The following is a 42,449-nucleotide window of genomic DNA, read 5'->3' as shown; positions in this document are numbered from 1 at the left end:
GGCAGGAATGCCGTAGCCTCCTACAGTTAGCCTTTCGTCGCAATTCTGTAGTTTTGACATGCCCGCTTGCAATAGCTGCCTATTTGTTTCGCTCCAGCCAATCGTCGATAAGCATACGTGCCAGACTCAGTTTCTCGGGTATCGTAGGCAGCGAGTGCTTGTTGAACCATCCGCCGCGCGAGAGTTCCTCGTCCTGTAGCTTCAGCTCGCCGCTCTCGTATTCGGCGAAGAAGCCCACCATCAGTCCGCAAGGGTAGGGCCAGGGCTGCGACTTGAAGTAGCGCAGGTTCTTTATAGTGAGTTGCGTCTCCTCCATCACCTCACGTCTGACCGTCTCTTCAAGCGACTCGCCCGTCTCTACGAATCCGGCTATGCAGCCGTAGAAGTCGGTCTTGAAGTTGCGCGCGTGCACCAGCAGCAGGTCGTCGCCGCGGTTTATGAGCACGATGATAGCCGTGGCGAGCTGCGGCCACACTGTCTTGCCGCAGTTGGGGCATCGCTTCGATATGTCGGTGTTCATCTCCATCGGCGCACCGCATACGCCACAGAAGCGCGTGTTGCGGTCCCAGTAGAGTAGCTCCTGCGCCTTGCCTGCCTTTAGATAGAGCGGCAGCGGGAGTTTGTAGAACGATTGGCGCAGTCCGCACATCTCGTAGCGTGGGTCGCCCCCCACCTCGTCGATGGCGAAAGCCTTCACCGGGGTGCCGTCGTCCATAGGCGAAACGTTAAGGATGTGAGTGTCTGATGTCACGCCGATGGGAGGCTGCTCGCCACTCGGAATGGTGTGAGTGCCGTCGGCGCGTCGTTCCAGAAGCACGTCTCCACGACAGAAAACAAACCAGTATGCCATATAATGTGTGTTTTAAAATTGATGTTAGTGCTACAAAGTTACTGCTTTTTATATAAAAAAAGAATGAAATCTTGTATAATCCAAAGATTTTTGTACCTTTGCAATCACTAAAACCTTTGTAGGAAGGCTACATTATGATACTATTAATCGTTACGGTATTAATTATTGGTTCTCTTCTGATTGCTACAGAAAAGTACACCAATATCAACAAAGCTGCGGTTGCCATCTTTGTAGGTACACTCGGCTGGATACTCTATGTCTGTTTCGGTGCCGACTTTGTGATGGGGCAGCACGCCGTCGACTATGCTACGTTCCTCGGTGGAGCCGAGTCGTCGTCGGCAGACGTGAAGCAGTTCATAGCCTACAACGTGTTCCTCAAGTATGTAGGCAAGGCTTCAGAGATAGTGCTCTTTTTGCTGGCTACGATGGTTATCGTAGAGATATTGCAGAACAACGGATGCTTCGACTTTATTTCACAGCTGCTGCGCACACGTAGCAGTCAGCGTATGCTGTGGACACTCTCCGTTGTGACGTTCCTCATATCAGCCAACCTCGACAACCTCACCACAACCGTTATGATGCTCACCATTATGCACGATGTCGTGATACGGCAGCGGCAGCGTGTGCTGCTCGGTTGTGCCATAGTGATATCCGCCAACTGTGGCGGTGCGCTCACCGTTATCGGCGACCCTTCGGGCATCGTTCTGTGGAATATGGGTGCCGTCACCGCCTCCAACTTCTCGGCTTCGATGGCTCTGCCCTGTCTCATAGCGTGGCTCGTGCCCATCTTTTGGATAGGCAGACAGCTACCTACACGCATCGAGACACAATGGATAGTGCTCCCGTATCGTGGCGACGACACACGTCTGAACGTATGGCAGCGCGTCGTGATGCTTTTCGTGGGCATCGGCGGACTATGGTTTATCCCCACGTTCCACAGCATCACGAAACTCAGTCCGTTCCTCGGAGCACTCTGCGTGCTCTGCGTTCTGTGGATAGTGAACGAGATTGTGAACCGCAAACTGATGAACACCGACGAGATGATACAACGTCGTGTGCCGCGCGTGTTGCAGTACGGCGTGATACAGATGATGCTCTTCGTGCTCGGCATAATGCTCATCGTAGGTTTCGTGAGAGAGACCGGTGTGGCAGCGTACATGGCGCAGTTAGTTGACCGATACATGAGCAATCTGCTCGTGCTCGGATTTTTCACACAGATGCTCAGCAGCGTGCTCGACAACTTTATGTCGCTCATGACGATGGTGTCGCTGCGCGATGTGGCTGACAGCGTGCAGGCGACAGTGTATGCGCAGAACGGTGCGTTCTGGAAGATGATGGCATACGCCTCGGCGGTAGGCGGCAATATCCTGTGTATCGGAAGCATCACTGGATTGGCGCTGATGAAGATGGAGCGCATACCGCTCGGCTGGTACTTCAGAAATGTGGGCTTGGTGGCATTCGCAGCTGCCACTGTAGGACTCGTCGCTATGTACATCATGCTGATGTAAGGCGGGGAGAGCTCGCTATATATATATAATAAGGTGAAAAAAGAACCCAAAACCAATATAATAATTTGATAACAATGGCAAGAATAAAGACAATCGGTGTGCTCACCTCAGGTGGCGATGCACCGGGAATGAACGCCGCCATCAGAGCGGTGACACGTGCAGGTATTTGTAACGGATATAATATAAAAGGCATCTATCGAGGATACGACGGACTTATCAATGGCGAGATAGAAGACTTCACTACAGAGAACGTGAGCGGCATCATCATGTCGGGCGGTACAATCCTGAAGACAGCACGCTCAAAGGAGTTCATGACAGACGAAGGCAAGGAGAAGGCTTACCAGCAGATGCAGGCACACGGCATCGACGCCCTCGTCGTCATAGGCGGTAACGGCTCGCTCACCGGCGCAATGGAGTTCGCTAAGAAGTACGACGTCTGCTGCATCGGTCTGCCAGGCACAATCGACAACGACCTCTACGGCACCGACTCTACAATCGGATATGACACCACAATGAACACCATCGTAGAGTGTGTAGACCGCATCCGCGACACAGCGCAGAGCCACGAGCGCATCTTCTTCATCGAAGTGATGGGCCGCGACGCAGGCTTCCTCGCACAGAACTCAGCCATCGCAAGCGGCGCTGAGGCTGCCATCATCCCCGAAGACTCTACCGACGTCGACCAGTTGGCACGCTTCATGGAGCGCGGCATACGCAAGTCGAAGAAGAGCTGCATCGTCATAGTGTCTGAAAGCCCGAAGTGCGGCGCCATGTACTACGCAGAGCGCGTGCGCAACGAGTTCCCGCAGTACGACGTGCGCGTGTCTATTCTCGGCCACTTGCAGCGCGGCGGACGCCCGTCGGCACACGACCGCATCCTCGCATCGCGCACCGGCGTTGGCGCTATCGAAGCAATCATGCAGGGACAACGCAACGTGATGATTGGCGTGCGCAACAACGAGATTGTCTACGTGCCACTGAGCGAGGCTATTCGCAGCGACAAGCCGTTCGACCGCAAGCTCATCCAGGTGCTCGACGAGCTCAGTATCTAACAATAGTGGTAAAAACCCACCACGGTATTGGTTGATTTGGTGCAAGAAAGTACAATAAATATTAAATAGTTTTTTCTATAACGATATAGTTGTTATATTTGCAGCGGAATTAAAAATTTAAATAAATATAGTATGTCACAACTCAATGGGCACATCTCACAGATTATCGGTCCTGTTATCGACGTTTACTTCGATACGGCTGGTAAGAACGCAGAAGAGGTACTGCCTAAAATACACGAAGCGCTGAAGCTCAAGCGTCCTAACGGACAGGAGCTTATCATTGAGGTTCAGCAGCACATCGGTGAGGATACGGTTCGTTGCGTAGCAATGGACAACACCGACGGTTTGCAACGCGGTTTGGAAGTGGTGCCTACAGGCAACGCTATCCTTATGCCGGCAGGTGAACAAATCAAGGGCCGTATGATGAACGTAATCGGTCAGCCTATTGATGGTATGAGCAAGCTCGATATGGAGGGCGCTTATCCTATCCACCGCGAGGCACCGAAGTTCGAAGACCTGTCTACACACAAGGAGATGCTCGCTACGGGTATCAAGGTCATCGACCTCCTCGAGCCTTACATGAAGGGTGGTAAGATCGGTCTGTTCGGCGGTGCCGGCGTAGGCAAGACCGTGCTCATCATGGAGCTTATCAACAACATCGCCAAGGGACACAACGGCTACTCGGTGTTCGCCGGCGTAGGCGAGCGTACACGTGAGGGCAACGACCTTATCCGCGACATGCTTGAGTCGGGCGTAATACGCTACGGCGAGAAGTTCAGAAAGGCTATGGAGGAGGGCAAATGGGACCTCTCGCTTGTCGACCCAGAGGAACTAAAGAAGAGTCAGGCGACACTTGTCTACGGACAGATGAACGAGCCGCCAGGAGCACGTGCTTCTGTTGCGCTCTCAGGACTTACCGTGGCAGAGGAGTTCCGCGACCATGGAGGCAAGGACGGCGAAGCAGCCGACATCATGTTCTTCATCGACAACATCTTCCGCTTTACACAGGCAGGTTCTGAGGTGTCGGCTCTGCTCGGCCGTATGCCGTCAGCTGTGGGTTATCAGCCTACACTTGCCAGCGAGATGGGTAAGATGCAGGAGCGCATCACCTCTACAAAGAAGGGTTCTATCACATCAGTACAGGCGGTGTATGTGCCAGCCGACGACTTGACAGACCCGGCTCCTGCCACAACATTTACACACCTCGACGCAACAACCGAGCTTTCGCGTAAGATCACCGAGCTTGGTATCTATCCAGCTGTCGACCCGTTAGGCTCTACATCGCGTATCCTCGACCCGCTCATCGTGGGCAAAGCTCACTACGAGTGCGCACAGCGCGTAAAGCAGATTTTGCAGCGCTACAAGGAGTTGCAGGACATCATCGCCATCCTTGGTATGGACGAGCTCTCTGACGAGGACAAACTCACCGTGAACCGCGCACGTCGCGTTCAGCGCTTCCTCTCACAGCCGTTCGCCGTAGCCGAGCAGTTCACCGGCATACCGGGCGTGATGGTTTCTATCGAGGACACCATCAAGGGCTTCAACATGATTCTCGACGGAGAGGTAGACAACCTGCCGGAGCAGGCATTCCTCAACGTGGGAACCATTGAGGACGCTATTGCTAAGGGTAAGCGACTGCTTGAGGCAGCCAAGGGTTAACATCATCATTAATGTTTTGTATCTATGAGTTTGAATTTGAAAATCGTTTCCCCCGAAAAGGTGGTATTTGACGGAGCAGTGGAGCGCGTTGTCGTTCCCGGCACAAGCGGCGAGTTCGAAATCCTCGTCAACCACGCGCCTATCATTTCCACACTCGAAAAGGGAAGGCTGGTCTATCAAGACTCTGAAGGCAGACACGAACAGATGGTTAACGGCGGTTTCGTCGAAGTGCAGAAGAACAACGTGAATATCTGTGTTGAACTCTGACGAAACGTACAATGACATGTTGAAAGAAGAAATCAAAGGCATCAGTCGCCGGTACATACTGCAGTCGCTTTGCCTCCTGGCAGTTGTCACGCTGATACCCGTACTGCTCTCATTGCTGACAAACGTAGGCAACCTTACAGTGCCTACCATTGTCGCATTGTCGTTCGCAGTGGTGGTGGAGTCGGTCGATGCTCTCGTATGGGGCAAGGTGCGACAGGCAGGCGACGACGGCTTGCCCACATTCTACACCGCAGTGTCGGGCTTTCGTATGTTGTTGGCATTGGCAACCTTAGTTGTGTGCTACTTCGTGGTAGGTCGTGACGCGATGATGGAGTACTGCCTGGTGTTCATGGGTTACTATTTTGCCATAATGATACACAACTCAGTGTTCTTCGCGCGCATATCAAATTCTCACACATCGTGTGACAATGAAAACAAATAAAATAATGAAACAGATAAGGTCATTAATCGTACTCCTGGTGGTGATGCTCATGCCACTCGCGGCTAACGCCTCGCATCAGAAAGAGGGACAGATCGACATACCAGAGATGGTTCTTGAGCACCTTTCCGACTCATACGAGTGGCATATCGCTTCGTATGAAGGAAAGAGTCTAAGCATACCATTGCCTATAATCGTACGCAGTTCGGCTACAGGCGACTGGACGCTGTGTACTGCGGAGAATCTGCCCGCCAACTACTTCTTTGACGCTGAGCATCATGGCAAGATCTACGAGAAGATGCCCGACGGCACAAGCGTAAGACCGCTCGACCTGAGCATAACAAAAACCGTAGCACAGATATGGATTGTTGTGTTCGTGCTCATTGCGGTGTTCCTCTATTGTGCACATTGGTACAAGAACAGAGACGAGAAGAGCGAGGCTCCGAGAGGATTTGTCGGTTTGATGGAGATGTTCGTTATGACTATCTACGATGATGTTATCAAGGCAGCAATCGGCGAGAAACGCTTCAAGCCGTTCGCTCCATACTTGCTCACAGTGTTCTTCTTCATCTTCACAACCAACTTGTTGGGACTCCTCCCGATATTCCCCGGCGGAGCTAACGTGACTGGCAATATCAACATCACGTTCTTCCTCGCTATGTGTACGATGATTGCCATCAACCTGTTCGGCAACAAGGAGTACTGGAAGGATATCTTCTGGCCGCACGTACCGGTGTTTCTGAAGGCTCCGGTGCCGTTGATGCCAGTGATAGAGTTCTTCGGCGTGTTCACAAAGCCGTTTGCCCTCATGGTGCGTCTCTTTGCCAACATGATGGCAGGACACGCAATCATCCTTAGCTTCACTTGCGTGATATTCCTCGGATGGTCGCTTGGTGTGGGTTATGGTATCGGACTGAACACAGTGAGCATCATCATGATGCTGTTCATGAACATGCTTGAGGTGCTTGTAGCATTCGTTCAGGCTTATGTCTTCACGCTGCTGAGTGCGGTCTTCATCGGACTGGCTCAGAAAGACGAGGAGGCAGAGGCTTAAAAGCTTAAGAGAATAAATATTAACAGTAAAAAATAATAATTTAAAAAACTAAAGAACTATGATTATTTCATCACTTTTGGCTGCTGAAGGTCTGGCACAGCTGGGCTGCGGTCTCGGAGCAGGTATTGCAACAATCGGCGCAGGTTTGGGTATTGGTAAGATTGGTAGCAGCGCAATGGATGCTATCGCTCGTCAGCCAGAGGCTACTGGCAAAATCCAGACAAACATGATTCTTACCTCTGCTTTCGTAGAGGGTTGTGCTTTGTTTGCCATCGTAGCTTGCGCCTTCCTTATCAAGTAGGAACAGGTCATCGTGTAAATTATAGCAAATGAATTTTGATACATTACCATCAATACTAACTCCTGAACTCGGACTCCTCTTCTGGATGCTGCTGGCATTTCTGGTGGTCTACTTCGTACTGTCGCGCAAGGGTTTCCCTGCCATTATTGCAATGGTAGACAAGCGCAGCAAGTACATCAACGAGAGCTTGAAGAAGGCAGAACAGGCCGCTTCACAACTCGAGAACATCAAGCAAGAGAGTGAGGCTATGCTTCAGGAAGCACGAGAGAAGCAAGCCTCTATACTGAAAGAGGCTGCTACCACTCGTGATGCTATTGTGGAGAAAGCTCAGGAGAAGGCGCGAGAGGAGAGTGCACGCATCCTTAGTGAGGCGAAAGCCGAAATCGAGGCGCAGAAGCAAGCTGCTATCAGCGAGCTCCGCGAGCAAGTAGCCATATTGAGTGTTGAGGTTTCGGAGAAGATTCTCAGAAAGAAGCTCGGCACTGATGCAGCACAGATGGATTATATTAATCAGATGCTTGACGAGGTTACATTAAATAATAAATAAGTGTAGGCTATGGATTTAGGATTAATATCGGTAAGATATGCTCGAGCCTTGCTTAAGGCTGGCATTGAGGCAGGTGTGTCCGACCGTGTGTACAACGATATGCTCACGGTGTTGGAAAGCTATGCCAAGGTGCCGCAGTTCAAGGCTACCATAGACAATCCGATGCTGTCGAGACAGCAGAAAGGAGACTTGCTGATAGCTGCGGCAGGTGGCGCTTCATGCGAACTCACACGTACGTTCTTCGGACTCGTACTGAAGGAGGGACGTGAGCGTATCATGCAATTTATAGCTAACTCGTTTATTACGTTGTACAGAAAGCATAACAATCTAATTAGTGCTAAATTAACTACCGCCACAACTCTCGACTCGCAGACAGAGGCTAAGTTGCGTCGGTTGGTAGAAAGTAAGACAAATGGCACTGTTGAGTTTAAGACCAATGTGAAGCCCGAACTCATAGGCGGATTCGTACTCGAGTACGACACCTATCGCATGGACGCAAGCGTGAAGTCGCAGCTCAACACCATATTGTCGCAGCTTAATTAAATAAAGATTAATTTCTATGTCAGATAAAATTAAACCAAGCGAAGTGTCACAGGTGCTCCTCGAGCAGCTTAAGGGCCTTAACAACGGCAATAAGTTCGACGAGGTGGGCACTGTGCTCGAAGTGAGCGATGGCGTAGCGCGTATCTATGGTTTGCGCAACGCTGAAGCCAACGAGCTTCTCGAATTCGAGAACGGCACAATGGCTATCGTGATGAACCTTGAGGAGGACAACGTAGGTTGTGTGCTTCTCGGTTCTACCGACGGCATCAAGGAGGGCATGGTTGTGAAGCGTACAAAGCGTATTGCGTCAATCAACGTGAACGACAATATGCTCGGTCGTGTCATCAATCCTCTTGGTCAGGCCATTGACGGCAAGGGCGAGATAGACCTTACCGACTCTTTTGAGATGCCGCTGGACCGCAAGGCACCTGGTGTGATCTATCGCCAGCCGGTGAAGGAACCGCTGCAGACAGGTTTGAAGTCGGTCGACTCGATGATTCCTATCGGACGCGGTCAGCGTGAGCTTATCATCGGCGACCGTCAGACCGGTAAGACTGCCATTGCTGTCGACACCATCATCAACCAGAAGAGTTTCTACGAGGCTGGTAAGCCCGTATATTGTATATATGTGGCAATCGGACAGAAGGCATCTACCGTTGCGGCTCTTGTTGAGAACTTGAAGCAGCATGGTGCTATGCCTTATACCATCGTTGTTGCGGCTACGGCTGCCGACCCGGCTGCCATGCAGTACTACGCACCGTTCGCCGGTGCGGCTATCGGCGAGTACTTCCGCGACCGTGGCTACTCGGCTCTCGTAGTGTACGACGACCTCTCGAAGCAGGCTGTTGCCTACCGTGAGGTGTCGCTCATCCTGCGCCGTCCTTCTGGACGTGAGGCTTACCCGGGCGACGTGTTCTACCTGCACAGCCGTCTGTTGGAGCGTGCTGCACGCATCAACGACCAGCAGGAGGTGGCAGAGCAGATGAACGACCTGCCGGAATGTATGAAGGGACACGTGAAGGGTGGTGGTTCGCTCACCGCGCTTCCTATCATCGAGACTCAGGCTGGTGACGTGTCGGCTTACATCCCGACCAACGTTATCTCTATCACCGACGGTCAGATCTACCTCGAGAGTGACCTCTTCAACCAGGGCTTCCGTCCTGCCGTCAACGTAGGTATCTCCGTATCACGTGTAGGTGGCTCGGCTCAGATCAAGAGTATGAAGAAGGTTGCCGGTACGCTGAAGATCGATATGGCTCAGTATCGCGAGCTTGAGGCATTCTCCAAGTTCTCAAGCGACATGGATGCCGTGACAGCCATGACTATCGACCGCGGACGTAAGAACAACCAGCTCCTCATACAGCCTCAGTATTCACCGATGCCTGTAGGCGAGCAGGTAGCTATCATCTATTGCGGTACGCACGGATTGATGCACGCTGTGCCAGTAGAGAAGGTGCGTGAGTGTCAGGATGCCTTCCTTGAGAAGATGCGCTCTGTTCATCAGGACGTTATCGAAGCACTCGGAAGTGGTAAGCTTGACGATCAACTCACCGCTGTCATCGAACAGACAATGGCAGACATCGCTGGTCAGTATAAAAACTAATTGCTTATGCCGTCGCTCAAAGAGATTAAAAACCGAATATCATCTGTCAACAGCACCCGCAAGATTACGAGTGCGATGAAGATGGTGGCTTCCTCGAAGCTGCATCATGCGCAGACAATGATTGAGAATATGCTTCCTTACGAGACACTCCTGGAACATATCCTCAAGACATTCCTTGCATCGGAGACCGATGCACGCACGGTGCTCAACGAGGTGAGACTGGTGAAGCGCGTGGCATTGGTGGTATATGCGTCTAACAGCAGCCTGTGTGGAGGTTTCAACGCCAACGTTATACGCCTCCTGCAGCACGTAGTGGACGAGTACGCCGAATTGGGTAAGGAGAACATCGTAATCTACCCGATAGGTCGCAAGGTGGCTGAGAAGGCGGTTAAGATGGGGCTTAACGTGGCTGGCGACTTCACTGCGCTTGCCGAGAAACCCAACGCCAACGACTGCATCACCATAGCGCGCGAGCTGGGCGAGAAGTTTATCAGCGGCGAGTACGACCGCGTAGAGATGATCTACCACCACTTCAAGAGTGCTGGTTCGCAGATTCTCACACGCAAGCCGTTCCTGCCGATTGACATCGAGGAGGAGCTGAAGCGCGACCACGAGCGCGACCTGACATCCAACGTCATTACAAAGAAGGCGCAGGAGTACATCAAGCGCAAGGAGGAGGAGAGGAAGAGTGAACACAAGGAGGCCGTTCCGCTGAACGACAACTTCCTCGTAGAACCGGACATGAACACCATGCTCACGAAGCTCATCCCGAAGTACTTGCACCTGATGGTGTACACGGCACTGCTTGACAGCATCGCCAGCGAACACGCCGCACGTATGGTTGCCATGCAGACCGCTACGGACAATGCCGACGAGATTTTGCGCGAGCTCAATCTGCAATACAACAAGAGTCGCCAGCAAGCCATCACGAGCGAGCTGCTCGACATCGTTGGTGGCAGTGTCAACAACTAAAGGCGCAAGCTCCAGCAAATACTATAATACAGAAAGGAGAAGTCAATCAATGGCTTCTCCTTTCTGTTTTTTGTTTATATATTAAGGCATTACCAGTAGGCTATTGGCTTTTTATGCACGTAAACCGCAGCAATACCATTTATTTTCTGTATATTTGCATGTCAATGCGGGTTTATCTCAAGATATAATGACCATTGTATTATGTTTCTGCCATCCGCACCGACCGATGCAGACATCCGCACCGACCGACGCAGACATCCGCACCGACCGACGCAGACGTCCGCACCGACCGACGCACGCCATCAGAGGTGCGACATTACATGCTCATTCTATCACGACACACCCCAAACAGTAGCAAAATTATATTCAGAATAATAACTAATCTCAAAACAATAACAATGAACGTAAGACATTATCTGCTTTCTTCAGGTCTGCTCTTCTGTGCACTCACCGCTTCTGCGCAGCGTAGTATGCAGGCAGAGGAGTTCCCGTTGGGTCAATACGAGGAGCTGACGGACACCAAGCCGCACGACGCGGATGCCAAGTGGGCTGCAATGAAGTCGCCCGTAATGCTCAGTTGGGCATCAACCGACGTGCGCTACGGCAAGCATCATGTGCCGCAGCTTGCGAAACTCAGCAACGCTTGCACGCTGAAAGCGTGGCGTGGCGAGCGCATAAATGCACAGGCTGTACTTTGGACGAATACTGATCTGAACGATGTGGAGATGCTCGTGAGCGACCTGCGTTCGGGCGCAAATGTCATTCCGGCCTCGAAGGTGCGCTCCCACTTCGTGCGCTACGTGATGACCGACGAGTTGAACAAGGACGGCAAGGGCGGCTGCGGATGCCGCGAGAACAAGGCGGAGTGGGACTCGTCTATCGTTGCCGACGCGCTCGACATCAACAAGTGGCTGCCCGTGCAGCGCAAGACGGCGCAGCCTCTGTGGGTGAACGTGTGGGTGCCGGAGGACGCTAAGCCCGGCACATACACCGGCACAATCACCGTGCGTGGCGGCGGTATGGACGACAAGGTGCTCAATCTCAGCCTACAGGTCGTGAACCGCACATTACCCAGTCCGCGCGAGTGGCACTTGAACCTCGACCTGTGGCAGAACCCGTATGCCGTAGCACGCTACTATAAGGTGCCGTTGTGGAGCAAGGAACACTTTGATGCAATGCGTCCGATAATGAAAATGGTGGCTGATGCCGGACTCTCGTCCATAACAGCCAGCATTATGCACAAGCCGTGGAACGGACAAACCGAGGATCACTTCGACAGTATGGTGACACGCATCAAGCGTTTGGACGGTTCATGGAAGTACGACTATGCGGTGTTTGACCGCTGGGTCGACTTTATGATGAACGAAATCGGCGTGAAGGGACTCATCTCCTGCTACACCATGATACCCTGGGAGCTGAGCTTCGACTACTACGACGAGGCTACCAACCGCGTACAGTTCATCAAAGCAGAGCCCGGCGACGAGGCATACGCCGAGTACTGGGGTAGTTTCTTGCGCGATTTCGCCCGCCATCTGAAGCAGAAAGGCTGGTTCGAGAAGACCGCCATCTCTATGGACGAGCGCTCGATGGAGGCAATGAAGGCGGCTATAAAGGTGATAAAGGACGCCGATCCCGACTTCAAGATTACGCTTGCCGGTAACTATCACGACGAGATACAGGCCGATCTCTACTATCTCTGCATCCCTTACGGTGCACGCTTCCCGGAGAACGTTCTGAAGGAGCGCCGTGCGAAGGGACAGATCAGCACCTATTACACTTGCTGCACGGAGCCGTTCCCCGGCACATTCTCGTTCTCTAACCCTGCCGATGCTGCATGGATAGGCATACATGCCGTAGCAGGCGACTACGACGGCTATCTGCGCTGGTCGGTAAACAGCTGGACTCGCGACCCGCTGCGCGATTCGCGCTTCCGTACATGGGCTGCCGGCGACACATACAGCATCTACCCGGGTCCGCGCAGCAGCATACGCTTCGAACGCCTCGTAGAGGGATTGCAGGATGCCGAGAAGATTTGGCAGTTGCGCAACCACTACAAGAAAACGGGCGACAAGAACCGTCTTGCACGCCTTAACAAGAAGCTTGCTGAGTTTACACCTGCCAATATGACGGCTGAAAAGGAGCGCAATGCTGGCGTAATGGTGCGCGAATTGGAGCGATTGTTGAATGAATAGAAATACCAGTAGAGAGGGGGTAAACTAACAATTTACTCCCTCTTATCATATCCTTGCATTTTAGCAATGATTTATCCTTACATGTTAAACAATTTGTGGGTGCCCCCGAATTGTAGAATAGTAAAATCCTTTGCTTTATTTTCTATTGAAAATAGCAATAACGTATTTGATTATAGCACAATACAAAACTTTAGCGTGTGGCGGTAATAATTGTATTAATAATTTGGTTTGGTGAAATATTTTTTGCTATCTTTGCAAAATAGATACATATAAATATATAACTCTCAAACAATAATGAACACAAGTAGGGTAGATATTATTATTCCAGTTTATAATGTTGAACCATATTTGCGACGTTGTCTTAATAGTGTTTTAAAACAAACGTATAAGCATTGGCGTGCTATCTGTATTGATGATGGTTCTACAGATGGTTGTCCTGCTATACTTGAAGAATATGCAGCAAAAGACTCTCGCTTTATGGTGGTTCATCAAGCAAATGGTGGACTCTCTCATGCCCGTAATGAAGGCATGGCTATCGCTGATGCCGAGTATATAATGTTTGTGGATTCGGACGATTTTATACATCCACAGACCTTGGAGCTTGCCGTTAAGCTAATAGAGCGTGACGGTACGGATATGGTGAGTTGGTATAAAGATGTTATATATATAAACATTCAGCTACGCTTGATGCATAAGTTGAAAATGAACACTATCAATGTCCGTCCATGGCGTATCCCGTTTAGGTGTAGCCTTAAACTATCGAAATCAGTAATTACTGACGATGCTTTGAAACATGCTTCCGACTGGCGCCATCCTGATATCAAATATCCGATAAAACATAACTACGTTTGGCGCCATCTGTTTAAACGCTCTTTGATAAAGGATATAAAGTTTATCAAGGGATTGAAGTATGAAGATATTCCCTGGTGGTCGGAGTTGTTGGTAAAACCTGTGAAAGCTACAATTACTCATCTTCCGCTTTATTACTATTACGTCAATCATAAATCAATATCGAAAGCTACGGGAGGGGTAGAACGTCTGATGTCTCAGCTTAAGGGCCTCCATTATGCACAGAAGCTATATGAAGAAGCTGGCAACATGGAGCGTATGCGTTTGTGGAGTCGTAATATAAAATGGGCAATTCTAACGGGTAGTTCAAGGGTTTTGTATAAAATGGGAGAAGGACCACAAACGGATAGTCTGGTGAAGTACATTACAGATTTGGCAAAGACCGGTTTCTTCGATGATGCTATAGGAACGAGGGAGAATATTGCAAAAGAGTTGTATTATACAGTAGCAAAAGGACTACGACCAGTTAAAACAGATTGATTATTAAAAACAAATCGCACGAGTATTACATATGTAATCTTCGTGCGATTTGTGTATTGTTATTTCTCAAACTGCGACTTCTTCGGGAATTGTCGGTCGAGGAATTCTATGGCAGCTTTTCTGTCTGCGTCGTTAGCAAACTCCGAATCGTTCATGCAGAAGAATACCGGATTGTATCGTTCAAACTTCTCGTAAAGTTTGTGGTTGTCTATGTGTAGTCTGAACGAATGCGACTGTGATACGTAACGTAAGTGTCCCTTTTTCTCGGCAAGAGCTACGTATGAATAAACGCTTCGCTGCACATCGTCGGCAGAACGTATATGATGTTGGACCATATGGCTGAACTCCTTCTCGAACTTTCTGTTGGCAAACGTTATTGTGCTTTTCAGATACGAGTCGATGTTGTGATGAGGTTTGCATCCATAATATGTTCCGTAGTGTTTCTCTACAAGTTCTGCAGCGTTTCTGATTATTTTCAGATACATGCTCAATGGTTTGCCTACCACCCTATCTCGGAAGAATAGCGCAAGTTTGCGGAAAGGCTTGCGGTTCATGTATAGTATAGGCAGTCCGTCGGCCTCGAAGAAGGTAGCAGGACTTACCGGACGATTGATATACATGTCGTCGTTTGAGAAGAGAAAGTGTTCTGAGAGACCTGGTATTTTGTCAAGATAATGTTCTATCAATGTAGAGTTGAAGCAGGGCAGGCTCTCCTCGGGCATAATCTCCTTGTGGTCTACCACGTGCACCTTCGGGTTCGACGTGTCGAGCCATTCGGGCACCTGTTCGTCAGTTACGATGAATATTTTGCGAATCCACGGAGCGTACTTCTCTATAGATCGTAAGCTGTACTTTAGCTCGCCGCTGTCAGCATAGCGTCCAGCACAGTTCTCCTGTTTATCAGTAGGCTTACCGATGCAGGCGTTGCGCTTTGCTATCCATTTCGGGTCGTTGCCGTTGACCCAAAGATATACTAAGTCTATATCCATAATCCTAATTCTTTTTACTGTTTTTCTACAAGTCGTTTAATCTCTGGGAAGTGCTCGCATATGGCGTTGAAAGCCTTCACGTTGCGGTCTGTGCCGGTCTTGAAGTTTGTTGTTTTCAGCGAGAGTTCCTTAGGCTTGTGTTGTCCGCGCGGCTTGTTATGTCCGAACGGCACGGGTACTACGGGGAAGCCGTTTGCCGCTCCTGCCGCCCAGAACCATATGTCGTCGGTGCTTGGTGCGAGCTTTGTGAACAGCTCTACGTCCATCATGTCCGCCTTTAGCGAGTGGGGAGGGTAGAGCACGCCACCTACGCCGGTCTGGATGTTCTGGAAGCTGCGGTGTATGCGCTTGAAGAGGAAGTGATACCAGCGGTATTTGCTCCATTTCCTGTACGGCATTCCGTACTTGATGCGCTTTGCACGGTGCGCCAGTATTGCGTCGGGGATCTGTGCGTGCAGGTCGAGCAAGTCCTTCAGCATGTGTCTGTGATAATACACATCGTCGTCTACGGTTACGATGATAGCTTCGGGGAAATCAGCCAGTGCCGGTATCAGTTTGCGATAAGAGCGTATGTCGCGGTCGTAGTTGCGTATCTCGAACACGGGGTTCTGCTTTGCAAGTGCAAGCAGCGTTTCGGGCATTTCGCCTTCTGCGAATTGCGACAGCGTGACATATAGTATCAGTTTGTCGGGCAGCACACTGCCGTTGAGGAGTGAACGCACGGCTTGCTCTGCAAACTTTATGGCTGCAGGGAACGATGTCATTGAGATGACAACCTGCTGTTTATGCTTGTTTTCGGTCATAATGTGTATCGTTTATTGTTTCTCCTCAATGTCGTTGAGGTCGTACTGGTTGAAATAGTCCATCGGTACGGATGTCTTGGTGCCGCTGGCTCTGCCTCGCAGCTGCTTCTCGCGGAATTCTTCAAGCGACCTGACGGCGTAGTGGTTGATGCGTATCACGTCCTGTTGCGGTGTACGCTCTCTGAAGTTGTTCTTGATGATATTGCCGTGCGAGTCGGCAGCCTTGCCGTTGATGCGTGCCACCTCGTGGCATCCTATCATTGTGAACACCCGGCGTGGGTTCACGATGCTCTTCACGTGGCGGTTAAGGTAATGGTCGGGTAGGGAGTGGAAGCGAAATCGCTTCATTACGTCCTCATTGCTTTTCTTTTTATTGCCTCCGCTGCCGTACACAAGCCAGTTGATCTCCACCGCCGGGAATGCCTCGAAGCGCTTCAGGAAGTCGGGTATCGTAGCATCCTGTACGGGTACGATAAACTCGTCGAGGTCGATGAATGCTATCCAGCGTGCGTCGAAGCGGTGCCGCTCCAGACAGTCGTCGTAGGCTGCCAACTGCATACGATAGCCTGGCCATGGTTTGTAGTCGACAATGCCCTGCTTTATGTATGGTTCGAGTATGTCTTTAGTGTCGTCTGTGCTTTCGTTGTCGTAGATGAAGAATTGGTCTACGCCGTGAGCCAAGTGCCATTCTATCCATTCTTTGAAGTATGGGCCTTCGTTCTTGGCGATGGCGCAGATAGCCAATTGAAACTTTGGTATGGTGTGGTTTCTGCTGATTTCGCGCTTCAATCTGATTGCGTTGAAGATGCCATATCTGAGAATACCTCTCCATCTGTTGCGTGTCATCTTGTGCGGAATAACTCCTGCTATTATCTCTGCTAATACTTTGTTCATAGGCTAATCGTTCTGATTAATCGTAGGGTTTTAACGTTCGAAGCTCGATTTCTCGGGCAGGATGCTCTGGAAAGCATCTCTCAGATTTCCCATCACCTCCTCGTAGTGGCGTATGTGTACGTTGTCGTTCAGGCAGATAAGCGAGTACGACTGCTCGTAGATAGCTTTTATCGCTTTTTTTGACTTCACCATCAGTGGGAACATCTTCGTGTCCTGATATGTGTTGTAAGGCTCGAAGTTGCCCTTGCATATCTGCCATATACGGAATAGCTCAGGCGTGTAGTCGTCTAAGGCGCGGAAGCGGTTCACGGAAGTCCTTGTAAGTTCGTCGCTTTCGTTTGCCCACACCTCTTCGAAAGTGCTCTTTAGATAGGGTTGTGCGTTGTGTGGCACACGTAGCGTGATGAACTTATTATAGAAACGTAGCAGATAGTTCCAACGTGCCTTTGTGCCGTAGCTCTTGTGGAACCACTTGTCGTGCCAGCGTTTCATCACTTCCTTCTTGTCGAAGTGGCGGTTAATGAGTCGTATGTTGTTCTTTATGCGCACATACCATTGCGACCATGAGGGATTGTAGGTGAATACAGCTATGTCGCAAGGCAGACCATTCTTGAAGAAACGCTCCTTTTCAATGTGGTTGATGATGAAGAAGTCGTCGTTGAAGTAGACGAAGTGCTCCGCCAGTCCGGGTATGCGGTACATGTAGCGTTCTATCACCACCGAGTTGTATGTAGGTAGAAACTCTGTGGGTATGAAGTCCTTATGGCTTACGAGGTGTATCTTCGGATTGTTCTCGTCGAGCCAGTCGGGCTTCTGTCCGCTTGTTACGAAGTGTATCTTTCTGACCCAGGGTGCGAACTTCTCCACACCGCGGAACCAGTACTTCAGGAAGCCGTAGTCTCTGAAACGAGCTTTCGACACTCCGTTCTTCGTGTTGTCCTTGTTGCCCGAATATTTTGAAAATTCATTCTGCCATTCAGGGTCGTCCATGTTGACCCACGTAACCACAAAATCAATATCCATATTTATCTATTTAATAATGAGTAGTGTAATTGTTATTAGTTTTTTGCATATTTGAAACGATTATGTGTCCAGAGGTAACACTCGGGGTGCTTTCTGATTTCATCTTCTAAGCGTTCAAAATATAAATCTGTTAATTTGTAATCGGGTAGTGATGTTGGGTCATTGTGTAGCAGTGAGAATTCGCACTCGTAGTAGCCACGTTTCACTCTTTTCGCATTTACGAAAATAGGCATATACCCGAAGTGATTAGCAATCTTCTCTGGACCTACCAGCACCGGAACCATGTGGTTTAGGAACTTCACATAGTGTTTTATTTGTTTTCTTTTGGGTGATTGATCGGCAATGAGTGCCACCATGCACGCCCGGTTCTCGGCTTTCATGCTTGCCACGAAGCGTGCCGTATGTCGCATCTCTACGCATATATTGCCCATGCGCTCACGCATTTGTTTTATGATTTTGTCGAACGTCTCGTTGATGAGTTTGTGATATACCTGTGCACATACTACATCGTCCTTTATCCACAGACCTACGGAGGTCATCCACTCCCAGTTGCAGAAGTGCCCCATGAAGAATGCCAACGACTTTCCTTCGTCAAGCAGTTTGTTCGTTTTGTCTATATTCACGAACTTCATCCTCTTTCTCATCTCGTCGGGAGAGATTGAAGCTATTTTACTGCTCTCAAGGAGCATGTCCATAAAGAATCGGTAGAACTTCTTCTCTATCGTTATTATTTCGCTGAGGCTTTTCTCTGGGAACGACTCGGTGAGGTTCTTGCGTACTATCTCTCTACGATAACGTATGACGTAGTAGAGTGGATAATACATGATGTCAGATATGGCATATAGCATCCAGAAGGGGATGTATGACAATGTCTTTATTATGAAATATATGAAGTAATACATTCTTACGATTTGTTAATAATCTGTTTTTGCAAAATTACAACTATTTTTTCTTATTAGTGCATATTTTAGCGTATTACTGTTATATAATTTGCGTATCATTCTTTTGTCGTTACAACCATGGTGCGAGCAGATGTGCGAACCATCCGCGAAACTTTTGCCATCCTGTGCGCTCTGTCTTCCAATACTCGGGCGTGAGCATAACGCTCTTCTTCTTGTCGCGTTCAAACATATCGTTGAGTTGTCGGGTGGTGCATTGGTCGATGATGACGGCATTCTCTTCGTAATCGAAGCGCAAACTGCGTGCGTCGAGGTTTGCGCTGCCCACGGTGCAGAACTTGCCGTCTACCATTATTATCTTCGTGTGGTGGAAGCCAGGACGGTATATCCACACCTTCACACCGTGCTTCATCAGTTTGTGTGCGTTGTAGAATACGCAGTCGGGTGTGAGCGGAATGTCGCCGCGTTCCGAAATCATTACTTCTACCTGCACGCCACGTTTAGCAGCTTTGCGCAGTGCTTTCTTCACCTTCGGTATGAGTGTGAAGTAAGGGCTAATGAGTTTTATGCTGTCCTTGGCATCGTTGATGGCTCCTTCGTAGAAGGTGCGTATGATGCGGTTTGTGGTGCGTGGTTCGCGGTTGATGATGCCAACCATCTTCTTTCCAGCAGTGAGACAGGTGTCGGGCTTTAGTCCTTCAAAGTAATAGCCGCCGCGTATGCCTCGGTAGTACTTTGCGCCGTGTATGTTTTGCTTAGCGGTTTTGTTCCAGATACGCAGGAAGATGGCTTGTAGCGTGTTCACCTCGTCGCCGTCGATGCGACAGTGCATGTCGTGCCATTCGCCTACCTGGTTTGTGCCGTTGATATAGTAGTCGGCTACGTTCATGCCTCCGGTGTAGGCTATCTGTCCGTCGATGATTACAATCTTGCGGTGGTCGCGGTGAAACACCTGGTTAATCCACGGGAAGCGTAGTGGGCTGAACTCGTATATCTCGATGCCACGTTTGCGTATCGACTTCAGGTGTTTCTTCTTCAGCGGGCGGTTGTTCGAGCTGTTGCCGAAGGCATCGAACAGGGCGCGCACCTCTACGCCTTCCTTGGCTTTCTCGGCAAGCAGGTCGAAGAGCATGTTGGCGATGGAGTCGTTGCGGAAGTTGAAGTATTCAAGATGCACGCTGCTGCGTGCTTGGCGTATTGCGCGGAACATGTCGTCGAATTTCTCCTGTCCGTTCATCAGCAGCGTTACCGTGTTGTTGTGCGAGAACTTCACGCCCTCTGCGCGCAAGCGGTTTACAATAAGCGAATCGCTTGTCTGTGCCTTTGAAGTACCGAACGACAGACAAGCCACAAGCAGTAATAATAAGTATCGTTTAATCATTCTCAATGTGCAACTTTTTAGTGTGCAAAATTACTGAAAAATAGCCGATGTGCCAAGTGTTTCGATGCGATTTGTGTAATATACACCACAACTGTGGTTAGAACTTCCACTTTAGTTGCAGGTCGATGTCGGTCTTGTACGATTGGTTTATCTGTTGCAGAGCGTTTGATATGCTGTTGCGGTCGAAGTATTTCGTTGTGCCTGCCTTAGCTATTAAGACGAGGTTTTTATTGATGTCGGCGCGTAAGAATAGCGCACCACGTATGCCTTCACCGAAGAACGAGGGGAACGAAAAGTTGTAGAGTGTGGTGCGTTCGTATGCATATAGCCGTGAGTCGTAGTCGTCGGTGTGGAAGTAAGCAGCGTTGGCAGCCAATGTGAAACGTCCCAGGCGTACCGCGATTGTTTGCAATGCCATCCATCCTTTGCTCACTATTGTTGAAGAGAGGGGTGGGGTGATGAGCGTATAGGCAGCATCAATCTGTGTCTTCGTTTTCCAGATGCCACTCTCATAACCTACAGTGAGGCGTGCTCGCTGCTCATTTTTGTCGGCTAATTGGGTCTTCGCCTTGTCGTTTTCTTTGTAGTCTTTTTGGCGTAAACGCAGTCGGTAGCGTGCTGAGATTGTCCATTTGCGATTCGGCTGGAAACTGGTTTGCAGCATGTTGTCCCACGAATGTGACGGATCCGACACACCATAGCGTGGCCAAGGGTGATAAGCATAGTCGGTGTATGCCGTCAGGGTGAGTTTTGCAATTGGATGCCACGCTATGGCAGCGTACACTCCGTTTTCGTTTTGTATGTGTCCGCCGTCGCTGAACGAAGCACTGAAAAGCGAGTGGTAGCGGTAAGAGTAGAAGCGTTGTATGGCAGTGAGTTGCAGATTGTTGGTAGCTTGGAATGTTATGGTGTTGAGAGTGGCTACGGCAGCGTCACCATTCATTGCTGTTTCGCCATTGAAGCAGAAGCGATAGTGGGTGTAGGCGTAGTACAGGCTTGCATTGAAGAAGCTCATACCTTTAGGTGCATACCTTTGATAGGCTTGTGCTGTGTTTGGTTTCAGTGGGCGGTTGAAGGCTGTGTTGAAGGCTGTGGCACCGATGCGTAAACCGTTGGCTTTCCAGTTGATGTTGCCTCCGGCGACGAATTGTGAGGTGTTGTGGCGTTGTTCTATCTCGCTCTGCGTGCGGTGGTAGCCTGTGCGCAGCAGTGTCTTCACCGTGCCGTCGGCGTTGAGCGTGGCATCAACATTGCGGTATGACACGAATGCCGTGGCATCCAGATGTTTTGCTACGCCGATGGTCGTAGCCGCCCCTTGCAGATAGTAAGCCTCTGAGCGTGAAGAGTTGGCAGTGATGGCGTTGGTGGGTATTGACATGGTTGTCGTTGCCGTCTTTCCGAGCGTGAAGCCTGTGTTCATAGCCAGTCCTAAACCGAGCCTTAGCTTGTATTGTCCGAGCGCAATCGCCTTAAATCGTCCCAACTTCCTGACCAACAGATAATAGGCATAATGGTCGTAGCCCAGCTTGTTGCAGTTGGAGAAGAACGGCTCGCCTGCGTCTTGCGCTCCTGTTAGTCCTGCCTTTACGTAGTCGCCATATTTGAATGTGTATCTGAACCAATGTTTATACTTGTATCCGAGGTATCCATTGCGGTCGCCTTCGCGGTCGTATAGTGGCACTTGCGTAGCTGCCACCAGCTCGTTCTTGCCGTACTTTGCAATCTGTTTCAGCGTGGGAAACGGGCGTTCCTCGTTCGCTTCGCTGATGAAGCAAAAGCTTTCGAGCAGTTGTTTGCGTAGTGGGTCGACAGATTCAACGAGTGCAAGTTCGCCTATCGAACGCAGTGGACGATAGCGGTCGAGATATTCGGTGAGGTCTTCGCGTTGTTTGGGCGACAGGAAGAAGAGGCGTAGCAGGTCTTCGTCCGTAGCTTTGTTTAGGTCGAGTGGTGTCTGTTCGAGTTCGCAGAGTTGTTCAAACATGTCCTCCATGTCGTGCTCCTCGATGTCGTCGTAGTCGCAGAGTTGTTCAAACAGGGGCAACCATGCGTATGCCGAGTGTTCCTTGGTTTGCTGCGCGAGGCATGGCACGCCAAGGATTAAAAGGATCGATATGCAGAGGAGTCGGTTCATAGGTGTCATTAGATTGTAGTGGTTTTGTTGCAAAGGTACAAATAGTTGGTTGAAAAACGACTATATTCTGCTGTTTTATATTCCTCTTTCTTTGCTATAGAGGTTGGATGTGATAAGGTAAATAAAGTTAATAATGTATTGAAATCGTACGTATTTGCCACTTTTTAATATCAAAAATGTGTATATTTGCCGAAAATTGGCACTTGTGAGAAGTGTTGAGTGTAAAGAATAATATATAAATGGAGAAGCTATGGAGATAAAAAGAAATATAATTGATGCTTTGAAGGTGTGGAAGAACAGCCCACGTCGTAAGCCATTGGTGTTGCAAGGTGCACGTCAAGTGGGTAAGTCATGGGCATTAAAGAAGTTTGGCAACGAGTGTTTTGAGGACATTGTTTACATCAACTTCGATACCATGCCAAGTGTGAAGGAAGATTTTAAGCGCACTAAAGAGCCCTTAAAACTCGTAAAGTTGATGGAAATGATTGTAGGAAAGCCCGTTTCGCCTTCAACCACACTTATTATTTTCGACGAGATACAGGAGTGTAATGAGGCTTTAAACAGTTTGAAGTATTTTTGCGAGGATGCTCCGGAGTATGCAGTAGTATGTGCAGGCTCTCTCTTGGGTGTGGCTCTTAATCGTACTGGTTCTTCGTTTCCGGTTGGTAAGGTCGATTTTATGACACTTTATCCAGTTTCGTTTGAAGAATATCTTCAAGCTGCTGACGAAAGATTGTATCGTGCTTATCAGATGATTGATGAGATAATGGCTGTGCCTGAAGTGATTCATCAACAGTTGATAGATGCCTATAAGGTCTATTTAGTTTTAGGAGGGATGCCAGAGGTTGTGAGTACATATTTAGATACTCGAAATTGGAGTGATGTAAAGACTGTGCAAGGTGCCATTTTGCAATCTTATTCGTTGGATTTTGCTAAGCATATTAGCAATAAGGATATTCCGCGAGTGTTTCAGGTTTGGGGCAATTTGCAAGACCAATTGGCACGTGAGGACAAGAAGTTTCGCTATGCTGATATCCAAAAGGGTGGAAGAGCACGTGAGTATGAGGGTGCTATAGAGTGGCTTTGTTTGGCAGGATTGGTGTATCGGGTGTCGGCAATAGAAACTCCACGTTTGCCTCTTTCGGCTTATAAGAAGAGTAATGCGTTTAAACTTTATCTTAATGATGTGGGATTGTTAGGACGTAAGTTCGATCTTGATGCAACCACTGTATTGATGGGTGATAATTTATTTACCGAGTTTAAAGGTGTTATAGCGGAGAATTACGTATTGCAGTCTTTGGTACGGCAGTTTGGCAATCAGCATTATTATTGGACTTCTGGCAATACGGCAGAGGTTGAGTTTGTCTTGCAAGATACAGGGCGGATTATACCAATAGAGGTGAAGGCTGATAAGAATGTGACAGCGAAGAGTCTTGCTTATTATCGTAAGCAATATACCCCTCAACTGTCTATTCGGCTGTCTATTCTCAATATGAGGAAAGATGGCGATTTGCTCAACTTGCCTCTTTACTTGGTAGACAAGCTAAAGTTTTTTTGTAGCTTATAGTTTGTGCTTATTTGTTCTTGTTTGCTGTTATTTCTTTTTCTCTTTCGCTTTCTTGCTGCGCTTCCAGAAGAACAGGTCTGATATACGGTTGAAGTCGGTCTTCATAATCAAGCCCAATCCCTGCGTGTTGAGGCTGTTGCGTGTGAAGTAGCGGTCGTTCGTCTTGTTGTAGACGTTGATAGCCAGGTTGCCGTTCGGGAACAACAGGTACTTCATGTCGAAGTCGCCGATGAAGTTGTTTGTTGTGTTTGGGTTGTCGCGATAGCCGAACTGTCCGTTCAGGAGCAGTCGGTTGTTGAGCAGTTTGCCCGACAGGATACCCTCATACTCAGCGTTGTAAAATCCGTCGGTGCCAGTTGATATGTTTGCGCCGAAGTTCCAGTTGTTGTTGTTTATGACGCTGCTGAGCAGAGTGTTTATCTGCTGGCTGATTGTTCCGCTAAGGAAGCTCTGCATTGCGAGTGATGTTTGGCTGAACTGCTGTGTCGATGCTCCGTTGTTGTTGTCGTTCTGTGCGTAGAAGCGACCTACGGCGAGCAGGTAGAGCACCTGTTGGTTGGTCTCCTCCTCGGCGTTGAGCAGACTATGTACCATTTGTTTTGCATCGTTCGACAGTGTAGGCATGTCGAGGTTGAACGACACCTTCGGACTCTCCGGTGTGCCGGTGATGTTCATCAGGCAGTTCACTCGCACGTTGTTGTTCGAGAACGAGTTGCCGATGTTCAGGTCGGCAAGGCTCACGCTGTTCACGACGTAGAGTGCGCTCAGGTCGAGCGTGGCGTTATACGGGTCGCCTCCGAACGCTATAGAGCCACCGCTGAGGAACTCGAAGTCTTTCTTGATGATGTTCTGTATAGTCAGTTTGTAGGTTCCGTGGTCAACATAGTAGTTGCCGTAGAGGTCGAAGGTGCCCTTATTGAAATACGTAGCACACAGCACGCCCTCACCGTTGAGCTTTATGTAGTCGCCCGTCTTTTCGTCCATGATGATTTTCAGCGTAGCGTCGGGTGTGCAGTTGATGAGGAAGTTGAGCTTGATGTTCGTGCCTATGTTTACATGATTATTGTTATTGTTCTCTGTTTCAACCGAATCCTTCTTCTCGTGTGTTCGCCATTGTATATAATCCTGCGACGATAGCGAGCTGTTGTCGGCAGCGTTGTACACCAATATGCTGTTGCGCTCTGGTGTGGCGTTCACGTCGATAGTCACCTCGCCGCTCTTTCCGCGTATCTGGCAAGTGCCGGTGGTGTACGCAGTGCCGTAGAAACTCTCGCTGTCGAACGAATGTGTGTCGTATGCGAGCAGATTTTGCGCCTCTACGTCGATGTCGTATGTCCAGTTGGAGAAGTTGTGGTGGTGCAATCCGCCCGTCACGATGCCTATATTGTTGTGGCGGTCGTATATGGTGTCGTTGCAGAAGCGTATCTCGTCGGGCAGGAAGTGCACCGAGTCGCCACGCAGAGCATACGTGGTATTGAGCGCAGTGAGCCGCACGCTGCCGTCTACTTTCGCCTTTCCGATGAGGTTGATGTTCTTGAACGCACCCACCACGTTCACCTTGCCGTTGATGCTGGCATCGATGTTGTCCATGAAGCTATCGCAGAATCCGCTTAGGAACTCTGCTCTTGTGCCTTCGGCTTTTATTCCGAGGTCGATGTACTTGTTGCGTGGCGACACGTAGCCGTCGATGATGGTGCGGCGGTCGCCCTCGTCTTCAGCCACGGCATCGAATTCGATGCGTCCTTCCTCCGAGTTGTAGCCGATTTTGGCAAAGAGTGTGCCCATGCGTCCGCCCTCAAACTTGAACTGGTCTACCTGTAGGTCGGAGCTGATGAGCGGTGCTTTGCCGAAGATGCCCGCCAGTTGTGCTGTGCCCGAAGCCCTGCCGTCGAACTCTACGGAGTGGAAGTTGATGAGATCGAGCACGTAGTTCACGTCCACGTTCTTCAGTTTCACGGTCAGCGAGTCGTCAACGCTGTGTGTCGCGGTGCCGTCGATGCCTATCTCTTGGTTGGCATGACTAACGTGGAACCCGTCGATGTTGAGGTGGTCTTTATAGTAGGTGACGCGTGCAGGGTGTATGTGCCATATTGTGTCGCCGATGGTGGTGCGCGATTCGAGTATGTCGATGTATGCTGTCGATTCGCCCTCTTCGTTCTTTGCGAAGACGGCACTGGTGTTCAGCACGCCCGATAGCGATCGGCGTGCGTCGTTGTGGAACTCCATGGAGGTGTTCAGATGGTTGTCGAACGCACCTGCACGCAGCTTCAGTGCCAATGCCTTGCCGTTCTGCGCGATCTTCTTTATGCGTACATCGGCTTTCAGCGTGTCGCCGGGCGACTCGATGTTGATGTAAGCGTCGCGGTAGTTGGTGCCGGCGTATGTGAACGAGGGCACGTCGCACCACAGGTCGATACTGTTATTGCGGTCGTCGAGCTCACCGCTGAGGCTGAGCGGACGGTGTATCTCAAGAGGCACGCCCAACAGTCGTTGTAGCCACTCGGTGTTTTGTATCGACGCATTGATAGTGAAGTCGTTGTGGTCGGTCTGTGGCTTCTTCTCGAGTCCGGGTATGGTAGGTAGTTTGTCGGCGACGAGGTTCAACAGGCTCCTTACAATCGAGCTGTAGCTGAAATGTCCGTTCAGGTCGATTGTGCCGAAGTCGCTCTTCAGGCTGAGGAAGTGGTTGCCGTCGTTGAAGCCTGTCTCGACGTTGATGTTGCGTATGGCGTAGCACGAGTCGGCATTCTGCATCGTGAAGTCGGCGATGTCGATCTGTCCCTCCGCATTGTTGATGTTGCTGCCCTTGATGTCGCATGTGGCTGTGCCGGCGAATTGTGCGCCGTTCCACTTCGTTGTGATGTTGAGCGCAGCAGGTGCAAACGTCTGCACGTCGGTGGTGACGCGCAGATGTGGAGTGGGGCTACGGTGTTCAAACAGTCCTTCTACGGTGGCACGCAGGTTGGGGTCGTCGATGGTTGCGGAGCCGTTCAGTGCTTTATTGATGTAGTCGGCTTTAAGGTTGATGTTGCGATAGGTGTAGTTGTTGAAGCTGATGTCGTAGATGCTTCCGCTCACGCCGATGTTGTCCTTCGAGCTGCCTTGTGCGTCGAGTGAGAGCGACACGATGCCAGCTTTGTCGCTGTTGAGCAACTTGCCGAGCTCGAACTTGTGTGTCTCAACGTGCGCACGCAGAGTCTTCTGCTTCTTTGCAGCCGTCAGTTTTATGCTGCCTGTAGCGCAGTTGAGCTGTGTGCTCAGCGAGCCGTCGGCATCCGTGCCGTCGGCTTTTGCGGTGAGCGATACGTCGCCGAGGCGGTTCACGATGTCGGGCAATTCGTTGCTTGTAATGGTCTTGTAAACAGAGCCAATAGTCTCGTTCGAAGCGAAGAGACGGCTCACCTCCGCGTGCCATATCGTTTGGGTGTTGCGCAGAACGTGAGCTTTGGCATTGAAGATAAAGCTGTGGTCGATGTTCTCAATGTTTAAGTGGCTTACATTCAGGCTGTTGCCAGTGCCGTTGAAGCCAATGCTTAAAGCCAATGGCATGTCGAAGCTCCGCAACTGGGGCACGAAGCAGGCTATGTCGTGGGGTGTGATGCGCGATGCGTTTAAAGTGCCTTCAAAGCGCAGCGACTGCATGTCGGGTGCATCGCCGTTCATGCGGTATGTGGCTGCTATGCGCTTACTCTCGATTGTCGAATTGGGCAGTTCCAGGTGCAACTTCTCTATCTGTGCTCCGCTGCGACTGACGATGGCGTTGAGCGCAAGGCGGCGCAGCGTGAAGCCACAACGCTCGTTCAGCGAGAGGCGTTTCACCTTCACGTTCAGCGAGTCGTTGGTGATGCGGTTCACTATGAAGTGGGCACTGATGTTCTGCGCCTCGATGTCGTTGGGCGAGAAGCGGTTAGCTACCGATGCGCTTGAGAGTAGGCGATAGCGCACTGAGCTATTGCGGATAATGAGCGAGTTGATTTGAAGGTTGATAGGTGTCTGCTGCTTCGTGGTGTCCTTTGAAGCAAGCGAGTCTATAACGAACTGAAAGTTGGGTTTCGTCTCTGGCGTAGCCTTGTAGAGGTTAGCATTGAGTCCGAAGAACTGGGCGGAGGTGATTTCTATCTGCCCGTTGGCAAGTGCCAACAGGTTCACCTTCACCGAGATACGCGACACGGTGAGCATCTGCTTGTTCTGCTGGTCGAGCATCTGCGAGTCGTCGATAATGATGCGGTTGACAAATCCAAGGTCAACGCGTCCGATGCTCACCTTCGTGCCCAACTTCGCAGACAATGCATCGCCTACACACTCCCCGATAGTGTTCTGTATGAAGGGAATGTGCAAAAGCGTAACGATGGTGAGATACAGACCCGTAATGGTCCATATTATTATCTTGATAGTGCGTTTGAACACGTGCGAAACCTATAGTTTGTCGTAGTTAAAGAGTTTGCAAAATTACGTAAAATCATTGACAATGGCAAATAAAAGCGTTGAAAAACCAGATTGAAAGTTGATTTTATACCATCGTGCTCCGAACGCAATCTGATCGGATGGCGGACGGTTAACGATGGCTTAAGTTCATTTATTATGTTCTTTGTAGTCAAGCTGAGTGCGCTCTGACATCGACTTTACCTCGCAAATTGCTGTATTTGCAAACTCCATATTGCATATTTGTGACTTTTAAACGCTTGCTGTTCAAAAACTAATTGTGTGCGAAAATAAAAGAGAGCATTTGCTTTCTGAATCCGCTTATTTTTGTTAATTTTGTAGGAAATTTCCGCACGTTGCCGAATCTTGTCCGTCTTGATTGTGTCGAGTTGTGCAAGAAGGTGGCGTAAAAGCTATGCTGAAATATTCTTATAATCTATAAATATTTTATGGCAAATGTAATTAAGTTACGCAAGGGCTTGAACATTAACCTCAAGGGAAAGGCTGCACGGCAGAAGTTCTCTTCGGGCAAGTGTGCTCAGTACGCTCTTGTACCTGACGACTTTGTAGGCATGACCCCGAAGGTTGTCGTTCGCGAGGGCGACACGGTGAAAGTCGGCGACGCGCTGTTTGTCAACAAGAAGCAGACAGACGTGAAGTTCGCCTCACCGGTGAGTGGAGTAGTGTCGGCAGTGGTCAGAGGCGACCGCCGCAAGGTGTTGCGCGTGGTTGTAGACGCTGACAAAGAGCAGCAGTATGTAGACTTCGGTCAGAAACAAGTGGCTTCGCTCGACGGCGACGCCGTAGTGAAGGCTCTGCTTGATGCCGGCTTGTTCGGCTACATCAACCAGCTTCCCTACGCTGTGTCGACCACTCCCGACCAGAAGCCGCGCGCCATCTTCGTGAGCGCATTGCGCGACATGCCACTTGCCGGCGACTTCGAGTTCGAGCTCGAGGGCAACGAGCGCGATTTCCAGACCGGTCTGTCGGCTCTCGCAAAGGTAGCCAAGACCTATCTCGGCATCGGTGCGCAGCAGACAAGTGCTGCTCTCACGGGAGCTAAGGACGTAGAGGTGACAGTGTTCGACGGTGCTTGTCCGGCAGGCAACGTGGGCGTGCAGGTGAACAACATCGCTCCCGTGAACAAGGGCGAGGTGGTTTGGACCGTAGACCCTACAGCCGTTATCTTCTTCGGTCGTCTGTTCAACACCGGCAAGGTAGACCTGCGCCGCCTCGTGGCAGTAGCAGGCAGCGAAATCAACGAGCCGGCTTACACCGAAGCACTCGTTGGTCAGCCTATCTCTTCGCTCGTTGAGGGCAAACTCGCTAAGACCGAGCACGTACGCCTCATCAACGGCAACCCGCTCACAGGTCGCAAGTGCACCACAGCCGACTACGTAGGCGGACACACATCTGAGATTACAGCCATCCCCGAGGGCGACGACGTAGACGAGATGTTGGGCTGGATACTTCCGCGCACCAACGACTTCTCCGTTAGCCGCAGCTACTTCTCTTGGCTCTTCGGCAAGAAGAAGGAGTACAGCCTCGACGCACGCGTGAAGGGTGGCGAGCGCCACATGATCATGAGCGGCGAGTACGACAAGGTGCTCCCGATGGACATCTACGGCGAATATCTCATAAAGGCTATCATCGCAGGCGACATCGACCGCATGGAGCAGCTCGGCATCTACGAGGTGGCACCAGAGGACTTCGCCCTGGCTGAATTTGTTGACTCTTCGAAGCTCGAACTGCAGCACATCGTGCGCCAGGGTCTCGACATGCTTCGCAAGGAGAACGCATAAGTTTAATTTAATTACAAAGAGAAAAGTATGAATTTTCTGAGAAAATATCTTAATAATGTCAAGCCGAACTTCGAGCCCGAAGGAAAGCTCCATGCTTTCCGCAGCTTGTTCGACGGCTTCGAGACTTTCCTGTTTGTACCCAACCAGACATCGAAGACCGGCGTAAACATCCACGACGCCATCGACTCGAAGCGTATCATGAGCTTCGTTGTCATCGCGTTGCTCCCGGCTCTGCTGTTCGGTATGTACAATGTGGGATTTCAGAACTATAAGGCAGCAGGTGCTCTCGCCGACGCTTCCTTCTTCTCAATGTTCCTCTACGGAGCATTGCAGGTGCTCCCGAAAATCATCGTCAGCTACGTTGTGGGCCTCGGCATCGAGTTCGCATGGGCACAGTGGAAAGGCGAGGAGATACAGGAGGGCTTCCTCGTTTCGGGCATCATCATTCCGCTCATCATCCCCATTGGCTGTCCGCTCTGGGCACTCGCCATCGCAGTGGCTTTCGCCGTTGTAATCGGCAAAGAAATCTTCGGTGGAACAGGTATGAACATCTTCAACGTAGCGCTCATCACACGTGCGTTCCTCTTCTTCTCTTATCCTACGAAGATGTCGGGCGACGCAGTTTGGGTGGCTAACGACACAATCTTCGGCTTGGGCAATACACTGCCCGACACCTTCACCTGCGCAACTCCGCTCGGCGAGATAGCACAGGGCGTGGCTTCAAACGCAAGCCTTGCCGACATGGTGTTCGGCTTCATCCCAGGCTCAATCGGTGAGACAAGTGTCATCGCCATCGCCATCGGTGCCGTTATCCTGCTCTGGACAGGCATCGCTTCTTGGCGCACAATGTTCAGCGTGTTCGTAGGCGGTGCTGTCACAGCATACATCTTCGAGGCACTCGGCATGACTCATATCGCGTGGTATGAGCACCTCGTGCTCGGCGGTTTCTGCTTCGGTGCAGTGTTTATGGCTACCGACCCCGTAACATCGGCTCGCACACAGTGCGGACAGTACTGGTACGGCGCAATCATCGGTGTAGTTGCCGTTATCGTGCGCGTGATGAACCCTGGTTACCCAGAAGGCATGATGCTCGCCATCCTCTTCATGAATATGTTCGCTCCGCTCATCGACTACTGTGTAGTGCAGAAGAACATCTCTAAGCGAATGAAACGTTTAACCAACAAATAACACTCTCGGAATATGGAAGAAACAAAGAAGAAAGGATTCAACACCAGTTCGAATTCTTATACAATATTATATTCTGTAGTTATCGTCGTTATCGTGGCATTCTTGCTGGCGTTCGTGTCTTCATCGCTCAAGCCGCAGCAGGGCGAGAACGTAGCTCTCGACAAGAAGAAGCAGATTCTCGCTGCGCTCAACATCCGCGATATCGACGGTGCTGAAGCTACCGATATATATAATAAGGTGGTGACAGCCGACAAGGTTATCGACCGCAACGGTGCGGAAGTAGAGGCTGGAAAGCAGGGCGGCACAGAAACTGGCTTCCTCTGCAACAGCGCTTCGATGAAGGAAGGCAAGCTCGCGCTCTATGTCTGCAACGTCGAAGGCGAGACAAAGTACGTCATTCCGGTTTACGGTATGGGTCTTTGGGGCGGCATCAACGGCTACATCGCGCTCAACGCCGACAAGCAGACCGTTTACGGTGCCTATTTCAACCACGAAGGCGAGACAGCCGGTCTGGGCGCAGAAATCAAGGACTCACGCGCTTGGCAGGACCAGTTCAAGGGCAAGCACGTCTTTGCTGAGGGCAAGGATGGCGTGGCTCTCTCTGTAGTGAAGAAGAACGAGAAGACAGACCCGTCTACACAGTGCGACGCCGTAACCGGTGCTACACTCACATGTAACGGCGTGAGCGATATGCTCAAGAACTGCCTCGGCGAGTACACAAAATTCTTAACATCTAAATAAGGAGGAGAAATAAGATTATGAGTTTGTTTTCAAAAGAGAATAAGGCAGCTTTCACCAATCCTCTGAACCTCGACAACCCTATCCTCGTCCAGGTGCTCGGCATCTGCTCGGCTCTCGCTGTTACATCGCAGCTCAAGCCGGCTATCGTGATGGGTCTTGCCGTAACGGTGATTACAGCCTTCGCAAACGTGATTATCTCAATCATCCGCAACACAATCCCTAACCGCATCCGTATCATCGTGCAGTTGGTAGTGGTTGCAGCTCTTGTTACCATCGTAAGTCAGGTGCTGAAGGCTTTCGTTTACGACGTGAGCGTAGAACTCTCGGTATACGTAGGTCTTATCATCACCAACTGTATCCTCATGGGTCGTCTTGAGGCGTTCGCTATGCAGAACAAGCCTTGGCCGTCGTTCCTCGACGGTGTGGGCAACGGTCTGGGCTATGCCTACATCCTCGTTGTGGTAGGCGGTCTGCGTGAGCTTCTCGGTCGTGGCACGCTCCTCGGCTTCCAGATCATCCCGCAGTGCGTTTACGACGCAGGCTACATCAACAACGGTATGATGACAATGCCGGCTATGGCGCTCATCCTGCTCGGTTGCGTGATATGGGTTCACAGAGCTTATTTTTACAAGGAAAATAATTAATGACAATGGAACATTTATTAAGTCTTTTCTTCCGGTCCATCTTCGTGGACAACATGATATTCGCCTTCTTCCTCGGCATGTGTTCGTTCCTTGCCGTGTCGAAGAACGTGAAGACATCATTGGGATTGGGTCTTGCCGTTACGTTCGTGTTGCTCGTTACCGTGCCTGTCGACTATCTGTTGCAGACAAAGGTGCTCGGCCCGGACTGCTTGGTTGATGGTGTAGACCTTTCCTACTTGAGTTTCATCCTCTTCATCGCTGTCATCGCAGGTATCGTGCAGCTGGTGGAGATGATTGTCGAGAGATACTCGCCGTCGCTCTATGCAGCTCTGGGTATCTTCCTTCCGCTTATCGCCGTTAACTGCGCCATCATGGGTGCTTCGCTCTTCATGCAGCAGCGCATCAACCTCGACCCGTCTAACACACAGTACATCGGCAACGTTGTCGACGCTGTTGTTTACGCTTTGGGTAGCGGTATCGGTTGGACACTCGCCATCGTATCAATGGGTGCTATCCGCGAGAAGCTCCAGTACAGCGACGTGCCAAAGCCTCTGCAGGGTCTCGGTATCACGTTCATCACTGTAGGCCTCATGGCTATGGCTATGATGTGCTTCTCTGGTCTTAAAATATAATAAGGAGGACTCAACACTATGAATACATCATTTATATTTGCAAGTATCGGAGTGTTCCTTATTGTGATACTCCTCTTGGTTGTCATCCTTCTCGTGGCTAAGAAGTTCCTCAGCCCGAGCGGCAATGTCAACATCGAAATCAACGGCGACAAGACCATCAACGTGCCGCAGGGTTCTTCGTTGATGACTACGCTCAACGAGAATGGCATCTTCCTGCCTTCTGCATGCGGCGGTAAGGCAAGCTGCGGACAGTGTAAGGTGCAGGTGCTTGAGGGTGGTGGCGAGATTCTCGACTCGGAGAAGCCCCACTTCACACGCAAGCAGATAAAGGACAACTGGCGTCTGGGATGCCAGTGCAAGGTGAAGTCGGACATGAAGATCAAGGTGCCCGATTCTGTTATGGGTGTTAAGGAATGGGAGTGCGAGGTTATCTCGAACAAGAACGTTTCTTCATTCATCAAGGAGTTCAAGGTGGCTCTGCCTCCGGGCGAACACATGGACTTCGTTCCTGGTTCTTACGCACAGATCAAGATTCCGGCATACGACTGCATCGACTACGACAAGGACTTCGACAAGGATCTTATCGGCAAGGAGTATATCGGCACATGGGAGAAGTTCAACATCTTCTCGCTCAAGGCTCACAACCCAGAGCCTACAGTGCGTGCCTACTCAATGGCAAACTATCCGGACGAGGGCGACATCATCACGCTTACCGTGCGTATCGCCACAACTCCGTTCCTGCCACGTCCGCAGGTGGGCTTCCAGAACGTACCGACCGGTATCGCTTCGTCGTACATCTTCTCACTGAAGCCAGGCGACAAGGTGATGATGTCAGGTCCTTACGGCGACTTCCACCCGAACTTCACTTCTGGCAAGGAGATGATTTGGATTGGTGGTGGTGCTGGTATGGCTCCGCTGCGTGCTCAGATCATGCACATGACAAAGACGCTGCACACTACCGACCGCGAGCTCCACTTCTTCTACGGCGCACGTGCTCTCGGCGAGGCGTTCTTCCTTGAGGATTTCTGGGAGTTGGAGAAGGAGTTCCCGAACTTCCACTTCCACCTCTCGCTCGACCGCAAGGACCCCGTTGCAGACGCTCAGGGCGTGAAGTACTACGAGGGCTTCGCTGTAAACTGCATCCGCGACACCTACTTGAAGGATCACGAGGCACCGGAGGATTGCGAATACTACCTCTGCGGACCTCCAATGCTCATCAAGACCGTTACCGACTACCTCGACTCGCTCGGCGTAGACCCGGAGAGCATCATGTACGACAACTTCGGATAATCAATCCTTATGTTTATACTTACCAAAAAGCCGCTGACTGCTGTCAGCGGCTTTTCAGTTTCTGATGTATATGATGACTGATAAAATCATTGTTAGCGAAAAAATCTACCATATCTGTCAGCATTGTCGTAATCATCAGATTATGAGCACGATAAAGGCTGATAGATTCGTCTCGGAACGAGATATCTACCAGTCTATCTGTCAGCTTTAACTGTGCATCTACCAGTAGCGGAGGTCTCCGACCTGCGCAGCAGTGTGCAGTTGGGAAGTGGCTTTGGCTTAAGTTTTATCGGACAGCAATAATGGTATGTCTTATTAACCCCATAAATCGAATAGCTGACGTATATCTACATCTTTTAGTTCGTTGTTGGTGTTGAATGTTTGTTGTATCAAGTCGAACCATTTGTTCGTGCTGAATGCAATCGATTCGTTTTCGCCCCAATTGTCCTCAACATCTTGAAGAAGTGCATCGTCGGGATTGTTCAGAAGGTGCTTTATCAATATGCGATATTGATACAACGTGTTGAGCACTTGCGGCACTTTGTGGTTGAACTTTACGCCACCTATCTCTTCCACTTTTCCGCCTGCACTGAACGTGTCGCGAAGATTTGAGCAAATCACAGAATAGCGGCTGCACATCCATAGTGCAGCCCTCTTGTACTTGTCTTGCTTCGGTCCGAACAGTTCGGGAAAGAGCACGAACATCCTTGCCCTTATCTCCTCCTTTTCTTGCAAACTAAGGTCGGTGAAGAATCTTATCATTATTGATGAGGATGCTTCGGTGTTTGCGTCGCCCATCCACCACGGCATTTCGTATTTGCCTTTAGTGCGGTTGGCGTGCATATAGTATTTTCTGACGCTGTTTATCTTCTCCTTCTCCTCCAAAAGTCTGAAAGTGTCGTAGTCGACACTCATCTTCTCGAAGATATTCTTCTCTCCGTTGTCGGCAAGATTCATGTCTATCAGATAGCGTGGCGCATGGGTCACGGCTATGTTGCTTAGGCATTGCTCGTATGGTCGGCATCGGAACTCGGGCGTTTCGCCTCCCAGCTTTGCAAACAGCATGTATATGCGCGACACATCGGGTATGCGTGTGCTTTCGACGATGCTGCTGCCCGTTGATGTCCACGAGTTTGACTTCGTTGACTTCACTTCAACGCCGAAATGTCCTGCAGCCTGTATATCAGGAAAGTGCAAACCCGAAACAAGTTTGATGTTGTCTACACAGAATGAAGTCTGCGGTGCAACATCTTTCAGGGCTTTCAATGCGATATGTTCCATTTCTGTGCCGTTGCACTTGCGGAATATATTTCTGTCGGCTTCTGACGCATCGTTCAGCCACGACTCTGCAAGACGCATGAAATGCGCAAACTCAATATCGGTTTGCGTGGCATCCGATGGTCTTACAGAGATGAGGTTGTTTTGGATTCGTGCGTCCGAGTTGTTTAGAATCAATGCCATATTGCCTAATCAATGAAGTATTTATCCCATAATTCCTGTAGACGCATGGCTATGTTGAACGCCAATACTGGCGGAACTGCATTGCCTATGACCTTGTATGCGCCTGACGAACTCAAGCGATACTTGCGACCATTGTAGGGCATGACGAATCGGTAGTCGGGCGGGAAGGTCTGTATCAGAGCGCACTCTCGCGGGGTTAGTCGGCGTTCATGCATGCCATTGTTCAGTTCTGCTATGTGTTTTCCGCCATGTTCAGCCGATAGGCGTCTGAACTCGATGTTGCCATGATGTTCAGAACGGATAGTTGGTCCGAGTCCGTCAAGCTTTATTTCTGTCTGTCCTTGACTGCCGTTGGTTTGGAACTTCGCTTTAGAGTATATGCTTTGCGATGGGTCGATGGCATCAGCAGGTTCAGGGAGGTCTTTCAGCACATCGTATGTTGTTACTTTAGGCAGCAAGCCGTTGTCCGTAATGTTTCCTGCGTGAGTGGGGTGTGGGTATGGGTCGAACTTTTCGGGTATATTCTCGGCGGTAAGGGCTTGTTTGGCTTCTTCGCATAGTGCGTCCTTTCTGATGCCGATGAAGATGACACGCTCGCGCGACTCTGGCACGCCATAGTTGCCTGCATTCAGCACTTGGGGCGGTAACACGATGTATCCGTTGCCGTCGGCACTTGCGAAGTCGCGTTGTATAATGTTCTTTACATCGCCGAGGTTTACAAGTCCCTTCACGTTTTCTGCCACAAACACTTTCGGGCGCACGATGTCTATTACCTGCTTCATCCAGAAGTAAAGTTTGCCGCGTGTTTCTTCTGACGGAGCATTGTCGAGTCGCTTTTTACCCATGTCGTTCTTGTCAGAGTCGAAACCTTTGCGTTTGCCTGCAACGCTAAAGTCCTGACACGGGAAGCCGCCGGTTACGACATCTATATCCTTTGGAAACACCTCTACGCCATTGTTGTGCATCTTTACAAGGTCTACGATGCTCATGCGGTGGTATGTTTCAGGTGTGTGTCCGAAGCGCGACATGTATGTAGTCCATGCTGTTTCGGCTTCGGGCAGAATGTCGTTGGCAAAGACAGTTGTGAAGTCGGTACGCTTCAGCAGCACCCAGTCTTTTTTCACTGTGTGTTTGATTGATGGCGAGTTGGTAGGGAAGGATTTGGCGTTGGCTATGAAGCCCCCTTCAAATCCCAAGTCCATGCCTCCGCAGCCTGAGAACAATGACAATACTCTGTGTTTCTTGCCTTTTTCTGTTGTTTCTGCTGAAGGAAAATTAATAGGAAGTTGTATGTCTGACAGGAAATCAGACTTCTCATATGGGTACAACTCACCCTGTCCGCAATCATTGTAATAATGATGCAGACCCTCAGATTTCTCTTTGAGCATAGCATTAAAAACAATTAAGTTTTAATGCGTCGGATGAATATTCTTGAAAACAAAGTTTCCTACAAGTACCTATACGAAAAAACGCGGACGCTTCTTGTCCACGTTCAAGGTACTTGCAGGAAACCTAATATACAGACAAGAGAAACGTCCACGCTATATGTGGACGCTTACTCGCTTATTCTGTATATTGTTCTTCTACCTGCAAGTTTCTGAACGTTTTATGAATAAACAGCAAACGCTTATATTTTTTACCACGAAAACGGATTGACCTCGCACGCTTGCGACTGAATCCATTGCAAAGATACGATAAAAAGCACAAACTGCAAAATTTAATTATTTGATTTTTCCACAAACTGGTTAAGTGAAAAGTAAAAACTTGCTGTGTTTGTAATTGTTTAAGTTGAATTTATATGTCAAAATTGTGTTTTGAGTCTGTTTTTAGGTTCATCCGACATTCCGAGTGATGTTACAATCATGCAATGCGTATAGTCTCAGTTTGAAGTATTCTTCATCTCTGAAGCCATACGCATTGCGTTTCATCACTTTAATCTCCTATAAAACAAAGTACGCTAAAAAATCCTCCATATCTTCCATAATCGCTGTAAGCTGCACGGTATGAGCACGATAAAGGCTGGCAGATAATCCGCAGAACGAGATATCTACCAGCCTATCTGTCAGCCTCAAAGTCTTATCCATCAGCCTTTCAGTCTTATCCTTCAGCTTTTCAGCTGCACTTGCTCTTACGCTCACAGTATCTCTCGCACTGCGAGCAGAGGTCGTAGCCGAGCATAGTGCCGAGCATGAAGTCTTCTTCTGGCGTTAGCAGGTTGAGTGGGCGTGTCACAATCATGCGTATGGCGTTGAGGCATTCCTCTCTGCCGAAATACAGGTTTAAGCGATCGTTGCCTACGGGCTGTATGACGTATTTTATGTTTTGGCTTTCCAGTCGGCGTATGGCAAAGTCCTCGTATTTCTTGTTGAACGTGAAGAGCACCATACGGCGCACTCCCTTCTTGTATTCGTAGATATGGTTCATCAGAACCTTCATGTCTACTGGTAAAATTGTGGATTGCTGCATGATTGCGAACTTTAATAATTAATTGTAAGAGTGAGAACTTATTGCGTGTGGTTTAGAGGCATGGCTTTATTTCAGCCACCCAAGCGTCGATGCGCTCGTCGGTCTTGTCATCTTCGTTCACCTCGTCAAGAGCCAGTCCGACGAACTTGCCGTCTACCACCGCTTCCGAATCGTCAAATGTATAGTCTTCAGTAGCTACTGCTCCGATTACGTTGGCGCCAGCCGCCTTAACGGCATTGTATAACTCAGCCATACCGCCCACGAATGTGTCGGGGTACGACTCAGAGTCGCCGCAGCCGAAGAGAGCCACTGTCTTGCCGCTGAGGTCGGCACCCTTGAGTGTCTTTATGCCGTCATACCAGTCGTCCTGCATCTCGCCTGCGCCCCATGTAGATGTGCCGAGAATGAAGTTTTCGTTGTCGGCGAGAACACTCGCGTCGAGGTCAGTCACGTTGATAACGTTGTCCACGCCCAGTTTGGCTCCTATTCTGCCAGCCAGGTCTTCGCAGGTGCCGGTGCTTGTGCCGTAGATGATTACAGTTGTTTTCATAATCTTAGTTGTTTTTATTTGTAAATGTATGGTTAAAGAATTTGGTTTTATCACCGCTGCAAAATTAGCTTGCTTCCGACTTTTACGCAATACCTAAATTCGATGATTTTGAAACTGGTGAGGGCGTTTCGTTTTGTATATTAAAAACGAATAAAAGTGATATTTATGTCGGTAAAAGTTGCTTTATAGTTTGCTTTTATTATAAAATATTTTAAAAAGTGCTGAATTTCAAATATTTGCATTAACTTTGTAGCGATTTTGTGGCAACTTGTGCGGTGTGTAAACGTTTATTCTGCATGAGTGTTCACTGTTTTTTTTGAAAGGATAATTATTAGTAAAAGAGATTATTAGGTATTAAAAACAAAAACTCATTAAAGATGAAAAAGATTTTAACCCTATTAATGTTGGGTGGAGTAGCTCTTGCTGCTAATGCCCAACAGATTAATGGCGACTTTGACGCAGAATGGGTGAAGTGTGTGCCTTGGGACAGTAAGGGCAACACATCAGATTCGGGCACACAACCCGAGGGATGGCACGCTTCTAACGTGAATACAGCTATCGGCAAGAAACAGATTATCGACGCTGTAGAGGGCAAGGACGGCACGGGAAAGGCCGCTCACCTTTACAACACTTCTATCTTGGGCAATAAGATTCCGGCTTACCTCACGCTCGGCACGCCGTTCGCTACGGCAGAGGTGAGGGGCATCACGGTGAAGAACTCTGACGGAGGCACGTTCGGCGGCAGCAGCTTCACATTCCGTCCCGACGCCATGCGCTTCGACTACAAGCGCGACAACTCGAAGGGCGACGAGAACGCTACGGTGCTGGCTTATCTCTGGAACGGCACATGGACCCAGAAGAACGTGCCGGGCAACACCGTTGTGTGGGCTTCGGCTACGAAGGTGGACATGCAGGACCGCGACCGCAACATCTTTGACATGCCTACGTCTACGGGTGGCGATGTGACATCTACCGAGGGCGCTACGTGCGTGGCTAAGTTCGAGAAGAGCATCAAGGGCAGCACCAACGGCAAGTGGGCGAGCGACACTATCAACTTTGTTTACGCCGACGAGAACGCAAGCGTGGAGAAGGTGAACGTTATCTTCTCGGCTACCGACTACTTCGGCAACCGCAACAACATCGTGGACGGCAATTCGCTCACTGTTGACAATGTTAGGTTTATTTACTATCACGCTCTTGACACTCTTGCCACAACCGATAGTGAAGGCAAGGCTATAGCACTGAACGAGAAGTTTGCAGCAGACCGTTACAACTACACCGTCAATGCGATGTACGATGCTAACAAAACAAAGGTGCCTTACACCAAGAAGGGTGTTGCTGCTACGGTGGATACGAAATACGACGAGGCTACTCGCGTGTTCTCTATCATTGTGAAGGGTGAGGACTACGACGCTGTAAACAATCCGTCGGCTATCAGCACCTATACCATTAAGTATAAGAAGCCGGCTCCGACACTCACTTCGCTTGTTGTGGCAGGCAAGGAGTTTATCTCGGCAGGCAAGGACGATAAGAACTTCACTGCTAATGGTAAGTACAACGCTGACGAGGTGTCTTACAAGACTTCTTCGGAGACAGCTAAGGTTAATACAAGTTACGACAAAGTTACGGGTAAACTCACCATCACTGTTGAAGATGAGGAGTCGATGACTAATGTCTACACTATCACATTTAATGGTAAGGAGAAGGTTGCTTTTTATCAGATACCTAACGCCGACTTCGAGAACTGGGGCGAGACAGCCCTCGCTGAGACATGGAACTCGTTTGAATCAGCAACCGGTAAATATGCTTCGTTTGCTTCTTTCTCGCCGATGCCCGAAAAGATAGATGGATTTGAGGGTTATGGTGTCCGCATCAAGTCGAAAGATCTTGGTCTGGCTTATGCCAACGGTAACATCACAACCGGTCGTATCAATATGGGTGACACAAACCCTGCAGATGTCTCTAACTACAACTTCACCTACTTAAACGACATAAATGGTAGTCTGCCATTCACTGGTACCCCCGACGCGTTTGAGGTGTATGCACGCTTTGCTCCAGGCACAGCCAAGAATGAGGGCACAGTACTTCAGGGTCGCGTTCAGCTCATCGTTCATGGCGAGGTGGCATATCACGACCCAGAGCTCAGCGAGCAGGCTGCTAACAAGATTGCTTCGGCTTCGGTGCTCATTCCGGCAACAGCAGATTGGACCAAGTTCACGGGCAAGTTCAGCTACACTGGCAACGAGAGTGGTAAGCAGTATCTCCTTGCTTCGGCTACAACCAACCCCGTGCCAGGTGCATCTAAGGACGACCAGCTAGACCTTGACAACCTCAAGCTCATCTATTATCACACTCTTAAGTCTCTGACCACAACCGACAGCGAAGGCAATGCTATAGCACTGAACGAGAAATTCGCTGAGGACTGCTACAACTACACAGTTGATGCGGTGTATGATGCTAACAAGACGAAGGTTTCTTACAACAAGAAGGGCATTGCTGCTACGGTGGATACAAAATACGACGAGGCTACTCGCATGTTCTCTATCATTGTGAAGGGCAATGACTACGATGCACAGAGCAATCCGTCGGCTATAAGCACCTATACCATTAAGTATAAGAAACCGGCTCCGACACTCACTTCGCTCGTTGTGGCAGGCAAGGAGTTTATCTCGGCAGGCAAGGACGATAAGAACTTCACAACTGCTGGTAAGTATCAAGCCGATGAGGTGTCTTACAAGGCTTCTTCTGAGACAGCTAAGGTTAATGTAAGTTACGATAAGTTTACAGGTAAGCTCACTATCACTGTCGAAGATGATGAGACGCTGACCAATGTCTATACTATCACTTTCGAAGAGAAGGAGAAGGCTGCTTTCTATCAGATACCAAACGCCGATTTCGAGAACTGGGGCGAGACATCCCTCGCTGAGACATGGAACTCGTTTGAATCAGCAACCGGCGATTTGGCTAAATGGGCCTCAATGTCGCCGAAGCCCGAAAAGATAGATGGATTTGAGGGTTCTGGTGTCCGCATCAAGTCGAAAGATCTTAGTCTGGCTTATGCCAACGGCAATATCACAACCGGACATATCAATATGGGTAACATGAATCCTGCAAATGCCTCTAACTACAACTTCACCGACTTAAACGACGTAAGGGGCAACCTGCCGTTCACGGGTACACCGGACGCCTTCGAGGTGTATGCACGCTTCACTCCTGGCACAGCCAAGAATGAGGGCACAGTACTTCA

At 49.8% G+C, this 42,449-nt stretch carries 34 protein-coding genes and 2 pseudogenes; 22 read left to right on the top strand and 14 right to left on the bottom strand.

Annotated features, from left to right (window positions below; all coding sequences use genetic code 11):
* Positions 1-79: 79 nt before the first annotated feature.
* Entirely contained in the window at positions 80-850 is a 771-nt protein-coding gene (nudC, locus tag HMPREF0673_RS05750; protein WP_007899307.1) for an NAD(+) diphosphatase, read from the bottom strand.
* A 134-nt stretch (positions 851-984) separates the two neighbouring features.
* Here nudC and HMPREF0673_RS05745 point away from each other — a divergent pair, with 134 nt between their 5' ends.
* The 14 genes from HMPREF0673_RS05745 (at position 985) to HMPREF0673_RS05685 (ending at position 14,316) form a co-directional block, all read left to right on the top strand.
* Positions 985-2,358: an SLC13 family permease gene (locus tag HMPREF0673_RS05745; RefSeq protein WP_007899306.1), complete on the top strand. Its 1,374-nt coding sequence runs from the start codon at positions 985-987 to the stop codon at positions 2,356-2,358.
* Positions 2,359-2,432: 74 nt separating this feature from the next.
* Positions 2,433-3,410, top strand: a complete 978-nt coding sequence (pfkA, locus tag HMPREF0673_RS05740; RefSeq protein ID WP_007899305.1) for a 6-phosphofructokinase — start codon at positions 2,433-2,435, stop codon at positions 3,408-3,410.
* A 132-nt stretch (positions 3,411-3,542) separates the two neighbouring features.
* A complete protein-coding gene (gene atpD / locus HMPREF0673_RS05735) occupies positions 3,543-5,069 on the top strand; it encodes a F0F1 ATP synthase subunit beta (RefSeq protein WP_007899302.1) in 1,527 nt (508 codons plus the stop codon).
* Between the two features lie 24 nt (positions 5,070-5,093).
* Positions 5,094-5,336: an ATP synthase F1 subunit epsilon gene (atpC, locus tag HMPREF0673_RS05730; RefSeq protein ID WP_007899301.1), complete on the top strand. Its 243-nt coding sequence runs from the start codon at positions 5,094-5,096 to the stop codon at positions 5,334-5,336.
* Positions 5,337-5,352: 16 nt separating this feature from the next.
* Positions 5,353-5,778, top strand: a complete 426-nt coding sequence (locus HMPREF0673_RS05725; protein ID WP_007899300.1) for a hypothetical protein — start codon at positions 5,353-5,355, stop codon at positions 5,776-5,778.
* A gap of 4 nt (positions 5,779-5,782) precedes the next feature.
* Positions 5,783-6,829, top strand: coding sequence for a F0F1 ATP synthase subunit A (gene atpB, locus HMPREF0673_RS05720; protein ID WP_040596501.1), 1,047 nt, complete (start codon positions 5,783-5,785; stop codon positions 6,827-6,829).
* A gap of 58 nt (positions 6,830-6,887) precedes the next feature.
* Positions 6,888-7,130, top strand: a complete 243-nt coding sequence (gene atpE / locus HMPREF0673_RS05715; RefSeq protein ID WP_007899298.1) for an ATP synthase F0 subunit C — start codon at positions 6,888-6,890, stop codon at positions 7,128-7,130.
* A 28-nt stretch (positions 7,131-7,158) separates the two neighbouring features.
* Positions 7,159-7,677, top strand: a complete 519-nt coding sequence (atpF, locus tag HMPREF0673_RS05710; RefSeq protein WP_007899296.1) for a F0F1 ATP synthase subunit B — start codon at positions 7,159-7,161, stop codon at positions 7,675-7,677.
* Between the two features lie 9 nt (positions 7,678-7,686).
* Positions 7,687-8,220: a F0F1 ATP synthase subunit delta gene (locus tag HMPREF0673_RS05705; protein ID WP_007899294.1), complete on the top strand. Its 534-nt coding sequence runs from the start codon at positions 7,687-7,689 to the stop codon at positions 8,218-8,220.
* Between the two features lie 16 nt (positions 8,221-8,236).
* Entirely contained in the window at positions 8,237-9,823 is a 1,587-nt protein-coding gene (gene atpA / locus HMPREF0673_RS05700; RefSeq protein WP_007899292.1) for a F0F1 ATP synthase subunit alpha, read from the top strand.
* 6 nt (positions 9,824-9,829) lie between these two features.
* Positions 9,830-10,795, top strand: coding sequence for a F0F1 ATP synthase subunit gamma (locus HMPREF0673_RS05695; RefSeq protein ID WP_007899290.1), 966 nt, complete (start codon positions 9,830-9,832; stop codon positions 10,793-10,795).
* 187 nt (positions 10,796-10,982) lie between these two features.
* Entirely contained in the window at positions 10,983-11,150 is a 168-nt protein-coding gene (locus HMPREF0673_RS14200; protein ID WP_157591642.1) for a hypothetical protein, read from the top strand.
* Positions 11,151-11,193: 43 nt separating this feature from the next.
* Positions 11,194-12,987: a DUF4091 domain-containing protein gene (locus HMPREF0673_RS05690; protein WP_040596499.1), complete on the top strand. Its 1,794-nt coding sequence runs from the start codon at positions 11,194-11,196 to the stop codon at positions 12,985-12,987.
* Between the two features lie 294 nt (positions 12,988-13,281).
* Positions 13,282-14,316: a glycosyltransferase family 2 protein gene (locus tag HMPREF0673_RS05685; RefSeq protein WP_050804951.1), complete on the top strand. Its 1,035-nt coding sequence runs from the start codon at positions 13,282-13,284 to the stop codon at positions 14,314-14,316.
* A gap of 59 nt (positions 14,317-14,375) precedes the next feature.
* On the opposite strand, the gene HMPREF0673_RS05680 is transcribed toward HMPREF0673_RS05685, so the two are convergent.
* The 7 genes from HMPREF0673_RS05680 to HMPREF0673_RS05650 all read right to left on the bottom strand — a co-directional run bounded on the left by HMPREF0673_RS05680 (position 14,376) and on the right by HMPREF0673_RS05650 (position 22,448).
* Positions 14,376-15,305: a Stealth CR1 domain-containing protein gene (locus HMPREF0673_RS05680; protein ID WP_007899274.1), complete on the bottom strand. Its 930-nt coding sequence runs from the start codon at positions 15,303-15,305 to the stop codon at positions 14,376-14,378.
* 14 nt (positions 15,306-15,319) lie between these two features.
* The gene (locus HMPREF0673_RS05675) at positions 15,320-16,108 is read right to left on the bottom strand and encodes a hypothetical protein (RefSeq protein ID WP_007899272.1); all 789 of its coding nucleotides are present in this window, start codon (positions 16,106-16,108) and stop codon (positions 15,320-15,322) included.
* A 12-nt stretch (positions 16,109-16,120) separates the two neighbouring features.
* Positions 16,121-17,002 carry a glycosyltransferase family 92 protein gene (locus HMPREF0673_RS05670; RefSeq protein WP_007899270.1) on the bottom strand — a complete coding sequence of 294 codons (882 nt, stop codon included), beginning with the start codon at positions 17,000-17,002 and terminating at the stop codon, positions 16,121-16,123.
* A gap of 30 nt (positions 17,003-17,032) precedes the next feature.
* Positions 17,033-18,025, bottom strand: coding sequence for a stealth family protein (locus HMPREF0673_RS05665; protein WP_007899269.1), 993 nt, complete (start codon positions 18,023-18,025; stop codon positions 17,033-17,035).
* A gap of 35 nt (positions 18,026-18,060) precedes the next feature.
* The gene (locus HMPREF0673_RS05660; RefSeq protein ID WP_007899267.1) at positions 18,061-18,927 is read right to left on the bottom strand and encodes a lysophospholipid acyltransferase family protein; all 867 of its coding nucleotides are present in this window, start codon (positions 18,925-18,927) and stop codon (positions 18,061-18,063) included.
* A gap of 109 nt (positions 18,928-19,036) precedes the next feature.
* Complete coding sequence (gene cls, locus HMPREF0673_RS05655) at positions 19,037-20,305, bottom strand: cardiolipin synthase (protein ID WP_007899265.1); 1,269 nt, start codon at positions 20,303-20,305, stop codon at positions 19,037-19,039.
* Positions 20,306-20,402: 97 nt separating this feature from the next.
* Positions 20,403-22,448, bottom strand: a complete 2,046-nt coding sequence (locus tag HMPREF0673_RS05650) for a hypothetical protein (RefSeq protein ID WP_050804950.1) — start codon at positions 22,446-22,448, stop codon at positions 20,403-20,405.
* A 241-nt stretch (positions 22,449-22,689) separates the two neighbouring features.
* On the opposite strand from HMPREF0673_RS05650, the gene HMPREF0673_RS05645 reads away from it, so the two are divergent.
* Positions 22,690-24,006, top strand: a complete 1,317-nt coding sequence (locus tag HMPREF0673_RS05645) for an ATP-binding protein (protein WP_007899262.1) — start codon at positions 22,690-22,692, stop codon at positions 24,004-24,006.
* 27 nt (positions 24,007-24,033) lie between these two features.
* Here HMPREF0673_RS05645 and HMPREF0673_RS05640 read toward each other — a convergent pair whose 3' ends face one another.
* Complete coding sequence (locus tag HMPREF0673_RS05640; protein WP_007899261.1) at positions 24,034-28,413, bottom strand: translocation/assembly module TamB domain-containing protein; 4,380 nt, start codon at positions 28,411-28,413, stop codon at positions 24,034-24,036.
* Between the two features lie 464 nt (positions 28,414-28,877).
* Here HMPREF0673_RS05640 and HMPREF0673_RS05635 point away from each other — a divergent pair, with 464 nt between their 5' ends.
* Genes HMPREF0673_RS05635 through nqrF form a run of 6 tightly spaced genes read left to right on the top strand, consistent with a single transcriptional unit; the run spans position 28,878 to position 34,725 of the window.
* The gene (locus tag HMPREF0673_RS05635) at positions 28,878-30,230 is read left to right on the top strand and encodes a Na(+)-translocating NADH-quinone reductase subunit A (protein ID WP_007899259.1); all 1,353 of its coding nucleotides are present in this window, start codon (positions 28,878-28,880) and stop codon (positions 30,228-30,230) included.
* A gap of 27 nt (positions 30,231-30,257) precedes the next feature.
* Positions 30,258-31,418, top strand: coding sequence for an NADH:ubiquinone reductase (Na(+)-transporting) subunit B (locus tag HMPREF0673_RS05630; protein ID WP_007899252.1), 1,161 nt, complete (start codon positions 30,258-30,260; stop codon positions 31,416-31,418).
* A gap of 12 nt (positions 31,419-31,430) precedes the next feature.
* Entirely contained in the window at positions 31,431-32,159 is a 729-nt protein-coding gene (nqrC, locus tag HMPREF0673_RS05625) for an NADH:ubiquinone reductase (Na(+)-transporting) subunit C (protein WP_007899251.1), read from the top strand.
* A 17-nt stretch (positions 32,160-32,176) separates the two neighbouring features.
* Positions 32,177-32,803, top strand: a complete 627-nt coding sequence (locus HMPREF0673_RS05620) for an NADH:ubiquinone reductase (Na(+)-transporting) subunit D (protein ID WP_007899250.1) — start codon at positions 32,177-32,179, stop codon at positions 32,801-32,803.
* A gap of 5 nt (positions 32,804-32,808) precedes the next feature.
* Entirely contained in the window at positions 32,809-33,435 is a 627-nt protein-coding gene (nqrE, locus tag HMPREF0673_RS05615; protein WP_040596515.1) for an NADH:ubiquinone reductase (Na(+)-transporting) subunit E, read from the top strand.
* An 18-nt stretch (positions 33,436-33,453) separates the two neighbouring features.
* Complete coding sequence (nqrF, locus tag HMPREF0673_RS05610; protein WP_007899248.1) at positions 33,454-34,725, top strand: NADH:ubiquinone reductase (Na(+)-transporting) subunit F; 1,272 nt, start codon at positions 33,454-33,456, stop codon at positions 34,723-34,725.
* A 315-nt stretch (positions 34,726-35,040) separates the two neighbouring features.
* On the opposite strand, the gene HMPREF0673_RS05605 is transcribed toward nqrF, so the two are convergent.
* The 5 genes and pseudogenes from HMPREF0673_RS05605 to fldA form a co-directional block, all read right to left on the bottom strand.
* Entirely contained in the window at positions 35,041-36,186 is a 1,146-nt protein-coding gene (locus HMPREF0673_RS05605; RefSeq protein ID WP_007899247.1) for a hypothetical protein, read from the bottom strand.
* Positions 36,187-36,191: 5 nt separating this feature from the next.
* Positions 36,192-37,574: a DNA cytosine methyltransferase gene (locus HMPREF0673_RS05600; protein WP_007899246.1), complete on the bottom strand. Its 1,383-nt coding sequence runs from the start codon at positions 37,572-37,574 to the stop codon at positions 36,192-36,194.
* Between the two features lie 444 nt (positions 37,575-38,018).
* Positions 38,019-38,126: pseudogene (locus HMPREF0673_RS15085) on the bottom strand (transposase); the annotation flags it as partial.
* A gap of 172 nt (positions 38,127-38,298) precedes the next feature.
* Positions 38,299-38,652 (bottom strand): DUF2023 family protein, encoded by a 354-nt coding sequence (locus HMPREF0673_RS05595; protein ID WP_007899240.1) that lies wholly within the window; start codon positions 38,650-38,652, stop codon positions 38,299-38,301.
* Positions 38,653-38,704: 52 nt separating this feature from the next.
* A complete protein-coding gene (gene fldA, locus HMPREF0673_RS05590; protein WP_007899237.1) occupies positions 38,705-39,202 on the bottom strand; it encodes a flavodoxin FldA in 498 nt (165 codons plus the stop codon).
* A 377-nt stretch (positions 39,203-39,579) separates the two neighbouring features.
* On the opposite strand from fldA, the pseudogene HMPREF0673_RS13340 reads away from it, so the two are divergent.
* A pseudogene (locus HMPREF0673_RS13340) lies at positions 39,580-42,449 on the top strand (hypothetical protein); the annotation flags it as partial.

The sequence above is a fragment of the Leyella stercorea DSM 18206 genome (assembly GCF_000235885.1).
Lineage (GTDB): Bacteria > Bacteroidota > Bacteroidia > Bacteroidales > Bacteroidaceae > Prevotella > Prevotella stercorea.
This window is presented reverse-complemented; position numbering and strand designations above follow the sequence as displayed.

Coding starts and splice junctions, on each gene's coding strand:
- nudC (WP_007899307.1), bottom strand. CDS start 850: ATGGCATACTGGTTTGTTTTCTGTCGTGGAGACGTGCTTCTGGAACGA.
- HMPREF0673_RS05745 (WP_007899306.1), top strand. CDS start 985: ATGATACTATTAATCGTTACGGTATTAATTATTGGTTCTCTTCTGATT.
- pfkA (WP_007899305.1), top strand. CDS start 2,433: ATGGCAAGAATAAAGACAATCGGTGTGCTCACCTCAGGTGGCGATGCA.
- atpD (WP_007899302.1), top strand. CDS start 3,543: ATGTCACAACTCAATGGGCACATCTCACAGATTATCGGTCCTGTTATC.
- atpC (WP_007899301.1), top strand. CDS start 5,094: ATGAGTTTGAATTTGAAAATCGTTTCCCCCGAAAAGGTGGTATTTGAC.
- HMPREF0673_RS05725 (WP_007899300.1), top strand. CDS start 5,353: ATGTTGAAAGAAGAAATCAAAGGCATCAGTCGCCGGTACATACTGCAG.
- atpB (WP_040596501.1), top strand. CDS start 5,783: ATGAAACAGATAAGGTCATTAATCGTACTCCTGGTGGTGATGCTCATG.
- atpE (WP_007899298.1), top strand. CDS start 6,888: ATGATTATTTCATCACTTTTGGCTGCTGAAGGTCTGGCACAGCTGGGC.
- atpF (WP_007899296.1), top strand. CDS start 7,159: ATGAATTTTGATACATTACCATCAATACTAACTCCTGAACTCGGACTC.
- HMPREF0673_RS05705 (WP_007899294.1), top strand. CDS start 7,687: ATGGATTTAGGATTAATATCGGTAAGATATGCTCGAGCCTTGCTTAAG.
- atpA (WP_007899292.1), top strand. CDS start 8,237: ATGTCAGATAAAATTAAACCAAGCGAAGTGTCACAGGTGCTCCTCGAG.
- HMPREF0673_RS05695 (WP_007899290.1), top strand. CDS start 9,830: ATGCCGTCGCTCAAAGAGATTAAAAACCGAATATCATCTGTCAACAGC.
- HMPREF0673_RS14200 (WP_157591642.1), top strand. CDS start 10,983: ATGACCATTGTATTATGTTTCTGCCATCCGCACCGACCGATGCAGACA.
- HMPREF0673_RS05690 (WP_040596499.1), top strand. CDS start 11,194: ATGAACGTAAGACATTATCTGCTTTCTTCAGGTCTGCTCTTCTGTGCA.
- HMPREF0673_RS05685 (WP_050804951.1), top strand. CDS start 13,282: ATGAACACAAGTAGGGTAGATATTATTATTCCAGTTTATAATGTTGAA.
- HMPREF0673_RS05680 (WP_007899274.1), bottom strand. CDS start 15,305: ATGGATATAGACTTAGTATATCTTTGGGTCAACGGCAACGACCCGAAA.
- HMPREF0673_RS05675 (WP_007899272.1), bottom strand. CDS start 16,108: ATGACCGAAAACAAGCATAAACAGCAGGTTGTCATCTCAATGACATCG.
- HMPREF0673_RS05670 (WP_007899270.1), bottom strand. CDS start 17,002: ATGAACAAAGTATTAGCAGAGATAATAGCAGGAGTTATTCCGCACAAG.
- HMPREF0673_RS05665 (WP_007899269.1), bottom strand. CDS start 18,025: ATGGATATTGATTTTGTGGTTACGTGGGTCAACATGGACGACCCTGAA.
- HMPREF0673_RS05660 (WP_007899267.1), bottom strand. CDS start 18,927: ATGTATTACTTCATATATTTCATAATAAAGACATTGTCATACATCCCC.
- cls (WP_007899265.1), bottom strand. CDS start 20,305: ATGATTAAACGATACTTATTATTACTGCTTGTGGCTTGTCTGTCGTTC.
- HMPREF0673_RS05650 (WP_050804950.1), bottom strand. CDS start 22,448: ATGACACCTATGAACCGACTCCTCTGCATATCGATCCTTTTAATCCTT.
- HMPREF0673_RS05645 (WP_007899262.1), top strand. CDS start 22,690: ATGGAGATAAAAAGAAATATAATTGATGCTTTGAAGGTGTGGAAGAAC.
- HMPREF0673_RS05635 (WP_007899259.1), top strand. CDS start 28,878: ATGGCAAATGTAATTAAGTTACGCAAGGGCTTGAACATTAACCTCAAG.
- HMPREF0673_RS05630 (WP_007899252.1), top strand. CDS start 30,258: ATGAATTTTCTGAGAAAATATCTTAATAATGTCAAGCCGAACTTCGAG.
- nqrC (WP_007899251.1), top strand. CDS start 31,431: ATGGAAGAAACAAAGAAGAAAGGATTCAACACCAGTTCGAATTCTTAT.
- HMPREF0673_RS05620 (WP_007899250.1), top strand. CDS start 32,177: ATGAGTTTGTTTTCAAAAGAGAATAAGGCAGCTTTCACCAATCCTCTG.
- nqrE (WP_040596515.1), top strand. CDS start 32,809: ATGGAACATTTATTAAGTCTTTTCTTCCGGTCCATCTTCGTGGACAAC.
- nqrF (WP_007899248.1), top strand. CDS start 33,454: ATGAATACATCATTTATATTTGCAAGTATCGGAGTGTTCCTTATTGTG.
- HMPREF0673_RS05605 (WP_007899247.1), bottom strand. CDS start 36,186: ATGGCATTGATTCTAAACAACTCGGACGCACGAATCCAAAACAACCTC.
- HMPREF0673_RS05600 (WP_007899246.1), bottom strand. CDS start 37,574: ATGCTCAAAGAGAAATCTGAGGGTCTGCATCATTATTACAATGATTGC.
- HMPREF0673_RS05595 (WP_007899240.1), bottom strand. CDS start 38,652: ATGCAGCAATCCACAATTTTACCAGTAGACATGAAGGTTCTGATGAAC.
- fldA (WP_007899237.1), bottom strand. CDS start 39,202: ATGAAAACAACTGTAATCATCTACGGCACAAGCACCGGCACCTGCGAA.